The following is a 55954-nucleotide window of genomic DNA, read 5'->3' on the forward strand; positions in this document are numbered from 1 at the left end:
GGCCCCATGGCTTGTCCATGCAGATGGTTTTCATTCGGCGGGCTTGGCTGCTGCCGAGGCCGCCGCGCTTGCGGCGCGGCGCGACAACACGGCTTCGCGGTGGGCGATGTAGGCGTTGGCGGCGAGGATGATGCCGGCACCGATGAGCGTCCAGCGATCCACGCTTTCGTTGAACAGCAGCCAGCCGAGCAGCGTTACCAGCGGCAGCTGCAGGAAGCTGATCGGGGTCAGCGCCGAGACTTCACCGAGGCGCAACGCCCGCGTCCACAGCAGCTGGCCGACGGTGCCCAGCACGCCGGTGGCCAGCAGCCACAGCCACGCCATGCCGGAGGGCCAGACCCAGACGAACAGTGCCGGGACCAGCGACAGCGGCACCCAGAACACGTAGGTGTAGAGCACCACGGTATCAGCGCTGTCGACACGGGTCAGCTGCTTGATCTGGATCGCTACCAATGAGCTGAGCACGGCGGCTGCCACCGCTACCAGGCTGCCGGCGGTGAAGCCGGCGGTACCGGGGCGCACGATCACCAGCACACCGATGAATCCAACCACCACCGCGGCCCAGCGGCGTATACGCACGGTCTCGCCCAGCCACAGCACGGCGGCGATGGTGACGAACAACGGCGTGGAGTACGAGAGGGAAACCGCCTGCGCCAGGGGCAGATGGCCCAGTGCCCAGAACGCGCACAGCATCGAACCCAGGCCAATCGCACTGCGCACGAAGTAACGCGGCAGCTGCTGCGTTTTCAGTGGTGCATGGCCGGGGCGCAGCAGCATCGGCAGCAGCGCGAGCAGGCCAAAGGCATTGCGAAAGAACGCCACTTCCTGGGTTGGTACGTACCGGGTGGCGTAGCGGATGGCGACGGCCATCAGGCCGAATGCCATCGTGCTGCCGAGCATCAGCAGCGCCGCCCGCATCGGGGTGGCGCTGGGGGGGAGGGCGGGGGTGTTCACCACTGTGCGCCGAGCAGGCGGGGCTCCGGTTCGATCGGCACGCCGAACTTCTCCAGCACCGAAGCGGAGATGCGTCGCGCCAGCGCCAGCAGTTCAGCACCGCTGGCATTGCCATGGTTGACCAGTACCAGCGCGTGGCTGGGGGCCACGCCGGCATCGCCTTCGCGGAAGCCCTTCCAGCCGCAGGACTCGATCATCCATGCCGCCGAGACCTTGCGCTTGTCGTCCTGCTCGGCCGGGAACACGGGCAGGTCGGGGAAGTGCTGCAGCAGCACATCGACCTGTTCCAGCGGCAGCACCGGGTTCTTGAAGAAACTGCCGGCGTTGCCCAGCACATCCGGGTCGGGCAGCTTGCGGCGGCGGATCGCGATCACCGCGTTGGCCACGTCCACCGCGCTCGGCAGCTCCACGCCCTGTGCCTGCAGTTCCTCGCGAATGCCGGCATAGTCCATGCGCAGGTCATGCAGCAGCGGCAGCTTCAGTTCGATGGCGGTGATCAGGTAGCGGTCCATCTGCTGCTTGAACACGCTGTCGCGGTAGGTGAAGCGACACTGCTCGTTGTCCAGCCGTACCCAGCTTTGTTCCTGGCAGTCCCAGGCCTCGACCGCCTGGATGAACTCGCCGACCTGCGCACCGTAGGCGCCGATGTTCTGGATCGGCGCGGCACCGGCGGTGCCGGGAATCAGGGCCAGGTTCTCCAGCCCGGACAAGCCTTCCTGCAGCGACCACATCACCAGGCCATGCCAGGGCACGCCGGCCCCGGCGCGGATCACCGCATGGTCGGCGCGGTGTTCCAGGAAACTGATGTCACGGTTGCCGAACACCAGCACGGTGCCCGGCAGGTCTTCGGCGATCAGTACGTTGCTGCCGGCACCCAGTACCAACAGGGGACCGCTGGCCACTTCGGGCAATGCCAGCACTTCCGGCAGCAGTGCGGCATCGTGCAGTTCCAGCAGCTGCGCGGCGCTGGCCTGCACGTGGAAGGTGTTCAGCGCCTGCAGCGGCGCATTGCGGGTGAGCGTCCAGCGCAGCGGGGCGTTGCCGTCGACGGTATCCATGGGCGCGCTCACAGTGGGGCCACCGCGCCGCGGCTCGGCGCTTCGCGGCGGCGACGGATCGCCTCCACGCATTCAGAGACCAACGCCGGGCCACGGAAGATCAAGCCGCTGTAGCACTGCACCAGCGCCGCGCCTGCGGCCATCTTGGCCACCGCATCGGCACCGGACAGGATGCCTCCGACACCCACCAGCGGTACCGATTCGGGCAGGCGCGAGCGCAGGCGGCGCAGCACCAGGGTGGACTGCTCCAGCACCGGCGCACCGGACAGGCCGCCGGCCTCGTTGGCCAGCGGGTCGCCGGCCACCTTGCTGTGGTCGATGGTGGTGTTCGTGGCGATCACGCCGTCCACCTGCAGTTCGCCCAGCACGCGCGCGGCGGCATCGATGTCGCGGTCACTCAGGTCCGGTGCAACCTTGACCAGCATCGGCACGCGGCGGCCGTGGCGCGCCGCGAGATCTTCCTGGCGGTCGCGCAACTGGCTGACCAGCTGGCGCAGCGCGGTCTCTTCCTGCAATTCACGCAGGCCGGCGGTGTTGGGCGAGGAGATGTTGACGGTGATGTAGTCCGCCAGCGGATACACCTTGTCCAGGCAGGCGATGTAATCGTCCACCGCCTGTTCGTTCGGGGTGTCCTTGTTCTTGCCGATGTTGATGCCGAGCAGGCCGCGGCGGTTGCGCGCGCGCTCGACATTGCGCACCAGCGCGTCCACGCCCGCATTGTTGAAGCCCATGCGGTTGATGATCGCGTTGTGTTCCGGCAGGCGGAACAGGCGCGGCTGCGGGTTGCCGGCCTGCGGGCGCGGGGTGATGGTGCCGATCTCGACGAAGCCGAAGCCGAGCGCGAACAGCGCATCGATGTGCTCGCCATTCTTGTCCAGGCCGGCGGCCAGGCCGACCGGATTGGGGAAGGTCAGCCCGAACACCGTGCTGGGCATCGGCGCGATGCGTGCGGCCAGCAGCGGCGTGGTGCCGGTGCGGTAGGCCAGGTCCAGTGCGGACAGGCCGAGGCCGTGGGCGCGCTCGGCGTCGAGCGAGAACAGGAAGGGGCGGGCAAGCGAATACATGCGTCGGTTCAGTCCAGCGTGCCGAGGAAGGCTCGGGTTCGATATTCAAAAGCGACCTGGCCGTCGACCGCGTGGGCGGCGAACAGGTCCTGCAGAGCGTCGATCATCGGCGCGTGGCGAGGATGACCGGATTGGGGTGCGTAGGAGGAGGACAGCAGGCGCCCGCGCAGGGCGTCGAAGTCCAGATGCTGTACGTTCGGCAACTCCACCATGCCGCGCAGGCCGCGGCCGAACCAGGCCTGCATGGTGGCATCGTCCTGGTAGCGCTCGGCCACGGCGGTGTAATCGGTGCCGTAGTCCAGCAGCAGCTGTTCGTAGCCAACCAGGAATGGACTGGCATCGAGCAGGCGCGAATTCCAGTAGATCAGTGCCAGGCCACCGGGGCAGAGGATGCGCTGCCACTCGGCGCGCACCGCCACGGTGTCGAACCAGTGGAACGCCTGCGCGACGCTGACCAGATCAATGCTGGCATCGTCCAGGCCGGTGGCCTCGGCCCGGCCATTGACGGCGGAAAAGCCCGGATACTGCGGCGCCAGCCACTCTTCGGCGGCGGCGCGCATGGCGGCGTTCGGCTCGACCGCCACCAGCGGATGACCGCTGGCCAGAAACTGACGGCTGGAAATGCCGGTGCCAGCACCGATGTCGGCGACACGGGCCTGGTGACTGACATCCATCGGGCCATGCAGCCATTCCAGCAGCGCGGGCGGGTAATCGGGCCGGTAGCGGACGTAGTCGGCGACGCGGCTGCTGAAGCGTTCAGTGCTGTCGGAAGTGGTCATGGCGTCAGTTCGACACCGCGGCCAGCCACGCCAGGCCACCGAAGAACAGGATGAAGACCAGGATGGCGGCAAGCACGGCGCCGACCATCACCCAGCCCAGCACAAGGCCGGTGACGGCCAGGCCATCGCCTTCCAGTTCATGCGGGCGGCGGCGGATCTCGGCGCGGGCCATGTGGCCGGTGATGATGGCCACGATGCTGGCCACGAAGGGCAGGACGGTCCAGCTGGCGATGCCCATGACCAGGCTGACCACGGCCAGGGCGCTTGTCTGTCGGGGTGCCACGCTCATCGGGGTCCTCCTTGGCAGTGTGCACATGATAGTGCCTCTGCCCGGGCAATCCCATGCCCGGCGGATGCGATGGCAGGCGTGGACCCTGGTGGGCGAACGAGGTGCAAGCCTTGGTAGGCGTCGACCTCGGTCGACGAAAGGCATGCCAACCAAGGTTGGCAGCTACCGGAGTGCCGGTATCAGCCCATCAACACCTGGCCGCCATCCACGTTGAGCACGCTGCCGGTGACCCAGCGCGCCACCGGCGAGCACAGGAACAGGGCGGCGTCGGCAATTTCGCGCGGATGGCCGAAGCGGCCGAACGGGATCTTCGCCAGGGTGCCGTGGTACAGCGCTGGATCTTCGGTGCGACGGCGATCCCACAGGCCGTCATCGAATTCAATCGAACCGGGGGCGATGGCGTTGACCCGGATCCGGTCCTTGGCCAGCGCCAGTGCCTGCGACGTGGTGTAGTGCGACAGCGCGGCCTTGGCGGCGGCGTAGGGCGCGCCACCGGGGCGTGGCTGCTGTGCGGCGATCGAGGACAGGTTGAGGATGCAGGCATCGCTGGATGCGCGCAGCCATGGCAGTGCCAGGCGCGAGGCCCGTACCGCCGCCATCAGGTCGATCTGCAGGCTGGCGGCCCAGCCATCCTCGTCGTCGGCCATGCCGTAGCCGGTAGCGTTGTTGATCAGTACATCGATGCCGCCGAGTGCATCGGCAGCGGCCTGCAGCCAGGCCTGGATCTGGCCGGCGTCGGCCAGATCGGCGGAGACGGTATGCAGTGGGGTGCCCTGTGCCTGCGCATCGGCACGCAGGGCATCCAGGCCGGCCTGGCCACGTGCGCAGACCGAGACCTGCGCACCGGCGCCGGCAAATGCCAACGCCATTTCACGACCGATGCCCTTGCTGCCGCCGGCGATCAGCACGCGGCGACCGGTGAAGTCGAGGGTCGGGGCCCCATTGGGGATCCGGCCCTGGGCAGGGGTCAGATCCCCGGAGGGGCTCTGACCCGCAGCCATGGCAGAAACGTCTGCCATCACAGATCGAACTTGATGCCCTGGGCCAGCGGCAGCGAGTCCGAATAGTTGATGGTGTTGGTCTGGCGGCGCATGTAGACCTTCCAGGCGTCCGAACCGGACTCGCGGCCACCGCCGGTGTCCTTTTCGCCACCGAAGGCGCCACCGATCTCCGCACCGGACGTGCCGATGTTGATGTTGGCAATGCCGCAGTCGCTGCCAGCGGCCGACAGGAACTTCTCGGCAGTCTTCAGGTTCTGGGTGAAGATCGAGGACGACAGGCCCTGCGGCACGCCATTCTGCATGTCGATGGCTTCATCGAGGGTGTCGTACGGCATCACGTACAGGATCGGCGCGAAGGTCTCGTGCTGGACCACGGCATCGCTGTTCTTCAGGCCGGAGACAATCGCCGGCAGCACGAAGTTGCCGGCGCGGTCGATGCGGGTGCCGCCGGTTTCGATGGTGCCGCCTGCAGCCTTGGCCTGGGCAATGGCATCGAGGAACTGCTGCACGGCGCCGTCGCTGTTCAGTGGGCCCATCAGGTTGGCCGCATCGGTCGGGTCGCCGATCTTGCCTTCGACCTGCTTGTAGGCCTTGACCAGGGTGGCCAGCACGTCGGCGTAGATCGAGCGGTGCACGATCAGGCGGCGGGTGGTGGTGCAGCGCTGGCCGGCGGTGCCGACGGCGCCGAACACGATGCCCGGCACGGCCAGCTTCAGGTCGGCGGTTTCGTCCAGGATGATGGCGTTGTTGCCGCCCAGTTCCAGCAGGCAGCGGCCGAGGCGGCGCGCGACCTTCTCGTTGACGGTGCGGCCGACCTGGGTCGAGCCGGTGAAGCTGATCAGCGGCACGCGACGGTCATCGACCATCTTTTCCGACAGCGCGGTGCCGGCATCGTTGATCAGGAAGAAGATGTCCGGGAAGCCGGCTTCGCGCAGGGCGTCGTTGCAGATCTTCAGCGAGGCGATGGCGGTCAGCGGCGTCTTGTTGGACGGCTTCCAGATGCACACGTCGCCACAGATGGCGGCCAGGAACGAGTTCCAGCTCCACACCGCGACCGGGAAGTTGAAGGCAGAGATGATGCCGACCAGGCCCAGCGGGTGGTACTGCTCGTACATGCGGTGGCCGGGGCGCTCGGAATGCATGGTGTAGCCGTACAGCATGCGGCTCTGGCCCACGGCGAAATCGGCGATGTCAATCATCTCCTGCACTTCGCCGTCGCCTTCCGGCTTGCTCTTGCCCATTTCCAGCGCCACCAGCGAACCCAGGGCGTCCTTGTGCTTGCGCAGTGCTTCGCCGCACAGGCGCACGGCTTCGCCGCGACGCGGGGCCGGCGTGGTACGCCAGATCTTGAAGGCTTCCTGGGCGCGGGCGACGACGGTCTCGTACTCGGCCTCGGTGGTCGCGCGGACCTGCGCGATCGGCTCGCCGGTGGTCGGGTTGACCGGGGTGATCAGCTCACCGCTGGTCGCGCTCGACCACTCCCCGTTGCCCAGGTACGTGCCAGCGTTGATCGCGTCCAGGCCAAGGGACTTGAGCAGCTCGGAAGACATGCAGACTCCTGTGTTTCGTTACGTTGTTTGGTGCCATCGCGGGCAGGTGGGGGGCGCGATGAACTGAATCGCCGATGGTAGCAGAGCGGCCTGTCCGGCCATGGTGCAACGCGCCAGCGCCGCCGTGTGGAGCACGAATGCTTGGAGGGCAGGGTGTGTTGCCTGTAAACTTCCCGGCTGCATGGCCCCGTAGCTCAGCTGGATAGAGCGTCCCCCTCCTAAGGGGAAGGTCGCCCGTTCGAATCGGGCCGGGGTCACCATAATCAGTCACTTGCGACGATTGGTGATCGTGTGGCGCTCCTTGTTCCACGGCACCTTCCAGTGCTTTGGTCGCAGTGGTCACAATGGCCAGTCAACAGGCGGCCCTCGCCACGAAGCCGTCCTCCCCTTCAGGCATCGGGTGCGCAGAAGGGCCCAGACTGTCGAGCCTGTCATATTTGGCCGTATACCTGCGGGGTAGACTCGGTTGGCACGCATGAGGCGTGCACTACGCCAATACCGAGGACGATAGTCATGTTGAAGGGATTGAAACCTCTCACCGCTGCCGCCGTGTGCCTGCTCGGCCTGTCCGCCTTTGCCCAGAGCGCTGCTGCGGCACAATGGGTAGACAGCGGCCGCACCGCGTACGTAAAGACCAGTTTCTTCGGCAGTTTCGCCTACCACACCTGCGACTCCAGCGGTGCGCAGATCCAGGGGTACCCGGGTAGCTGCGGCAGCGATGCTGGCAGTGGCTGGACGTCCAATTACACGGCCTCCAGTGACCTTGCCAACAGTCAGCTCATGGCCTGCAACCACAATCCGTTCCAGCTCGGCTCGGCCTGCTACGGCCTGGCGTATGCGATCAATGGCCAAGCGTACGCTGGCGGGCTGCCTGCCGCCTGCAATCTTGGCGCGCGCGCGGTGGTCACCGCGTCCAGCATGGAAACCGTCGAGATCCAGTACGAAGAGCTCGACGTGGACACCATCGAATCGGCACGCGAGTACGTCTGCCGGTAAAGCGCCGACAGGTCGCCGCCGTCGAGTGCGGCGGCTTCCTGCAGGGGACATCCGTCTTACGCACTGTTACCGTAGCCCAGTTCGCGCAAGCACGTCCGCTGCAAGCGCCTGCTCATCACCCTCCAATCCAGGCAGCGGCCGCGGCAGGTTGACGGGACCACACAGGCTTCCATATGCCCGCACAGTTGCAACCGGTTCAACCTCGGCATTACCCGCGTATCGCTGGCTGGCTCGATTCGGTTGCAGCGACGCAACGCTGGGCTGGCCCGGGCGTTGCGTTTCCTCTGCTGCCTGAGGCATTCGCACAGGCTCTTGAACTGGCCGAGCGCCCGGGTTGGGTCCTGTTGGACGGGGAAGGTGCGTGCATGGGGTTCGGCCAGTACTGGTTTACCGCGCCCGGCACTGCCCACCTGGGCCGCATCATTGTCTCGCCGCAGGCGCGTGGGCGCGGCCTGGGACGGGTGCTGATGCAGTTGTTGTGTGCCGAGGCCCTGCGGTCGCCGGATGTGCAGCACCTGAGCCTGCGTGTCTATCGTGACAACGTCGCGGCGGTCGCGCTCTACCGCGATTTCGGCTTTCAGCCGGTGGAAGATGCCTCGACGCCGGATCTGTTGTTCATGCAGCACAGCGAGCGCTGAGCCGTGATCATGTGGGTAGTGGTACGGTCTGCTGCGCCTGCCATTCCCTGGCGGTGATGCGGCTGATGTGTTCGGTGCGGTAGTCGGCGAGGAAGCGGTTGAACTGGTTGACCTCGGTGTGGTGATGGCGGAAACCGCATTTGGCCTGCGCGCTCATCGATTGCAGGTTGTCGGCGAAGTAGCCGCACCACAACGCATCCAGCTGCAGATCCAGGAAGGCATGCCGCATCACCTCACGTACAGCTTCGGGTACCAGGCCACGCCCCCAGTACGGTACGCCGATCCAGTAGGCGATCTCTCCCTCGCGCTCGCCCAAGTTGAAGTTGCTGTCTGCACCGATCAGGATGCCGACGCAACCGATGGCACGCCCGTTCTCGCGGCTCTGCAGGGCGTAGACCTCCGGTCGGTTGAACACGGTGCGGATGATGTCGGCACTCTCCTCTACGCTGGCATGCGGTGGCCAACCGGCGACGGGCCCCACGCGCGGGTCGCGGGCGTACTCGTACAGATCGGCGGCGTCACTGTCGCGCCAGGGGCGCAGGATCAAGCGTTGGGTGGCCAGTTGCATGGCGGGTCCGTCGGTGGAAAGAAAGTGCACAGGCTAGGTTTCGACGGGTAGGAAGCACAGGGCGGGACATTGATGGTTTCGGTACTTTTCACAACTTCTTCGTTCGGGCGGATATGCTCTGCCGCGATATCCCAGTGGAATCCCAGTGGATCGGCCCATGGATCGCATTCCCCAGCTTCTGGAACAGGACGAATCCATGCGTCTGGAAGTCAGTACGCTGGCGGAAGGCTTGGGTGTTCCGCTGTCGTTCGGGCACGCCTATCTGACGGTGCTGGTGTGCGTGTCCGGGCGTGCGCGGTTCGCACTGAACTTCCGCGAAGTGGCGGTGCAGCGGCACGACGTACTGGTGCTGGCGGAGGATACGCTGGCGCTGCTGCGGCAGCGTTCGCGCGGCTTCCTTGCGGTGGCCTGCCTGGTGCCGAAAGCGCTGGCCTCGGAGGTGGCCTATGTGCTGCCCAATGCACTGTTCAAGTTCCTGCACGAGCACCCCCATTGTGTACCGTCACCGCTGGAGGTGCCGCTGCTGCAGGGTTGGCTGCAGCAGTTGATGGATGCCCAGCACAACGGTGGCCGCCATCGGCACGTGATGCTGCGCAACCTGCTGCAGACCTTTTTCCTGAAGTTCGCCACATTGCTCCCGGCATACTACGAGGCGGCGCCGCAGGTCGGCCGGCGCGAGCGCCTGGCCTGGAGCTTCTGGGAGCTGGTCGGCCAGCGCAGCACGCGCCAACGCGACGTGCAGTCCTACGCCGAGGCGCTGTGCATTACCCCGTTCTATCTCTCGCAGGTGACCCGGGAATGCTTCGGCGAAACGCCGAAGGCGTTGATCGACCGCCAGGTGGTGCTGGAGATCAAGGCGCTGCTGAGCTACAGCGAACTGCCGATCGGACGCATCGCCGAACGCCTGTGTTTCGAGGACGCGTCCTACCTGTGCCGCTATTTCCGGCGGCACACCGGCCAATCGCTGACCGGCTACCGCCGGGCGGGGCGGGGCGGTATCAGTGCGATACGAACAAGGGCGCCGGTACTTCGGCCAGCAGATCCTCGGTGACCCCGCCGAGCACGCGCTCGACCACGCGACTGCGGCTGTAGGGCCCCAGCACCAGCAGATCGGCTTCGGCATCAAGTACATGCTGGCGAATGGTGGCAGCTACACCCCCTTGGCTGGAGCTGATCGCCTGTATCTCCACTTCAACGCCGTGCCGCGCCAGATGCTGGGCCATTTCAGCGCCGGGTGCCGCTTCAGCCTTGGGCGTGTCGACCATCAGCAGGTGCACGGCCTGCGCGCGGGCCAGCAGAGGCAGGGCATCTGCCACCGCACGACGGGCCTGCTTGCTGGCATTCCAGGCCACCACGATACGCCGGCCGACCTGCTCGCCCCTCCAGTGCGGCGGCACCAGCAGCATCGGTACCCCGGTCTGGCGCAGCGTGCCCAGTGGATGCCAGCCGGAGGGCGCGCCTGGTGTGTGCGGATAGCCGGCGATGATCAGGTCGCAGTAGAGCGACTGCAGCGCCAGGTCAGCGCCACCCAGGTAGTCCGAGACGATGCGCAGTTCGGTGCTGATCTGCAGCGGCTCGGACACGGCACGCAGGTTCTGCATCAGCTGTGCGGTGCAGGCGGCATCCGCGCGGGCCTCGTGGTCCAGCGCGGCGGCGATGCCGGCACCGCGCGCGAAGCCGTTGGCGATGTCGGTGGGATGCAGGGCCGTGGAGACTGCGACCAGATGCGCCTGCTGGGCCTGCGCCAGGTCGGCGGCGATGTTGAGAACGCGGTGCCCGGTGTCGCTGGCGTCGAACAGCACGGCGATATCGCGTAGTGGGTGCAGCATGGCGTTGTCTCCCTCGATGCCTGTGACGCGTTCCCTGCCGTGCACCGACCCGGGTGCACCGGACGCACCGCTGTTGTAGCGCATTCGTGATTCGTGTGAATCATATTTGATTCAGTTTATTAATTGATGATTCATGCTAGCGTGAGGGTCAGCCCACACCCCCTCGCTTTTCATGCGACCTGCCGCAGCACGTACACGACGCGACCTGCCCCATGCGCTGGCGGCCACCCTGGTCAGCCATCCACGCTGCACCCTCAGCGAACTCGCGCGCGGGGCGGGCATCAGCCGCGCGACCCTGTACCGGTTTGCGCCTACCCGGGAGGCGATCGACGAGGCCCTGTTCGCAGCCGGTTTCGAGCGCGTGGAAGCGGCGGCGGCCTGGTTCGACCAGGGCGGTGATGCACGCCACGTGCTGGAGCAGGTCACCGCCACGCTGCTGGCGGACTGGGAGCTGGTGACGCTGCTGTTCGCACGGATGATGGAAGAACAGCAGCGCCTGGGCGACCTGCACCTGCTGCCGGAGCGCTGGGCGCCGATCGGCGGGCGCTTCGAGGCCTTCTTCCTGCGGGGTCAGGCGGCCGGGGAGTTCAACGTCGGTTTCACCGCGGTATGGCTCGCGGACTTCTACTGGAGCTGCTTCTACGGCATCACCTGGTCACTGGCACGCGGTCGGCTGGCGCCGGCAGCGGCAGCCTCTACGCTGCTGGCATCGTTCCAGCGCGGGGCGATGATGGGTTGACCGCAGGGGCTTCCTGCGGGGCGCCGTGGCTTACGCCTGCCTGAGCAGCTGCACCAGCTGGCGCAGGCGATAGGGCTTGGGCAGGAACTCCACCTGCTCGGGCAGCGGCGGCAGCTGCGAACGGGCATAGCCGGACGAGAGGATCATCCTTGCCTGCGGCTGTTCGCGTGCCACATGCTCGCTCAGCTCGATGCCGGACATGCCGTTGGGCATGCTGACGTCGCTGAACACCACGTCGAAACGTGCTTCGCCCTTGAGCAGTTCCGCCGCCTCGTGGCCATCGGCGGTCGTGGCCACATCGATGCCGAGGTCGCGCAGGGCCAGGCCGATCATTTCACGCAGATCGGTCTGGTCTTCCACCATCAGTACGCGGATCGGGTCATCGGTCATCGGCAGGGTCCTCCATTGCGGGTAGCAGCAGGCTGACCGTGGTGCCGACACCGGGCGTGGTGGACACGTCGACGAAGCCGCCGCTCTGGGTAGTGAATCCGAACACCTGGCTCAGGCCCAGGCCGCTGCCTTTGCCGATGTCCTTGGTGGTGAAGAAGGGCTCGGTGGCCCGTTCGGCGATGTCGGCCGCCATCCCGTGGCCTTCATCGCAGACGCTGAGGGTGACATAGCCACGTTGCAGCGTGGAGTCCGCGTCCGGGTCGAGGCGATGCTCCAGCGCGGTGCCGATCAGGATGCGACCGCCTTCAAGGGTAGCATCGGCGGCATTTGCGACCAGATTGGCCAGCGCCGTCTGCAGCTGCAGCGCATCGGTGTTGACCGCAGGCAGGCCGGGTGCCAGCTGGGAATCCAGCATCACCGTGGGCGGGCAGGCGCGTTGCAGGTCCGGCAGCCATTGCTGTATCAACACGTTGATATCCAGTGGTTCGCGGATCAGGGTCTGGCCAGTGCTGAACGCCAGCAGCTGGCGGGTCAGCAGCGCACCACGATCGGTCGCGCTCTGCGCGGCATCGAGCAGCTCGGCGGCGCGCGCATCGTCACCGCCAACGCGCAGGGACAGCAGGTCCAGTGCGTTGCCGATGGTGGTCAGCAGGTTGTTGAACTCATGCGACAGGCCGCGGCTGAGTCGGCCGACGGCCTCGAACTGTTGGGTATTGCGCAGCGCTCGTTGGGCATCACGCAGCAGGCGCTGTGCCTGCCACTGTTCGGTGATGTCGCGGGTGATCTTGACGAAGCCGAGCAGCTCACCCGCTTCAACCACCGGCTCGATGACAACACTGGCACGGAATGACGAGCCATCGCGGCGTACCCGCCAGCCCTCATTGGCAACGTGGCCATGCTGCGCTGCATGGCGGAGCAGGCGTTGCGGTTCTCCTGCCTCGCGGTCGACGGCCAGGTAGAAGCGACCAAAGTGGGTGCCCACCACTTCATCGGCTGAATAGCCCTTGATGCGCTCCGCACCCGGGTTCCAGCTGCAGACGATGCCATCCGGATCAAGCAGGTACAGCGCATGGTCGCGCACGCTGTCGATCAGCAGTCGCAGTTGGCGGGAAGGGTCCGTCAGCACGGACGTCGTAGAGGCGGCAGCGTCCACGTAAAAATAAGTGTTACCCCTGTGAGGGACGTGAAGCTAGGCATTCAAGTGTGAAGGAGGCGTGGAGGCGGGACACGTGCCATTTGTCCTGTGCGGCTGAATACGACACGGAGTACCATCACCCACCCTTTGTGTTCTGGAAGCGACCTGCATGCGTCCTGGTGCGACTACGCGTGACCGCTGGATCTGGATGACGTCCGCCGTGCTGCTGGCTGCGACCATCGCATTGGAGCTGGTGGTACCGCTCGGTTATGCGGTATGGCTGGCGTATTTCCTGGCCGTGGGCGTCACGGTGTTCCAGCGCAGTGCGCGCGCGCCGTTCATCGTGGCTGTGCTCGCCTGCGTCCTGCTGGTCATCGGTTTCAACATCGCCCCGGCCAGCTCGAACTCGGCGTTCTCGCTTGTCAACCGAAGCATCGGTGGTTGTGCGTTCCTGATGATCGCGCTGATCGTCTCCCGCGCGATCCAGGCACGCCGGGACGCAATGCGGGCGTTGTGGCTGCAGGAGGCCGAGAACGCGGTAGCGATGAGCCTGCGCGGCGACCTCGGCCCGGAGCAGATTGCCGAGGCGGCAGCCACCAGCCTGGGCGCGCAACTGGAGGCCGACGTCGGCGCCGTGTACCGGCTGGAAGGCGGACGACTGCAGCTGACCGGCGGCCTGGCGTTGCCGTCCGGCATGCCGGCGTCGCTGGCATTGCAGGAGGGCGTGGCCGGGCAGGTGGCGCGGGATGAGTGCATCCGTCACCTGAAGGGCAGCGACGACGCCGTACTTGAACTGCAGACCAGCCTGGGGCGGTTGCCGGTGCGCGAGCGCATCCTCGCGCCGATCAGCAGTGACGGCACCGTGGTAGGCATCGTCGAGCTGGGACGCGCCCGGGCGGGTGCGCAGCGCGACCTGGATCGCGAGCTGCTGGAGCGCTGCGCCGAGACCATCGGCATGGCGCTGCGTGCATCGCTGCTGCGCGCACAACTGGTGGTGCTGCTGGAGGAATCGCAGCGCCAGGGCGAGGAGCTGCAGGCCCAGCAGGAAGAGCTGCGCGTGGCCAATGAGGAACTGGAAGAGCAGAGCCGCAGCCTGCTGCAGTCGCAGAGCCATCTGGAAGAACAGCAGGCCGAGCTGGAACAGAGCAACGTCCAGCTGGAAGAGCGGACCCACGAGCTGGAGGCGCAGAAGCAGGCACTGCTGGTCGCGCAGAGCCAGCTGGTGCGCAACAGCAACGAACTGGCCGCGACATCGCGCTACAAGTCCGAGTTCCTGGCCAACATGTCGCACGAACTGCGCACGCCGCTGAACAGCTCGCTGATCCTGGCCAAGCTGCTGGCCGACAACAAGGACGGCACGCTCACCGAAGAACAGGTGAAGTATGCGCGTGCGATCCTGTCGTCCAACAACGATCTGCTGGCGCTGATCAACGACATCCTGGACCTGTCGCGCATCGAGGCCGGCCACGTCGAGCTGGCCGATGAAGTGGTGGTGACCGACAGCGTGCTGCAGCGCCTGCGCGAGACTTTCGAGCCGATGGCGCGGCAGAAGGGCCTGGCCCTGCAGATCGAGGCCGATGCGCTGGCGCCGAGCCAGCTGGTGGTCGACAGCCAGCGACTGCAGCAGATCCTGAAGAACCTGCTGGCCAATGCGGTGAAGTTCACCGAGCATGGAAAGGTCAGCCTGCACGTGCGCGCGGCCGGCCAGGGGCGCATCCGTTTCGAGGTCTGCGACAGCGGTATCGGCATTGCCCGCGAGCAGCTGCAGGTCATCTTCGAAGCCTTCCGCCAGGCCGATGGCAGCACCCGTCGCCGCTACGGTGGCACCGGCCTGGGGCTGTCGATCTCGCGCGATCTGGCCGAGCGCATGGGCGGCAGCATCCAGGTCGACAGCGAACCGGGCCGTGGCAGCTGCTTCATTCTGGAACTGCCGTTGCAGGGCGCGCCCGCGTCGAGCGCCGCGGACATCGCCGCAGCCCCCGTGGCCTCGCCGGTCGCGGCCGCTGTGCCGGCGATGCAGGTGCCAGCAAGGGCTCCGGTGGCGCCGACGACGACGGTGCCCAGCGTGGCCGACGACCGCGGTCGTCGCCAGCACCCGGGCCGCCTGATCCTGGCCGTCGAGGACGACGCCACGTTCGCCGAAGCGCTGGTGGCCCTGGCCCATGAACTGGATTTCGACTGCGTGGTGGCCGGGACGGCCGAAGAGGCGCTGGCCCTGGCCGGCGAACTGCGACCGAACGGCATCCTGCTCGATATCGGCCTGCCGGACGTGTCCGGCCTGAGCGTGCTGGAGCGCCTGAAGCGCAACCCCGATACCCGCCATATTCCTGTGCACGTGGTCTCGGCAACGGACCGCAGCCAGGTGGCGCGCGAGCTTGGCGCGATCGGGTTTGCGATCAAGCCGACCACGCGCGAGCGCCTGGTAAGCGCCATCGAGCAGCTGGAACAGACCAGCCAGCGCGACGTGCGGCGCCTGCTGATCGTCGAGGACGACAGCGAGCTGCGCCACAACCTGGAACTGCTGCTGGGCCGTGATCAGCTGCAGATCGTCGCCGTGGGAACGCTTGCTGGCGCGCTGGAGCAGCTCAGCACGGTCACCTTTGATTGCATGGTGATGGACCTGTCACTGCCTGACGGCAGCGGCTACGACCTGCTCGAACACATGGCCGGCAACGATGACGTCGGCTTCCCGCCGGTGATCGTCTATACCGGTCGCGCGCTCGGTCGCGAGGAAGAACAGCGCCTGCGCCGCTATTCCAAGAGCATCATCATCAAGGGCGCACGTTCGCCCGAACGCCTGCTGGATGAAGTCACCCTGTTCCTGCACAGCGTGGAAGCCAGCCTGCCCACCGACCAGCAGCGCCTGCTGCGCGAGGCGCGCCGTCGCGACACCGTGCTCGATGGACGCACCGTACTGCTGGCCGAGGACGACGTGCGCAACATCTTTGCGCTGTCCAGCGTGCTCGAGCCGCTGGGCGTGACGCTGGAGATCGCGCGCAATGGGCAGGAGGCAGTGGACCGCCTGGCCGAGCGCGAAGTCGACCTGGTGCTGATGGACATCATGATGCCGGAGAAGGATGGCCTGGCCGCGATGCGCGAGATCCGCGCGCAGCGTCACCTGCAGGACCTGCCGATCATCGCGCTGACTGCCAAGGCCATGCCGGACGACCGTGAGCGTTGCCTGCAGGCGGGCGCCAACGATTACATCGCCAAGCCCATCGACGTCGACAAGCTGGTCTCGCTGTGCCGGGTCTGGTGCTCGCGGCAATGAACGAACAGGCGCTGTTCGACCTCGAACTGAAGGTCCTGCTGGAGGCGCTGTACCAGCGCTACCACTACGATTTCCGCAGCTATGCGGTGTCGTCGCTGCGCCGACGCATGCGCCAGGCGATGCAGCGCTATGAGTGCGAGCGGCTGGTCGACCTGCAGTACCGGCTGCTGCACGAGCCGGACCTGTTCGCCCAGGCCATGCAGTTCTTCACCGTGCAGGTCTCGGAGATGTTCCGTGACCCTGCGTATTTCCGTGAGCTGCGCGAGCAGGTGGTGCCAGTGCTGCGTACCTATCCCTCGGTGAAGCTGTGGGTGGCCGGCTGCAGCACGGGCGAGGAAGTGTGGTCGCTGGCGATCCTGCTGCATGAGGAAGGCCTGCTCGAGCGCAGCATCGTCTATGCCACCGACATCAATCCGGCCGCGCTGGCCACCGCCGAGGCGGGCGCCTATGGCATCGACCGGATGGCCCAGTTCAGCCGCAACTACCTGGCCGCCGGTGGCACCGCGTCGCTGTCGGACTACTACGCTACCGCCTACGATGGTGCGGTGTTCGACCGCCAACTGCGCCGCAACGTGGTGTTCGCCGACCACAGCCTGGCCACCGATACCGTGTTCTCCGAAGTGCACCTGGTGTCGTGCCGCAACGTGCTGATCTATTTCAACCGCGACCTGCAGGATCGTGCCGTCGGCCTGTTCCGCGAAGCGCTGGTGCACCGGGGCTTCCTTGGCCTGGGCAGCAAGGAGTCGCTGCAGTTCGGGTGCCACCACGATGCCTTCGAGGTCTGTTCGCGAGAGCACCGCCTGTACCGGAAGGTGGCCTGATGACGCTGCCGGTGCGTCCGGCCGTGCTGGTGATCGGCGCGTCCGCCGGTGGCGTGGCGGCCCTGCAGGCGGTGCTCGGTGCACTGCCGGCGAAGCTGCCGGTACCGGTACTGGCCGTGCTGCACCTGCCGCGAGACCGCACCAGCCGCATCGCCGAGGTGCTGGCGCCGTACTGCGCGTTGCCGGTGCGCGAAGCCGAAGACAAGCAGCCGTTGCAACCGGGCACGGTGACGTTCGCGCCGCCGGATTACCACCTGCTGGTGGAGGACGAGGGGGCGTTGGCGCTGTCGGTGGATGCACCGGTGCTGTTTTCCCGTCCGGCCATCGATCCGCTGTTCGATTCCGCTGCTGCGGTGTTCGGCGCGCAGGTATTGGCCCTGCTGCTGACCGGTGCCAGCAGTGATGGCAGCGAGGGCGTTGCCGCCGTGCGCCGTGCCGGTGGCCATGCTTGGCTGCAATGTCCCGAGGAAGCCGAGGCGTCGATGATGCCCGCTTCCGCCCTGCAGTACGCCGGCGCCGATGCCGTGCTGCCCCTTGAACTGATGTGTCGCCGCCTGAAGGAGTTGTTTGCATGAACCTGTTGCCACCGGAACCTGCGCAGTCGCAGACCCCGGTCAACCTCCTGATCGTCGATGACGTGCCGCAGAACCTGGTAGCCATGCAGGCCCTGCTGCAGCGCGAAGGGGTCAACCTGCTGCTGGCCGGCTCGGGCGCGCAGGCGTTGGAGCTGCTGCTCGAGCACGAGGTGGCATTGGCCCTGCTTGACGTGCACATGCCGGAGATCGATGGCTTCACCCTGGCCGAACTGATGCGCGGTTCGCATCGCAGCCGCGACGTGCCGATCATCTTCCTGACCGCCTCTCCGGATGATCCCCTGCGCGTGTTCAAGGGCTACGAAAGCGGTGCGGTCGATTTCCTGCACAAGCCGGTGGCGCCGCAGGTGATCCTGAGCAAGGTCAACGTCTTCATCGAGCTGTACCAGCAGCGGCAGCTGCTGAAGGCGCGCAACGAGGCACTGGAGCGGGCGCTGAAGCTCAACGAGACGATGGCTGCCGTTTTGACCCACGACCTGCGCACGCCGTTGTCGGCGATCCTGCTGTGCACCGACAAGCTGGCGCTGGAGCTTCCGGAAGACAACGCAGGCGCGCAGCAGACGCTGCAGTACCTGGAAGCCAGCACCCTGCGGATGGCGCGGATGGTCGAGCAGCTGCTGGATTTCTCGCGGATCCGCAGCGGTGGCCTGAGGCTGGAGGCAAGTGCCTGCGATCTGGCCGACGTGACGCGCGCGGTAGTCGCCGAGGCGGGCAGCGCGCATGGGGCGGACCGGATCCACCTGGACCTGCAGGGAGACACGCGGCTGCAGGGCGATCTGGATCGCCTTGGCCAGGTCGCCGCCAACCTGGTCGGCAATGCGCTGACCCATGGCAGCGAGGCGAGGGTGGAGGTGGATGGGCGCGACCCGCGCGGCGTATTGCTGCGGGTCAGCAACGCCGGCCGGATCGATGACGCGCTGTTGCCGCGACTGTTCGAACCGTTCAAGGCCAGCTTCCACCAGAGCAAGGGCCTGGGCCTGGGCCTGTACATCGTCGATCAGTTCGTCCGCGCGCACGGCGGGCGCATTGCGGCCCGCAACGAAGCGGGCCAGGTGGTGTTCGAGGCAATGCTGCCACGACGCTGCGACGGCACGGTCTTGGCGGCAACCTGAACGCTTCGGCCAGCGTTCCGGCGGACTGAGACGGACTGGTCCGCAACTGCCAGCGTGGGTGCCTATTCTCGCCAGCTTTCCTGCAGTGACTGGTCCGGATTCTCCCGGCGCCTGCAGGGCGATCGTTCGGCACCGACGCCAGTGGACCTGCTCGATCAGGTGGTGCAGCCGGCGCTGCATGCAGGCTGATGGTCTGCGCCGGATTCAGCGCGAAGCAGCCCCGCAGTACGCCGCATGCAGCGCCTGCAGCACGCCCAGCGCCGGCCCTTCAAGGACCCGGTAGTGGATCGCCTGCGCTTCGCGCCGGGTCGCCACGATATCCAGTCCGCGCAGCACCGCCAGATGCTGTGACAACGCCGATGCGCTCAGGCCGGTCAGTGCCTGCAGTTCCGGTACCGGCGCTTCACCTTCCACCAGGCGGCACAGCACCCGCAGCCGGGCCGGGTGGGCCAGGCTTTTGAGCAGCGTGGCTGCCTGCGACGCGTGTTCGGCCATCGCGGCGCTGTCGAGCTGGGTCCGGGCCATGGTTGACCATCTTATTTAGAATGATCTAATTTAGAATAATCTAAACAAATGGGCAATCCCATGTGCGGCAGCGAAGAGGGCAGGGCATGAACCTGCCATGGAGTGCGGCGGCAGGTGGTGCGTTGATCGGCGCCGCCGCGGTGCTGTTGCTCGCCACCATCGGACGCGTGGCGGGCATCAGCGGCATCACCGCAGGCAGCCTGCGGGCAGGCAAGGGCGAGCGTGCCTGGCGCTGGGCCTTCCTGGCCGGCCTGACCGCATCGGCGGGGCTGGTGCTGTGGTGGCAATCGGTGCCCGAGGCATCGCCGCGTGCGCTGCTGCGTGATGCGCTGCCGGCATGGCAGTTGATGGGAGCCGGCCTGCTGGTCGGCTTCGGTACGCGGCTGGGCAACGGCTGCACCAGCGGTCACGGTGTGTGCGGCATGGCCCGCGCTTCGAAGCGATCGCTGGCGGCCGTGCTGGTGTTCATGGCCTGCGCGATGCTGACCACCTTCCTGGTCCGTCATGGCGGAGGCCCAACATGAGCCGCGCAGTCTGGGCCGCCGGCGCGGCGGGCGCATTGTTTGGCATGGGGTTGGCACTTTCGGGAATGACCGACGCGCGTCGTGTCCTCGGCTTCCTCGACATCACCGGTGACTTCGATCCCACGCTGCTGTGGGTGCTGGGCTCGGCGCTGCTGGTCAGCGCGATCGGGCAGCGGTGGGTGTTGCGGCGACAGCAGCCGCTGTACGCAGACCGCTTCCGGCTGCCTGTTACCCGGCGTGTGGATGCTCGCCTGCTGCTGGGTGCCGCGCTGTTCGGGATCGGCTGGGGTTGGGCGGGCTATTGCCCAGGACCGGCCATCGCCGGGGTGGTCGTGGCGTCGCGCGAAGCCCTGTGGTTCGTGCCTTCGATGCTTGCAGGATTCTGGCTGCACGACCGCTTCGTCCGTTGAGGCTTTCACCCCTGTCTCACCCTGCCTGGGGTCCTATCTTCGGATCACGGGGAAAAGGAGTGCAACGACATGGCACGGATGAAGTGGATGGGAAGGGGAATGCTGGCGGTCGCGCTGGCCGCAGCCGTGGCACCGGCACTGGCCTGCACGCGCGCGGTGTACCTGGGTGACAACGGCGATGTGATCACTGCGCGCTCGATGGACTGGAAGGTCGATGTGGCGACCAACCTCTACATACTGCCGCGCGGCATTGCGCGCACCGGCCAGGCCGGCCCCAAGTCGCTGGCGTGGACCGCGCGCTACGGCTCGGTGGTGGCCACCGGCTACGACGTGTCGACCACCGATGGCATGAACGAAAAGGGCCTGGTGGCCAACCTGCTGTGGCTGGTCGAATCGGAGTATCCGCAGCAGCGTGGCAACAAGCCGGGCCTGGCGATTTCGCTGTGGGCGCAGTATGTGCTGGACAACTTCGCTACCGTGGAAGAGGCGGTCACCGCGTTGAAGCGCGAGCCGTACTCGATCGTCACCGACAAGGTGCCCGGTGAAGATCGGCAGGCGACGCTGCACCTGTCGCTGTCCGATGCCAGCGGCGACAGTGCCATCGTCGAGTACATCGGCGGCCGCCAGGTGATCCACCATGACCGGCGCTACCAGGTGATGACCAATTCGCCGATCTTCGAGCAGCAGCTGGCGCTCAACAGCTACTGGCAGCAGATCGGCGGCACGGTGATGCTGCCGGGCACCAACCGCTCTGCTGACCGTTTCGCGCGCGCCTCGTTCTACATCAACGCCATTCCCAAGGCCGAGGATCCGGTGGAGGCCCTGGCCAGTGTGTTCAGCGTGATCCGCAACGCGTCGGTGCCGTATGGCATCACCACGCCGGGTGAGCCGAACATCTCATCCACGCGCTGGCGCACCGTGGCCGACCACAAGCGGCGGCTGTACTTCTTCGAATCGGCATTGACCCCGAACACCTTCTGGGTCGATCTGAACAAGGTCGATTTCGCCGGCAAGGTGCTCAAGCTCGACCTCGGCAAGGACCAGCGCAATACCTTCGCCGGTGATGCACTGGGCCAGTTCGTGCCCAGCGCACCGTTCGTCTTCCTCGGCGTCGACGGTTAGTTCGACGCCTGGCTGGAGGCCGGGTAGACCGCCTGGATCGTGCAGCTGCCGCGCGTGTACTGCGGCAGCGGGGCGATGCTTTCACCGCGCAGATCGTCTGTCTCGAATTCGGCAGTCATGATCCGATCGCCGGGATTGCCACAGATCAGGCCGTTCTGCAGGCCCGAGTGGAAGCTCAGCTGCGGCGCGCGGTCGAGCTGGCGGCAGTGGCTGCCGAGTTCGACCCGGTAGTAGCGATGGCCGCCATTGCGGCGCGGGTTGGTCTCCACCAGCATGCCCTGCGGGTCGGATGACCAGGCACGCACGTTGCGCGTGGCAAAGCAGTAGGACGGTGAGCCGCCGAAGCTGCGACGCACCTCCTTGCGTTCGCGGATGGTCACGGCAGGTAGGGTAGCGGTGCGCAGGCGGTCGCTGTCGCGGGCGACGCTGGCATAGTCGCGATTCTGCAGCGGAGTGACCGCGCTGATGGTGCATCGGCGGCCGTCGACCACGACGCGTTCGCTGGGGCGGCCGCAGGCCCAGCCGGCGGGGGCTTCCAGTTTCAGCGAAGTGGCACCGCGGACGCCGGGACAATCTTCGTTGAAGTCGATCCGAAAGGCCTGGCCGGAGGCGGCGCGCAGTGCAATCGAGCGCGGTGATGCCTGCTCCACTTCCTGTACGCCGACAGCGTCCATGCAGTGCGGAGCGGGTGGCGTACGCTCCTGTGCGGAGACCGAAGCGGCGAGCGCCAGGCCGAGGCCGGTGGCGAGCGCCAGGGACACCTGCTGATGGGTCATGTCCTGCACTCCCTGCGTTGGATGACGGATCGACTATAGCAACGGTTTGCACGGCCGTTGTTACACGCGCACACTGCCCGGATGGGCGCCATCTTCCATCTGCGGCACTACGGCCAGGCCACCGGCCTGGACCGCCATGACTACGCGCAGTGGGTGCTGCCAGTGCAGGGTGAACTGCAGTTCGAAATGGAAGGTCGCGGAGGTCGGCTGGACGTGCTGCAGGGGGCATTCGTGGCCGCCGGTGAGGCGCATGACCAGATGGCTGATGGTCCCAATGGTTTCGTGATCGTTGACTGTCCTCCGGGCGTACTTGATGACGGCACGCAGGAGCATCTGTGCCGGCAGCGCTGGCTGCATCTGCCGCTGGCATTGCGCCGACGCCTGGCTGAGGTGCAGGCAGGGCAGTCAATGCCGGCGCTGCTGCCGCAGTTGCTGCAGGTATTTGCACCTGCCGGCAGTGGCGCGCGCATGCAGGGTCTGTGTGCGGCGGTGCAGGCCGACCCCGGGCAGGCGTGGCCGGTGGCGCGCATGGCGGGGTTCGTCGGGGTCAGCGAGAGCCGTTTGCATGCGCTGTTCCGGCAGGAGTTCGGGCTCAGCCCGCAGGCCTGGCTCAGTGCAAGCCGGTTGCGTTGGGCCAAGCACCAGCTGCGCACCAGCGTGGCGCCGATCAGCGATATCGCGCTGGCCGCGGGCTATTCCGAGCAGAGCGCACTGACCCGTGCGCTGCGCCGCGAGTGCGGCCAGACTCCCGCAGCGTGGCGCCGGGGCGCCGGACTGTAGGGTCGAGCCACGCTCGGCTTTTGCGCACGCGCGGCCGGTCAGGGCAATAGCCTCGGTCAAGAGCGCCCGCTGGCCAGCGCTTACACTGCGCGGCCTGTTCTCTCCCCCCGAAGAACCCGAATGCGCAACAACCCGATGGCCCTGGGCATCGCCAATGGCGTTGCCGCTGGCGCGCTGTGGGGCGTGGTCTTCCTCGCGCCCGCCGTGCTGCAGTCGTTCAACGCCCTGCAATTGTCGGCCGGCCGCTATCTGGTCTACGGCCTGATCGCCGTAGTACTGCTGCTCCCGCGCTGGAAGCGGCTGGCACCCCAGCTGGGTCGCACCGAATGGATCGGGCTGCTGTGGCTGAGCCTGGCCGGGAACCTGGTGTACTTCCTGCTGCTGGCCACGGCGGTGCAGTGGGCTGGCGGTGCGGCGGCGTCGCTGATTGTCGGCCTGATTCCGGTGGTGGTCACCCTGGTCGGCGTGCGCGAACAGGGTGCAGTGCCTTTGAAACAGCTGCTGCCGGCACTGGGCCTGTGCGTGCTGGGCGTGGCCCTGGTTGGTTGGGAAGCACTGATGTCCGAGCACCTGGCAACCCCGTGGCGGCAGCGCCTGATCGGCCTGCTGTGCGCGTTCGGCGCGCTGTTCTCGTGGGCGTTGTACTCGATCGGCAACAGCCGCTGGCTGGCGCGTCGACCGGACTTGTCCAGCCACGACTGGTCGCTGCTGACCGGCGTCACCACCGGCGGCCTGGCCCTGCTGCTGGTGCCGATGGCCTTCATCGGCCACACCAGCGGGCACACGGCGGCGCAGTGGAGTGGTTTCTGGGCAATCAGTGCCGGTGTGGCGGTGGTGGCCTCGATCCTCGGCAATGCGTTCTGGAACCGCGCCAGCCGCCTGCTGCCGCTGACCCTGACCGGCCAGATGATCGTGTTCGAGACGCTGTTCGCGCTGGCGTATGCCTTCGCCTGGCAGCAGCGCTGGCCTTCGCTGCTGGAAGCGCTGGCGATCGTGTTCCTGGTGGCCGGCGTGATGCTGTGCGCGCATGCCCATCGCAGTCCACGGGCGATCGCCGAACATGCCGGCTGAATGCGTGCGTCAAGCGTGCTGATGCTGCCTTGGTCTCAGATGCAACCAAATGCCGGCACGTTGAGCGATGATCGCGGCACTGGTTTTTTGCATCGCAGCACTTGACAGCAGGCCGGCGCACAGTGTTTTCTGTGCGTCATGGTTCTTGATGCCGCCCACGCCAGCCTGATCGCCCCCGCCACTGCGGGCCGTTCGACTGCGCCGGTCGCCACCACCACCATTACCACCACCACCGCCACCACTGCCCTGGTGCGGCCCGTCGTCTTCGTGTAACTCCCGAAAACCACGGCCCCGCACCATACAGGTGGCGGGGAAACTCGACACCTGCATGCGACGGGGCCTCCTGCCGAGGTCTGCATGTCTTCCCACGCCCCCACTCATCCCGTTGCCCCGGCCGATCTGGCTGCACCGTCCATCGTCGTGCACAAGTTCGGCGGCACCTCGGTGGCCGATGCCGAACGCTACCGCCATGTTGCGGCCCTGCTGCTGGCCCGTCCCGAATCGCTGCAGGTCACTGTCGTTTCGGCAATGAAGGGCGTTACTGACGCGCTGATCGAGCTGGCCCAGCTGGCGGCCAAGGGCGACGAAGCCTGGCGCGAGGCCTGGCATGCGCTGCGCGCGCGTCACCGTGGCGCCGCCGTGGCCCTGCTGGGCGAGCAGGTGGGCGAGACCGTCGAATGGATCGACGCCCGCTTCGATCAACTGGCCGAAGTGCTGGCGGCGCTGGCGGTGATCGGCGAGCTGCCGCGCGAAGTGCTCGACCGCGTGCAGGGCCTGGGCGAAGTATTCTCCGCGCAACTGCTTGGCACCCACCTGCGTGCCTTGGGCGAAGACTGTGCGGTACTCGATGCACGCGACGTGCTGGTGGTCGGGCATGGCGAACTGGGTGTGGATGTCGACTGGGAGTCCAGCGCGGACCGCCTGGCCAAGTGGCGCCTGCGGCATCCGCAGATGCGCCTGGTCGCCACCGGTTTCGTTGCCCGTGACCGCCATGACCGCATCACCACGCTCGGCCGCAATGGCAGCGACTATTCCGGCGCGATCTTCGCCGCGTTGTTCAATGCCGATGAACTGCACATCTGGACCGACGTCGACGGTGTGCTGTCGGCCGACCCGCGACTGGTGCCCGAAGCGGTGCAGCTGGAATCACTGAGCTACGACGAGGCCTGCGAGCTGGCTTATTTCGGCGCCAAGGTGGTGCACCCGCAGACGATGTCGCCGGCCATCCGCCTCGGCCTGCCGATCTTCATCCGCAATACCTTCCAGCCGGCGCATCCGGGGACGCGCATCAGCGCCGAGCGCTCGCCGCGCGGGCCGGTGAAGGGCCTGACCCTGAGCCCCGGGCTGTCCCTGTTGAACCTGGAAGGCACCGGCCTGATCGGTGTGCCCGGTACCGCCGAGCGCGTGTTCGCGGCGCTGCGCCAGGCGCAGGTGTCGGTGGTGATGATCTCGCAGGGTTCGTCAGAGCATTCGATCTGCTGCGTGGTGCGCGCTGCCGAAGCGGCGCGTGGCCGTGAGGCACTGCTGCACGCGTTCGCGCATGAACTGTCGGTAGGGCAGGTGCAGCGCGTGCAGGTCAGTGAGGGCGTCAGCGTGCTGGCGGCAGTGGGTGACGGCATGGCCGGCCAGCCCGGTGTGGCGGCGCGCCTGTTCGAGGCGCTGGGACGCGCGCAGGTGAACATCCTGGCGATCGCGCAGGGCTCGTCGGAGCGCAATATTTCTGTGGCGGTGGACAGTGCCGATGCCACCCGCGCATTGCGGGCCGCACATGCGGGCTTCTGGCTGTCGCCGCAGACGTTCGCGGTCGGCGTGATCGGGCCGGGCAACGTCGGCGCGGCACTGCTGGACCAGCTGCTGGCGGCCCGCCTGCAGCTGCTGGCCAAGGCCAATGTGGATCTTCGCCTGCGCGCGCTGGCCTCGCGTTCGCGCATGCGGCTGGAAGTGGATGGCCTGCACGCCGATTGGCGGGAGGCATTGCAGGACGCGGGCGAGCCCAGCGACCTGGATCGCTTCACCGAACATCTGCTGGCCGCGCACCTGCCGCATGCGGTGGTGATCGACTGCAGTGGCAGCGCCGACGTGGCCGAGCGCTATGAGGGCTGGCTGGCTGCCGGCATCCACGTGGTGACCCCGAACAAGCAGGCCGGTGCTGGCCCGCTGCCGCGCTACCAGCGCATCCGTGCTGCTGCGGCGGCCAGTGGTGCGCGCTTCCGCTACGAAGCCACGGTGGGCGCGGGCCTGCCGGTGATCACCACGCTGCGTGATCTGGTCGATACGGGCGACGAGGTGCTGGCGATCGAAGGCATCTTCTCCGGCACGCTGGCGTGGCTGTTCAACCGCTTCGACGGCAGTCAGCCGTTCTCGCAGCTGGTCGCGCAGGCGCGGTCGATGGGCTACACCGAGCCGGACCCGCGCGATGATCTTTCGGGCGTGGACGTGGCGCGCAAGCTGGTGATCCTCGCCCGCGAGGCCGGCCACGCGCTCAGCCTGGAACAGGTACAGGTGGAAAGCCTGGTGCCGGCGCTGCTGCGCGACGGCAGCGTGGATGACTTCATGGCGCGGCTGGGCGAGTCCGATGCCAGCCTGTTGCAGCGGTTGCAGGACGCGCGGGCGCGTGGCGCGGTGCTGCGCTACGTGGCACGGCTGGGCGCTGACGGTGCCTCGGTGGGCCTGCAGGAACTGCCCACCGACCACGCCTTCGCCAACCTTCGGTTGACCGATAACGTGGTGCAGTTCCGTACCCGTCGCTACTGCGACAACCCGTTGGTGGTGCAGGGTCCGGGGGCCGGCCCGGAAGTCACCGCCGCCGGTGTGTTTGCCGACCTGCTGCGGGTCGCGGCCGGTGAAGGAGCGCGCCTGTGATCGCACGTGCGTTCGCGCCGGCCTCGGTGGCCAACGTGGCGGTGGGCTTCGACATTCTTGGTCATGCCATCGCCGGTGTTGGCGATACCGTGACCGTGCGCCGCATCGATGAACCGCTGGTGCGCATCGAGGCGATCCGTGGCAGTGCGGTCGAGCTGCCGCTGGAGGCAGCCGGGAACACCGCCGGCGCTGCGCTGACGTCACTGCGCGAAGGCCTGGGCCTGGATTTCGGATTCGCGGTGGAGATCGACAAGGGCATTCCGTTCGGTTCCGGCATGGGCGGTTCGGCAGCGTCATGCGTTGCGGCGTTGGTTGCCGGCAACGCGCTGCTGGATGCACCGCTGTCGCGTGAGGCGCTGTATCCGTTTGCGCTCGATGGCGAGGCAGTGGCCAGCGGTGGCCGCCACGGCGACAACGTGGGGCCGCTGCTGCTGGGTGGTCTTGCGCTGTGTACGGCCGACCGCCTGCTGCCAATTCCTGTGCCGGCGGCCTGGCACAGCCTGCTGGTGCATCCGCACGCGGTGCTGGAAACACGCCGTGCGCGCCAGGTGCTGCAGGGCAGCTACGCGCTGGGTGAATTCGTGGCACAGAGTGCGAACCTCGCGCTGGTACTCAGTGGTTGCCATCGTAGTGATGCGGCGCTGGTGCGGGCTGGATTGCGCGATGTGCTGGTCGAACCACGGCGGGCCGGCCTGATTGCAGGTTTCGAAGCAGCCCGCGATGCGGCGCTGTCGGCCCATGCAATGGGTGCGGGCATCTCCGGTGCCGGACCCAGCGTGTTCGCCTGGTTCGAGGACGCCGACCAGGCCCGCGCCGCTGCCGCACCGGTGCAGGCGGCATTTGCCGCCGCCGGTTTCGACAGCGATGCCTGGGTGTCGCCGCTGGATGCAGCGGGAGCCCGCTTGTGCTGAATCCTTCCCCTTTACTGGATACCGAACCCATGCAATTTGTTTCGACCCGGGGTCAGTCCCCGGCCGTTGGCCTCAGTGCGGCGATCGCTGCAGGATTGGCGCCCGATGGAGGGCTGTATGTTCCGCAGGTGCTGCCGGCGCCACGTGAGCTGCGGGCCGGCGCAACGCTGGCCGATACCGCCGCCGATCTGCTGGCACCGTTCTTCGCAGGTGATGCTCTGGAGGCGGCGCTGCCATCGATCTGCCGCGAGGCGTTCGACTTTCCGGTGCCGCTGCGTGCACTGGGCGGCGGTGACCATGTGCTGGAGCTGTTCCATGGGCCGACGGCGGCGTTCAAGGATATCGGTGCGCGCTTCCTGGCCGGAACACTGTCGCGGCTGCAGGCCGGCAAGGACCGCGACCTGACGATCGTTGTCGCCACCTCTGGCGATACCGGTGCCGCCGTGGCGGCAGCCTTCCACCGCCAGCCGGGCGTGCGTGTGGTGGTGCTGTACCCGGATGGCCGCGTGTCACCGCGCCAGGCGCATCAGCTTGGCTGCTTCGGCGACAACATCCAGGCGCTGCGTGTGGCCGGGGCGTTTGACGATTGCCAGGCCATGGTCAAGCAGGCGCTGGCCGACCGTGACCTGCAGGCGCAGGTGCCGCTCAGCTCGGCCAACAGCATCAGCCTGGGCCGGCTGCTGCCGCAGATGAGTTACTACGCACATGCGGCGTTGACCCATTACGCAGCGCATCGTCGTCGGCTCAACCTGGTGGTGCCGACCGGCAATCTGGGCAATGCGATGGCCGCAGTGCTGGCGCGCGCGCTGGGCGTTCCGATCGGGCAGATCGTGCTGGCGACCAATGCCAATGCGGTGCTGCCGGCGTACTTCAACGGTGGCGACTATCAGCCGCAGGCCAGTGTGGCCACGGTTGCCAACGCAATGGATGTGGGGGCGCCCAGCAACTTTGAACGCCTGCGCTGGCTTTACCTCGGAGATGACGCCGAGCTGCGCGCTGCGTTCCGCGCGTTCGCGGTGGATGACGTGACCATCCGCGCGACGATTGCGGCGGCGCATGCCAGCAACGGCGAACTGTTCTGCCCGCATACGGCCACAGCGGTGAAGGTGCTGCAGGACCTGCGTGCGCGCGGCGCCAAGGGCGACTGGGCGGTGGTGGCCACGGCGCACCCGGCCAAGTTCGAGGCCGTGGTCGAGCCGCTGATCGGCGAAACGGTGGCGGTGCCGCCTGCGCTGGATGCGTTGCTGCAGCGGCCCGCGCACGCGGAACCGTTGGCCGCGGAGTATGCGGCGTTGCGCGAGGTGTTGCTGCGTTGACCGGAGATGGACGTGGTTGCCGGCCAGCGTGCGCAACCCGTCCTCGTCGAGGATCTCCACCACGTTCAGGTGGGGCAGGGCGATCAACCCCTGCTGGCGCAGCTTGGTGAAGGTACGGCTGACCGTTTCCATGGTCAGGCCCAGATGGTCGGCGATGTCGCCACGCCCCATCGGTAGCGAGACGCGCAGGCCATCGCCACCCAGCTTGGCCTCGCGCGCGGCCAGGCGCAGCAGGAAGTCGGCCACTTTCTCGGCCGGCTGCAGCCGCGCCAGTGCCAGCGCGGCATCCTGGGCGGCGTCCAGCTCCTGGCAGGCACGCTGCAGCAGCTTGCGTTCCAGGTGCGGGAAACGGCTGCGAAGCGCCTTCATCTGCGGCAGCGCGACACGGCATACGCGGCTGTCTGCGATGGCCTCGATATCGTAGCGGTGGTGGTCACTGCCGCTCAGGCCCAGGTAGTCGCCAGGAAGCACGAAGCCATTGATCTGGCGGCGGCCATCGGCCAGGGTGCGCACCAGGCGCAGGGCACCGCCGGTCAATGTATAGACATGGTCGCGCTCTTCGCCGGTGCGGGCCAGGGTACTGCCCATGCTGACCTGCTGGGAAACGGTGACCTGTTCCAGTGCCTGCACTTCATCGGGCGACAGCGCCGAGCACACCGCAAGGTGGCGAACCGAGCAGTGCAGGCAGTCCAGCGTGTTGCAGGACGGCGAGGCGGGATCGTTGGTGGCGGGCGGAGCGCCGGAAGGCCGTGACATGTTGCGGGGGCGTATCGCGGGCGGGGAGGGCCTTATGATACTTCAAGCGGCCGTTCGACCCTGCCCGAGGCGGGGGCGCTAGAATGTCGCCCCCTCCCACGTCCCGTTCCAGCAGGAGTTCCGCCCGTGATCAAGCCCCGTACCCCGCCCGGCACCCTTGAACTGTTGCCGCGCGAGCAGATTGCGTTCCAGCGCATGCTGGACGTGATCCGTCGCAACTACGAGCGCTTCGGGTTCCTGCCGGTGGAGACGCCGGTGTTCGAGCTGTCCGACGTGCTGCTGACCAAGTCCGGTGGCGAGACCGAGCGCCAGGTGTATTTCGTGCAGTCCACCGGTGCGCTGGCCAACGCCGCCGAATCGGGTGACCGTTCGCTGCCGGAAATGGCGCTGCGCTTCGACCTGACCGTGCCGCTGGCGCGCTACGTGGCCGAGCACGAGCATGAACTGACCTTCCCGTTCCGTCGCTACCAGATGCAGCGGGTGTACCGCGGCGAGCGCGCCCAACGCGGCCGCTTCCGTGAGTTCTACCAGTGCGACATCGACGTGATCGGCAAGGACAGCCTGAGCGTGCGATACGACGCCGAAGTGCTGGCGGTCATCCACGCGGTGTTCTCGGAACTGCGCATCGGTGACTTCAGCATCCAGCTGAACAACCGCAAGCTGATGCGTGGCTTCTTCGAGAGCCTGGGCGTGGCCGAGGGCGAGCGCCAGCTGGCAGTGCTGCGCGAAGTGGACAAGCTGGACAAGCGCGGCGCCGATTACGTGCGCGAGACGCTGGTGGGCGAGGGCTTCGAGATTCCGGCCGAGCAGGTCGAGAAGATCCTGGCGTTCGTGGCCGTGCGTTCGCAGGGCCATGCCGATGCACTGGCGCAGCTGGCCACGCTTGAAGCCGACGCCGGTTCTTCGGAGATCCTGCGTACCGGCGTCGCCGAACTGCGCGAAGTGCTGCAGCTGGTGCAGGCGCTGGGCGTGCCGGAAACCGCGTACTGCCTGAATTTCTCCATTGCGCGCGGCCTGGACTACTACACCGGCACCGTCTACGAGACCACGCTGACCGACCACCCGCAGATCGGTTCGATCTGCTCGGGCGGCCGCTACGAAGACCTGGCCAGCCACTACAGCAAGTCGAAGCTGCCGGGCGTGGGCATCTCCATCGGCCTGTCGCGCCTGTTCTGGCAGCTGCGCGAAGCCGGCCTGATCGATGGCATCGAGGGCAGCAGCGTGCAGGCGCTGGTGGCGCTGATGGACGAGCAGGGCATGCCGCAGTCGCTGGACATCGCGCGCCGCCTGCGCGCCGGTGGCATCAATACCGAAGTGCAGATGGAGCCGAAGAAGATCGGCAAGCAGTTCCAGTACGCCGCCAAGGCCGGCATCCGCTTCGTGGTGCTGGCCGGCGAGGACGAGCTGGCGCGCGGCGTGGTGGCAGTGAAGGACCTGCTGCGCGAGCAGCAGTTCGAAGTCTCCCGCGACGAGCTGGCCAGCACCCTGCAGGTCGAGCTGGAGCAATCGAAGGTGATGTAACGGCCCCTGGCAGCATGCAGCGCTTCAACGAAACGCCCACCAACCGGTGGGCGTTTTCGTTTCCGGGCCCCGTTCCGGGGTCAGAGCCGTTTTCCTCTGGAAAACAGATCCGACCCCAGCCGTCCCGACAGCTCGCGACCACCTGTCGAGGGCGGGGTCGGTCCGGAACCCAGCTGTGCCGATGCTCCGCCCTCTGTGGGTGCGGGGCAGCTGCCCTGCCGCCCCAAACCCTGCATTTGACGCACCGCGCAAGAATGCGCTAATGTACTAACGCGCTATTACATTGATGCATGGAAACGACCCCGTGAAAGCCCGCCCCGAAATTGCCGCCAAAGACCCGAAGGCCGACCTTGAAGCCCTGGCCCGGGCCTTTGCCGCCCTGCGCGAGCCGGAACAGGTCGAGGCCTTCCTGCGCGATCTGTGCACACCGGCCGAGCTGGAAGCCATGGCCGACCGCTGGAAGGTGGTGCCGCTGCTGCAGCAGGGCGTGCCGTATCGCGAGATCCACGAGCGCACCGGGGTCAGCGTGACCACCACCGGACGGGTGGCGCGAACGCTCGAGCATGGCCATCGAGGCTATGCCGCCGCCATCGACCGCCTTGCTTCGCGCTGATCCGCGCCCCGTTCCGAACTTCGAGACCTCCCCCATGAGTGCAACCCAGGCAGCGCCGGCACGAGACCGGCTGCGTATCGCCATCCAGAAGAGTGGCCGGCTGGCCGAACCCGCGCGCAACCTGCTCAGCGCCTGCGGCCTGAGCTGGCGCGAGAGCCGCGACAAGCTGTTCTGCTACGGCGAATCGCTGCCGGTGGACCTGCTGCTGGTGCGCGACGACGACATCCCCGGCCTGATCGCCGACGGCGTCTGCGACCTCGGCATCGTCGGCCGCAACGAGCTGGACGAGCAGGCTGCGGCACGTCGCCAGATCGGCCTGCCGGATGCCTACCAGGCACTGCGCGGACTGGGCTTTGGCCAGTGCCGGCTGATGCTGGCGGTACCCGAGGAGTGGCAGTGGCAGGGACCGGCGCAGCTGGCCGGTGCCCGCATCGCCACCAGCTACCCGGCCATCCTCAAGCAATGGCTGGCCGAACAGGGCGTGGACGCACAGGTGGTCGAGCTGTCCGGGTCGGTGGAAATCGCCCCGCGCCTGGGTACCGCCGACCTGATCTGCGATCTGGTCTCCAGCGGCGCCACGCTGCGCGCCAACCAGCTGACCCCGGTGCACAACCTGCTCGACAGCGAGGCGGTGCTGGCCGGTGCGGTGCGCGTGCCGGATGATGCACGTGCATCGCTGCGCGCGATGCTGCTGCGCCGCCTCGACGGCGTGGTGCAGCGCCAGGACCGCAAGCTGTTGATGTTCCGCGCCAGCGAGGATCGCGTCGACGCGCTGGCGCAGCTGCTGGCCGATGCCGAGCCGCTGGTGCGGCTGCCGGCCGACGGCGGCGCACTGCGCCTGCAGACCATGTGCCCGGGCCCGCTGAGCTGGCAGCGCATGGAGGAACTCGAGCGCGCCGGCGCGCAGGGCTTGATGGTACTGAGCGTGGAGCGGTCGCTGGCATGAACCGTCTGATCTGGTCCCGACTTGATGAGGCCGCGCGCAGTGCGGCACTGACCCGCCCGGTGCAGACCGTGGCGCAGCAGACCCGCGATGCGGTGGCTACGCTGATTGCACAGGTGCGCGGGCAGGGCGATGACGCGCTACGTGCGATTACCGCACGTTTCGACGGCGTCGAGCTGCCATCGTTCGAAGTGAGCGAAGCCGAGTTCGCAGCGGCCGATGCCGCCGTCCCCGCCGAGCTGCGCCAGGCGATGGTCGAAGCTGCCGAACGCATCGCCCGCTTCCACGCCGCCGGCATGGGTACGCGGTATGCCGTGGAAACCGCACCGGGCGTGGTCTGCGAACGCATGCTGCGCCCGATCGGCCGCGTCGGCCTGTACGTGCCGGCCGGCAGCGCACCGCTGCCGTCCACCGCGTTGATGCTGGGCGTGCCCGCGCAGCTGGCCGGCTGCCCGCAGGTGGTGCTGTGCACGCCGCCACGCGCCGACGGCACGGCCGATCCTGCGGTGCTGGTGGCCGCACGCCTGACCGGCGTGCAGCGCGTGTTCAAGCTGGGCGGCGCCCAGGCCATCGCTGCGATGGCTTACGGCACGGCCAGCATTCCGGCCTGTGACAAGCTGTTCGGGCCGGGCAACAGCTTCGTGACCGAAGCCAAGCAGCAGGTCGCACAGGACGGCGCCGCCGCCATCGACATGCCGGCCGGTCCCTCCGAAGTGCTGGTGATTGCCGATGCAGGTGCAAACCCGGCGTTCGTTGCAGCCGACCTGCTGTCGCAGGCCGAGCACGGCCCGGATTCGCAGGTGCTGCTGCTGACCGACGATACCGCGATGCTGGCGGCGGTCGAGGCCGAAGTCGAGCGCCAGGTGGCCTTGCTGCCGCGCCAGCAGATCGCACGCCAGGCGCTGTCGGCCTCGCGGCTGATCCAGGTCGACTCGTTGGACGAAGCCTTCGCGATCAGCAACCGCTATGCACCGGAGCACCTGATCCTGGCATTGCGTGATCCGCGTGCGTGGCTGGACAAGGTGCAGGCGGCCGGCTCGGTGTTCCTGGGTGATTACACCCCCGAGGCACTGGGCGACTACTGCAGCGGCACCAACCACGTGCTGCCCACCGCGGGTGCCGCACGCGCCTACAGTGGTGTCAGTGTGGCCAGCTTCCAGAACCTGATCAGCGTGCAGAGCGCCAGCGCCGCCGGCCTGGCAGCGATTGGCGGCTGCGCGCGCATCATCGCCAGTGCCGAAGGCCTGGATGCACATGAACGTGCGGTCGCAGTGCGCATGGAGGTGGCAGCATGAACGCGGCTATCGATGATGTGCTGGCACTGGTTCGCCCGGATCTGCAGGCCTTCGCCGGCTACAGCTCGGCGCGCAGTGCGGCGGTGCAGGGCGAGGTCTGGTTGAACGCCAATGAATCGGCCTGGGCCAATCCCGCTGATGCCGCGGGCAGCAGCCGGCGCTATCCCGAACCGCAGCCGTTGGCATTGCGCGAGGGACTTGCGGCGCTGTACGGCGTGACGCCACAGCAGCTGCTGATCGGTCGCGGCAGCGACGAAGCCATTGATCTGCTGGTGCGTGCCCTGTGCGTGCCGGGCCGCGATGGCGTACTGGTCACGCCGCCGGTGTTCGGCATGTACGCCGTCTGCGCACGCCTGCAGGGCGCCGCATTGATTGAAGTGCCGCTGGTGGACAGCGAGGATGGCCTGCGCGCCGATCTGGATGCGGTGATCGACACCGCCAGGGCGCGCAATGCCAAGCTGGTGTTCCTGTGCGCACCGTCGAACCCGGCCGGCAGTGATATCGCCCTGGACGAGGTCGAACGGGTGGCGGTTGCGTTGCGCGGGCAGGCACTGGTGGTGGTGGACGAGGCCTATGTCGAGTACGCGCAGCGTCCGTCGGCGACCACGTTGCTGGCCGTGCACGCCAACCTGGCGGTGCTGCGCACGCTGTCGAAAGCACACGCACTCGCGGCCGCGCGCATTGGAACGCTGATCGCCGCGCCGGAACTGATTGCCGTGCTGCGCCGCTGCCAGGCGCCGTATCCGGTGCCGACCCCGTGCGCGGAACTGGCCGTGCAGGCCCTGCAGCCGGCCGCGCTGGCACGCACCGCCGAGCGCGTGGCCACGGTCATCGCCGAGCGCGAACGCCTGCGAACGGCACTGGCCAGCCTGCCCGGTGTACGCCGGGTGTACGCCTCGTCCGGCAACTACCTGCTGGTCCGCTTCGCCGATGCGCAGGCGGCGTTCGATACGCTGCTTGCTGCAGGGGTGGTGGTGCGCGACCAGCGCGCCGCGCCGCAGCTGGGCGATGCGCTTCGCATCAGCATCGGCAGCCCGGAAGAGAATGACCGCGTGCTCGCGGCCCTGTCGGCGCGGAGGGCCGCAGCATGACCCCGATCCTGTTCATCGACCGCGACGGCACCCTCATCGAGGAGCCGTCCGATTTCCAGATCGACGCCTACGAGAAGCTGCGCTTCGTGCCGCAGGTGATCCCGGCGCTGCTGAAGCTGCGGGATGCCGGCTACCAGTTCGTGATCGTCACCAACCAGGATGGCCTGGGCAGCGACAGCTACCCGCGTGCCAGCTTCGATGGCCCCAACGAGCTGATGCTGCAGATCTTCGAAAGCCAGGGCATCACTTTCCGTGACGTGCTGATCGACTGCAGCTGGCCGCACGACAATGCGCCGACCCGCAAGCCGGGCATCGGACTGATGACGGCTTATCTGCAGGACCGCAGCATCGACTGGGCGCGTTCGGGCATGGTCGGCGATCGCATCACCGACCTGCAGTTTGCCGACAACCTCAACATCCGCGGTTTCCAGCTGCGCACCGCGCAGTTTGGTGGCGAGTGGGATTGGCCGGGTATTGCCCATGCGCTGGCCGATGCGCCGCGCACCGCCGTGGTCCAGCGCAACACGAAAGAAACGAAGATCCGCGTCGAACTGGACCTGGATTGCGCGGGTGATGCACGCATCTCCACCGGCCTGCCGTTCTTCGACCACATGCTGGAACAGATCGGCAAGCACGGTGGCTTCGCGCTGGACATCCAGGCCGAGGGTGACCTGCACATCGACGAACACCACACCATCGAGGATACGGGGCTGGCCCTGGGCCAGGCGCTGCGCGAGGCGCTGGGCGACAAGCGCGGCATCGGCCGCTACGGTTTCACCCTGCCGATGGACGAGACGCTGGCCAGCGCTGCGCTGGACTTCAGTGGCCGCCCGTACTTCGTGTTCGAGGGCGAGTTCAAGCGCGAACGCGTGGGCGATATGCCGACCGAGCTGGTGCCGCATTTCTTCCGCTCGCTGTGCGATGCCAGCGGCCTGAACCTCAACCTGCAGGTACGCGGCGACAACGATCACCACAAGGTGGAGGCGTGCTTCAAGGCCCTGGCCCGCGCGCTGCGTCCGGCGCTGGCCCGGCAGGGCACGGCACTGCCGAGCACCAAGGGGGCGCTGTGAGTGACGTTGCGCTGATCGATGCCGGCGGCGCCAACCTGGGCTCGGTGCGCTACGCACTGGAGCGCCTGGGTGCGACTGTGCGGCTGGTGCGCGATGCGGACGGTCTGGTCGGTGCGCAGCGGGTGATCCTGCCCGGCGTCGGCGCCGCCGGTCCCGGCATGCAACACCTGCATGCGCAAGGCCTGGTGGAACCGCTGCAGCGACTGGAGGTGCCGCTGATGGGAATCTGCCTGGGCATGCAGCTGCTGTTCGAACGCTCCGAGGAGGCGGGTGTGGAGACACTGGGACTGATTCCCGGCGTGGTGCGCAAGCTGGTGCCGGCCTGCGGCATCCGGGTGCCGCACATGGGCTGGAACCGCCTGCTGCCGCTGCGCGAATCGCTGCTGCTGCGCGGCGTGCCGGAGCGTGCCAGCGCCTACTTCGTGCACAGCTACGCCGCGCCCCTCAATACCCACACCGTCGCTGCCTGCGACCACGGCGGCCTGTTCACTGCCGTGGTGGAGCAGGGGCGTTACTACGGCGCACAGTTCCACCCCGAGCGCTCCGGCGAGACCGGCTCGCTGATGCTGCGCAATTTTCTCGAGGGCACTGCTGCATGAGTTTCATCGTCTACCCCGCGCTGGATATCCGCGACGGCCGCGTGGTGCGGCTGCGCCAGGGCGACTACGCGCAGGAAACCTCGTATGGCGACGATCCGTTGCCACGCGCGCAGGCCTTCGCCGCGCAGGGTGCGCAGTGGATGCATCTGGTCGATCTGGACGCTGCGCGCGCCGGTGGCTATACGCTGGCGCCGCTACTGTCGTCGATCCGCGCGCAGACATCGCTGCAGGTGCAGACCGGCGGTGGCGTGCGCGGCCGCGACGATGTGGCGCGCATCCTCGATGCCGGCGCCGGTCGCGTGGTGGTCGGCTCGCTGGCGGTGCGTCGCCCCGATGAAGTGGTCGGCTGGCTAGAGGAATTCGGCGCCGATCGCATCACGGTTGCGCTGGACGCGCGCCAGGACGCACAGGGGCAGTGGCAATTGCCGGTGCACGGTTGGACCGAGAACGCCGGAGTGACCCTGGATGACCTGGCCCAGCGCTACGCGCGCGCCGGCATGCGCCACCTGCTGTGCACCGATATCGCTCGGGACGGCATGCTGGCCGGGCCCAACATCAGCCTCTACCAGCACCTGTCGGCGCTGCTGCCGGGCGTGGCCGTGCAGGCCTCCGGTGGCATCCGTGACGTAGCCGATGTGGCCGAGGCCCGTGCCGCCGGCTGCGGCGGTGCGATTCTCGGCAAGGCACTGCTGGAGCAGCGCATGGACCTGGCGGAGGCACTGGCATGTTGAGCCGCCGCATCATTCCCTGCCTGGACGTGCGCGATGGCCGCGTGGTCAAGGGCGTGCGCTTCCGCGACCACGTCGACATGGGCGACATCGCCGAGCTGGCGCAGCGCTATCGCGACCAGGGGGCGGACGAGCTGGTGTTCTATGACATCGGCGCCAGCCCCGAGGCGCGTTCGGTCGACGTGGCGTGGATCGAGCGCATCGCACGCTTGATCGACATTCCGTTCTGCGTGGCCGGTGGCATCGACAGTGTGGAAACCGCGCGCCGCGTGCTGTTTGCCGGTGCCGACAAGGTGTCGATCAACTCGCCGGCGCTGGGGCGCCCGGAGCTGATCACCGAGCTGGCGGACGAGTTCGGCGTGCAGTGCGTGGTGGTGGGCGTCGATTCGGTGCGCGAGGCCGACGGGCAATGGCGGGTGCGTCGTTTCAGCGGCGATCCGGATAAGACCCAGGCGGTGCCGCTGCGCACCCTGGACTGGATCGTCGAAGCACAACGGCGTGGCGCGGGCGAGATCGTACTGAACTGCATGGACAGCGATGGCGTGCGCCGTGGCTACGATGTCGTGCAGCTGCAACAGGCGCGGGCACTGTGCCAGGTACCGTTGATCGCCTCCGGCGGTGCTGGTGCGATGGAGCACTTCGCCGAAGCCTTTGACCAGGCCGACGTCGACGGCGCGCTGGCCGCCAGCGTGTTCCACAGCGGCGCGATCGCCATTCCGGAATTGAAGCGCTACCTGCGCGGACAGCAGATCGAGGTGCGGGATGTCTATTGAAGTCAGGCCGTCGTTGGACGCATTGCAGGCGCTGGACTGGGCCAAGGGTGACGGCCTGCTGCCGGCGGTGGTTCAGGATGCCGATACCCTGCAGGTACTGATGCTGGGCTATGTGAGTGCCGAATCGCTGGCGGCCACGCTGGCCATCGGCCACATGACCTTCTTCAGCCGCAGCAAGCAGCGGTTGTGGACCAAGGGCGAACAGTCCGGCAACGTGCTGGTGGTGCAGTCGATCAGCGTCGACTGCGATGCCGATACCTTGCTGGTGATGGCGCGGCCGGCGGGGCCAACCTGCCACACCGGTGCAGCGAGCTGCTTTGACCAGGCGCCGAAGGATTTCCTGGGCGGGCTGGGCCAGCTGGTGGCGATGCGTGAGGCGCAACGCCCGCCGGGCAGCTACACCACCAGCCTGTTCGAGGGCGGCATCCGCCGTATCGCACAGAAGGTGGGCGAGGAGGGCGTGGAGACCGCCCTGGCGGCGGTGGCGCAGGATGATGAGGCGTTGCTGGGCGAGGCCTCGGACCTGCTGTACCACCTGCTGGTGCTGCTGCGCGCGCGCGGGCTGTCGCTGGATGATGCGCGCGCGGTGCTGGAAAAACGCCATCGTTGACGTGCGGTAGTGCCGGCCGCTGGCCGGCAAGCCCCGGATGCCCGACGTTCATGAGGCTGCCGGCCAGCGGCCGGCACTACCGGCATGCGTCATCGCGTGCGCGATGTCATCAACGGAATCTACAATAGGCGGTCTTTCTTTACCCGGACCGCCCATGAAACTGCCTGCCGCCTGGCTGTGCTGCCTGTTGCTGACCTCGCCGGCCTGGGCCGCGGATACCGTGGTCACCGGCAAGGTCTATCTGGAGCGCGACGGCAAACCCGGCCGCGGTGCGACCGATCCGGGCCTGGCCGGCGTGCAGGTCTCCAACGGCGAGGCCATCGTCAAGACGGCTGCAGACGGCAGCTACAGCCTGCCGGTGCGTGATGGCCAGACCGTGTTCGTGATCAAGCCCGATGCGTATTCCTTTCCGAAAGCGGCCGACGGCCTGCCTTCGTTCTGGCGGCACTATCGCCCGAACGGTTCGCCGGCGTTGAAGTACGGCGGCATCGCCGCGACCAGCGACGTCACCCGCAACTGGGATTTCGCCCTGCAGTCGGATCGCCATGACAGTCGGCGCGGCTTCCAGATGCTGGTGTTCACCGATTCGCAGACCGCCAGCCTGAAGGATATCGGCTACTACCAGCAGTCGATCGTCGCGCCATTGGTGGGAAAGACCAAGGCGCGCATGGGCACCACCCTGGGTGACATCGTCAACGACGACCTGACCCTGTATCCGGCGATCAACAAGGTCACCACCGGACTTGGCGTGCCGTGGTTCCATGTGCCGGGCAACCACGATCTCGACTTCGATGCGGCCAGCGACGAACACTCGCTGGACAGCTGGCGCAACATCTACGGTCCAGACACCTATGCGGTGGAAGAGGGCGGCGCCAGTTTCGTGTTCCTGGACGACGTGGTGTTCGACCCCAAGGCCAAGCCGAAGTACATCGGCGGCCTGCGCGAAGACCAGTTCGCCTTCCTCGCCAGCTACCTGAAGGGCCTGCACAAGGATCGCCTGCTGGTGCTGGGCATGCACATCCCGCTGTTCGACGCGGCGCCCGGACGCGAGACCTTCCGCCATGCCGACCGCCAGCGCCTGTTCGACCTGCTGAAGGACTTCCGCAACGTGCTGGTGCTCAGCGGCCACAGCCACACCCAGCAGCACGTCTACCATGGCAAGGCCGAGGGCTGGAACGGCGACAAGCCGCTGCACGAATACAACGTCGGCGCCAACTGCGGTGCGTTCTGGTCAGGCGTGAAGAATGCCGCCGGCGTGCCGGACAGCACCATGAGCGATGGCACGCCGAAGGGCTATGCGTTGCTCGACGTGGCCGGCAATGGCAGCTACAGACTGCAGTACCGCGTGGCCGGAAAACCGGCCAGCGAGCAGATCGGCCTGCATGCGCCGAAGGTGCTGCGCCAGGGCGCCTACCCGGCCTGGGGCATCTATGCCAACGTCTACATGGGTGAGGATGCCAGCGTGGTCGAGTACCGCGTCGATGGAGGCGCCTGGCAGCCGATGAAGCAGGTCAGCCAACCCGATCCGCGCCTGATGGTGGAGAACGTGGCCGACGATCTTGCAGACAGCCTGCGTGGCTACGACCGCTCGCCGGAGGCCACCGCATCGCCGCACCTGTGGCGTGGCGCGCTGCCGACCGATCTGGCCGTGGGCAGCCACAAGGTCGAGGTACGCTCCACCCAGCCTGATGGTGCAGTGTTCACCGCCAGCACCAGCTACAGCCTGCAGACTGCCCAGCCCTGATCCACGGCGCCGCTGCCCAACGCGAAAGGACCCCGCATGGATATCCGCTTCATGGCCGGCACCACGCCGGTGACCCTCAGCCGCCACTGGTTCACCGGCGCGATGCAGTTGCAGAGCGCCACCGAGACGGTCTGGGTGCAGCACCCGCTGCATCCGGGCACCCACTTCTCGTTCTCGCTGGTACAGTCGTGGCTGCGCCACATCGCCGGCCACGAAGTGCTGGTCGAGCGCACCCGGCCGCTGCTGTTCGCCGGCTTCCGCCCGCAGCGGCTGCGGGTGCTGGTGGATGGCGTGCAGGTGGCCGAACAGGAAGGCATGTAGGCCAACCTGAACCATCGGCGCGCTAGGCAAAGCCGCCCCGATGCCTGAGAATCGGGGCGATTCAATCGATCCAAGCAGGCCAGCGTGACCATCGCAGCAGCGTCCCCGGTTTCCTCCGACTCCGCCCGCGGCGGTCTTCCGCGCCATCTGGTCGTCGCCGATGTCGGCGGCACCTTTGCCCGCCTTGCGCTGGCTGAAACCCAACCCGGCCAGGCGCCGCTGCTGGGCAGCCATCGCACCTATGCCTGCGCCGAGCATCCCAGCCTGGCGGCGATCCTGGCCGATTTCACCGCAGGCCTTGGCCAGCCGGTGCAGACCGCGGTGGTGGCCATTGCCGGCCTGCTCGATGGCGATGTGCTGATCAATTCCAACCTGCCATGGACGGTCTCGCTGTCGGCCACCCGCGCGCAGTCCGGGTTGGGCGAACTGCAGCTGATCAACGATTTCGAGGCGGTGGCGCTGGCCATCCCTTATCTGCAGCCGGACACGCTGGTGCCGCTGAACGGCGATGCTGATCCGGCGCAGGCATTCCCGGCGCTGGTGCTGGGTGCCGGTACCGGCCTGGGCGCCGCACTGCGCTTTGCCGACGGCGAGCGCCCGGTGCTGGCCAGCGAGATCGGCCATGCCGCGCTTGGCGCCGGCAACGCGCTGGAACTGCAGGTGCTGGGCAAGCTGCTGCAGCGTTGGGCGCACGTGGACAACGAACGCGTGCTGTCCGGCAGCGGTCTGATGAACCTGTATCCGTGCCTGTGCGAACTGCGCGGCGTCACCCCGGTGTGGACCAGCACCGAGGCACTGATCGGCGCCGCACGCAGCGGCGAGGATGCGCTGGCCGTGGAAACGCTGCAGGTGTTCTGCGCGTGGCTGGGCAGCCTGGCCGGCGACGCAGCGATCGCCGTCGGTGCGCGCTCGGTGTACCTCGCCGGGGGCATTTCCGCGCATGTGCAGGATTTCCTGGCCGATGGCCGCTTCCGTGAGCGCTTCCTCAACAAGGGCGTGCTGACCGAGGTGCTGCGCCAGGTGCCGGTATGGCGCGTGGAGCACGGCCAGTTGGGCGTGCTCGGCGCAGCGGTCTGGCACGCCGCACGGCAGCCCACGCACGACTGATCGGCAGGGTCGGCATCGGGCCGGCCGTGCATTGCAGACTGGGAGGGGAAGATGGTGGATCGCAGGCAGTTCCTGCAGGCCGGTGCACTGGCTGCAGGCATGGCGGCCTTGCCGGGCGTGCAGGCGCGCACGCAGGGTGGGGCCAAGGTGGTTTCGACCTGGGACTTCGGCGTACCGGCCAACCAGGCCGCGTGGAAGGTACTGGCGCAGGGCGGCAGCGCGCTGGATGCGGTGGAAGCAGGCGCACGCTGGGCCGAGAGCGAGCTGTGCAACCCCACCGTCGGCCATTGTGGCAACCCGGATCGCGACGGCGTGCTGAGCCTGGACGCGAGCATCATGGATGGCGATGGCCGTTGTGGCGCCGTGGCCGCGCTGGTCGACATCCTGCATCCGGTGTCGGTGGCCCGCAAAGTGATGGAGAACAGCCCACACGTGCTGCTGGTGGGCGAGGGCGCGCAGCAGTTCGCGATGCAGCAGGGTTTCGAGCGCAGGCACCTGTTGACGCCGCAGGCCGAAGCGGCCTGGCGCGAGTGGCTGAAGACGGAGAAGTATCAGCCGCAGATCAACGCCGAGCGCCGTGGTATTCCCGGCAACAGCGACAACCACGACACCATCGGCATGCTGGCGCTGGATGCCAAGGGCCACCTTGCCGGTGCCTGCACCACCAGCGGCATGGCCTGGAAGCTGCACGGCCGGGTCGGCGACAGCCCGATCATCGGTGCCGGCCTGTATGTCGACAACGACGTGGGCGCGGCCACTGCTTCGGGCGTGGGTGAAGAGATGATCCGCAACGCCGCTTCGTTCCTGGTGGTCGAACTGATGCGCCAGGGGCGCTCGCCGGCACAGGCCTGCCGTGAAGCCATCGACCGCGTGGTGCGCAAGCGCCCCGAAGCGAGCAAGACATTGCAGGTGTGCTTCCTGGCCATGAACAAGCAGGGCGAGGTGGGCGCCTACGCGTTGCATCGCGGCTTCGTCTACGCCGTGTGCGATGGGCAGCGCCAGGATGACCTGCGCGACTCGCCGTCGATCTACACGAGCACCCAGGCGTGAGCACGCGGCTGACCCTGGAGGTTGCCAGTAACTCGCTGGCCTCGGCGCTGGCCGCCCAGGCCGGCGGCGCCGACCGCATCGAGCTGTTCGACAACCTGGCCGAGGGTGGCACCACGCCGTCGTTCGCCAGCATCGCGATTGCGCGCGAACGCCTGTCGATTCCGCTGTTCGTGCTGGTGCGACCACGCCCGGGCGACTTCCACTACGACGCGCTGGAAACCGAACTGATGCTGCGTGACATCGCGCAGTGCCGCGCGCTCGGCTGCGATGGCGTGGTGATCGGTGCGCTGGATGTGCAGGGCGGCATCGACGTGGCGCTGTGCCGTGAACTGGTGCAGGCTGCCGGGCCGCTGCAGGTGACCTTCCATCGCGCCTTCGATGCCGCCCGCGATCTGCCGGCGGCACTGGAACAGGTGATCGAACTGGGTTGCCAGCGCGTGCTGACCTCGGGCGGCCAGGTCAGTGCCGAGGCCGGTGCCGATGTGCTGGCGGGCCTGGTCACCCAGGCGGCGGGACGTATCACGGTGATGGCCGGCGCCGGGCTGGGCCCGGCCAATGTCGCCGCCGTCGCACGACGCAGCGGCTGCACCGAACTGCACGCCTCGGCCAAAGGCCTGCGGCGCTCGGCCATGCAGTTCCAGAACCCGGACCTGCGCGGGCTGGACCCGGACTGGAGCCAGACCGCCACCGCGACCGTGGCCGCGCTGCGTCAGGCCCTCGACGGCTGATCGCAGGGCCGGGGTCGGATCCCTTCGCAGAAGGGCTCCGACCCCGCTGCGGAACGCGCACCGGTTGCCGAAAAGTGACGCTTCTGACGTGCGCGGATGGCCAGTCAGTCTGCCAAACATCGGAACGCAGGGGCCTCTGTGTTTCCGGGTAGACGATCAAGCCAGGATTATTGACAGTGGGGTCCAACTCCCCCTGGCAATGATCCTCCTTCCGCATGCCTCGATTGCTCCTGCTATTTCTCTGTTTGCTGCACACCGCCGCAATAGCTGCAGAGGAAGGACAGCCCCCAGTGTTTATCTGGAAGGCGGTCGGACCCGAGGGCGGCGGCATCGACGATTTGCTGGGCGGCGTGACGCTGGCACCCTCTGCTACAGGCGTGTTCGTCGACGCACGGGTACATCGGATCGGGGAGAAGCGCTTTCGCGCGCTCTATCAGGTGTTCGATTCAAACGCTTCCAACCCGATGGGGCGCTGTGGCGCGGGGCGTGAGATCCATCTGTTCGTCTACGAATTGACCCTGCCGAAGCCCATTGAGCGCGGCAGGGTATTGATCAGCAGCTGCCTTGAGGCCCTGTCTCTGGCGAGCCAGAACTCAGGGCGACCCCACAGTGAATCCGACTTTTCCTCGGTCATCTGGCAGGGCGACGGGTTCACCATCGATTGGTGGGGTATCAGACACAGAGGCGATGCGTCGAGCCGCTACGCCCTCCGAAATGGCCACTTCGTCCCGACTCGATCGGGTGAGGGGAATCGCTGAGGGCGGACAAATCCGTTCCGCGCGCGATTGTCGCGATCGTGTCATTGACGTCTGCGCTGTTCACTCAGCGATGTTTCGCAACCCTTTGATTGTTCTGGATGCCGGCAGCCGATAGCGGCATTTCCTCGGGCATTGCTGCATCGCCGCATGCCCGGCGTGGTTCAGCTGTGCTTTAGTTTGGATCGATCCACAGGGGAGGGTGTCGGGACGGTCTTGAACCGATCCAGGTGCCCGGATCAGCCGTAGCGCCGCGCCACCACCCGTCCGTGCGTCCACACTTTCGAAGAGCAACCACCCATGGCTCAGATCGTCCGCAAGCGTCGTCACCTGCTGTCCCAGGCCCTGGTCCTGGCCCTGTTGCCCCTGGCTGCCAGCGCGCAGGAGGCCGCCAGTTCATCCACCAAGGATCTCGACGCGGTCACCGTCACCGGCTCGCGCATCAAGCGCGCCAGCGTCGAAGGCCCGGCACCGGTCAACGTGATCACCGCCGCGCAGATCCAGAAGGAAGGCTTCGTCAGCGTGTACGACGCGCTGAAGACCCTCACCGAAGCGACCGGCACTGTTGAAGCCGCCTCGCAGTGGGGTTCGCATACGCCCAATGCCAGCGGCCTGAACCTGCGCGGGATGGGCCCGAACCGCTCGCTGCTGCTGGTCAACGGCCGTCGCGTGGCCGACTACCCGCTGCCCTATGGCGGCGAAACCAACTTCTCCAACTACGGCAACATTCCGGCTGCGGCGGTGGAACGCATCGAAGTGCTGACCGGTGGCGCCTCGGCCATCTATGGCTCGGATGCGATCGCCGGCGTGGTCAACGTCATCCTGAAGACCAACTACGACGGCGACGAGGTGCGCGTGCGTGGCGGCACCTCCACCGAGGGTGGGCGCGACACCTGGGACCTGTCCTGGGCCGGCGGCAAGACCGGTGACAACTGGAGCGTGACCTACGCGTTGCAGTACACCAAGCGCGATCCGTTGTTCGGCCGTGACCGCCCGCAGATGGACGATGCCGATGATGCGCCGTACCCGTCCTGGAACATGGAACAACGCAAGGTCGGCTTCCGTCCTACCGCCGGACTGGCGTTGATCCATCCGACCACGGGCCAGCGCCTGGCGCCGCCCACCGGCACCTGCGAGAAGTTCGGCAGTGAGTACTACACCGCCGATCGACTGGTCTACAACTACGCCGCCAACACCATCACCAACACCGGCCGCCTGTGCGGCATGAGCGCCGACTACGCCAACTGGCTGCTCACCGGCGGTGCCGAGAACGTGTCCGGCAACCTGTATGCCACCTTCGATTTCAGCAACGACCTGCAGGCCTGGACCAATCTGGCGGTCTACCGTTCCGAAGCGATCTGGGGCACCAATCCGCCCGGCGTGTCGCTGATCGACGATGACAAAGGCTACTACTGGGACGCCAACCGCAACCGTCCGATTCTTGGCGTGCGCCAGTTCACCCCGAATGAGGTTGGCGGGCTGGATACGTTGCGCAACACCAACCGCGAACTGTCCTGGGACTGGAGCGCCGGCCTGCGTGGCCGCCTCGCCGACCGCTTCGACTGGAGCGCCACGGTGGGGCGCTCGTACTACCGCGTGGAAGAACGGCAGAACGTGGTCGACAAGCAGAAGTCGTACGACTACTTCCTCGGCCCGAAGCTGGGCACCACGGCCGATGGCGAGGCGATCTACGCCTTGAACGAATCGCGCTGGTGGAATCCGCTGACGCCGGACCAGTACTGGCAGATGGGTACGGTGGCGAAGAACCGTGCGGCGTCCTGGGTCAACCAGGCCTCGGCGGATATCACCGGCGAACTGTTCCAGGGCTGGGCCGGCCCGATCTCGTTCGCCGCGGTGGCTGAAGTCGCGCAGCAGGGTTATCACCTCAGCCCCGACCCACGCGCCGGCATCGATTTCGACCTGCAGAACGTCGATCGCGGTGGCGGCGAGCGCACCCGCTATTCGGCCGGCGTCGAGTTCAAGATTCCGCTGCTGGACAGCGTGACCGCCACTGCGGCCGCGCGCTATGACCGCTATGGCAACTACAAGGCCGACGACAGCAGCGAAGCACTGAACATCGGCAGCCAGAAGGAAACCACCTGGAATGTCGGCCTGGAATGGCGCCCGGTTGAATCGTTGCTGGTGCGTGGCTCCTATGCCACCAGCTTCCATGCGCCGGACATGCATTACCTGCTGGGCCAGCCGAGCAGCTCCGAAGTGCAGACCTATGACCGCCTGCGCTGCATCCAGAGTGGCGCGTACCTGGTCAACAACTGCGGCGTGGGCAACACCGATGTCTGGTACACCTTCGACGTGAACCGGCGTGGCACGCCGCTGCTGCGCTCGGAAACCGGTGATTCGTGGACGGTCGGTTTCGTCTGGGACGTGATGCCGAACCTGTCGGTCAGTGCCGACTACTGGGCGATCAAGCTGGAAGACATGATCGTCGACGTCGGCGCCGATGAGGTGCTGGCCAGCGAGGCCGGCTGCCTGACCGGCAAGAACATCGATGGCACGCCATGGGCCAATCCGGCCGGTGGCGAATACTGCGCCGGCATCCTGGCCCGCGTGAACCGTGACAGCAGCGGCCGCCTGGTGTCGATCGAGCGCGGCCCGTTCAACCTGGCCAGCCGCGAAGTGCGTGGTGTCGACCTGACCGCACGCTATCGCCTGGAAACCGCGCAGTGGGGCAGCTTCCAGCTGGGCCTGAACTACACCAACCAGATCTCGACCAAGGAACAGCGCTACGCCAACGATCCGAATCCGGAACGCCGCGACCGCGACCTGCGCAGCAAGCTGCGCGCGAGCCTGGCCTGGCAGCGCGGCAACTGGAATGCCAATGTCTATGCCGACCGCGTGGGCTCGGTGCCGGGCGTGCGCTACCACTGGGGCACCGACCGCCTGGACAACCCCGGCGGCTGCCTGCCGTTCGCCGACGGCTACGTGCCCAGCGACAGCCCGTCGCTGAACTGCCTGGAGCCGGCGACACGTCCGGACGGCTCGCCGAACCCGAACCCCAATGCCGGGCAGCAGACGGCGCGCTACTACGGTCGAGTGGGGCCGTTCATCACCTGGAACTTCAACGTGGGCTACCAGGTGACCGAACACGCGAAGGTAAACGTGTACGTCAACAACGCCTTCAACGCAGCCAGCTGGAACCACAAGGACCCGTACAAGCTGGATTACGACTTCGCCCCGACCCGCCTGCTGGGGGCGGTCGGCCGCGAGTTCGCGTTGGAGTACGTGTTCACCTTCTGAGCAGACCCGCAGGGGGCGCCGGGCCTGATCCGCCTGGCGCCTCCGTCCGCTCAGCAGTTCCACGCCATGCGTGGATGAACCCCATCATGAACCCCCGGGGTGGCTGGATTTGACCTTCCCACGATGGCAAGGTTTAGCCTGTCCGCATCCAGAAGGAACCCCGGGAATCCGATCATGAGCATGCCCCGCGCCACTGCAGCCCCCGCAAGCCCTGCCACCATCAGCCTGCCCATCGAGGGAATGACCTGCGCCAGCTGTGTCGGCCGGGTCGAGGCGGCGCTGTCCAGGGTCGAAGGCGTGGGCAGTGTTTCGGTCAATCTGGCGACCGAGCGCGCGGATATCCGCCCGTCCGGTCCGGTCGATCGTGCCGCGTTGATCCAAGCGGTGGAGCGGGTGGGCTACGACGTGTCCCCCGCCACCGTTGAACTGGCCGTGGAAGGCATGACCTGCGCCTCCTGCGTGGGCCGCGTGGAGCGCGCGCTGCTGGCGTTGCCAGGCGTGAGCCAGGCCAGCGTGAACCTGGCCACGGAGCGTGCGACCGTGCGCGGCGTGGCTGATACGGCCGCCTTGGTTGCGGCCATCGACAAGGTCGGCTACGCCGCCCGCCCGATCGAGGCCGGTGTGCAGTCCGATGATGAAGCCGCTGAAAAGAAGGATGCCGAGCGCGCCGAACTGAAGCGCGACCTGATCGTGGCGACCGCGCTGGCGCTGCCGGTGTTCGTGCTGGAGATGGGCTCGCACCTGATTCCCGGCATGCACGAATGGGTGATGGCCACCATCGGCATGCAGGCCAGCTGGTACCTGCAGTTCGTACTGACCCTGCTGGTGCTGGCCATTCCCGGCCGCCGTTTCTACCAGAAGGGGTTCCCGGCACTGCTGCGGCTGGCGCCGGACATGAATTCACTGGTGGCGGTGGGCACCGCCGCGGCGTTTGGCTACTCGGTGGTGGCGACCTTTGCACCGCGGCTGCTGCCGCCGGGCACGGTGAACGTCTACTACGAAGCGGCCGCGGTCATCGTTGCGCTGATCCTGCTCGGCCGCTTCCTCGAGGCCCGCGCCAAGGGCCGTACCTCCGAAGCGATCAAGCGTCTGGTCAACCTGCAGGCCAAGGTCGCCCATGTGTTCCGTGACGGCCGCACCGTCGACATCCCGGTCAATGAAGTGCAGAGCGGCGACATGGTGGAAGTGCGGCCGGGCGAGCGCGTGCCGGTCGATGGCGAGGTGGTTGAAGGCCGCAGCTACATCGACGAATCGATGATCAGCGGCGAGCCGATCGCGGTCGAGAAGCAGCCGGGCAGCAGCGTGGTGGGCGGTACGGTCAACCAGAAGGGCGCACTGACGGTACGTGCCACGGCGGTGGGCGCGCAGACCATGCTGGCGCAGATCATCCGCATGGTCGAACAGGCGCAGGGCTCGAAGCTGCCGATCCAGGCGGTGGTCGACAAGGTCACGCTGTGGTTCGTGCCGGCGGTGATGCTGGCCGCGCTGGCGACCTTCCTGGTCTGGTTGATCTTTGGTCCGTCACCGGCGCTGAGCTTCGCGCTGGTCAACGCGGTAGCGGTGCTGATCATTGCCTGCCCGTGCGCGATGGGGCTGGCCACGCCGACCTCGATCATGGTCGGTACCGGCCGCGGCGCCGAAATGGGCGTGCTGTTCCGCAAGGGCGAAGCACTGCAGCTGCTGAAGGACGCGAAGGTGGTGGCGGTGGACAAGACCGGCACGCTGACCGAAGGCCGCCCGCGCCTGACCGACTTCGAGATCACGGACGGTTTCAATCGCAGCACCGTGCTGGCGGCGGTTGCCGCAGTGGAATCGCGCTCTGAGCATCCGATTGCCCGCGCCATCGTCGATGCAGCCACCGAGCAGGGCATCGCGCTGCCGTCGATGGTCGATTTCGAATCGGTCACCGGCATGGGCGTGCGTGCCAACGTTGATGGTGCGCGGGTGGAGGTCGGTGCCGATCGCTTCATGCGCGACCTGGGCGTGGACATCACTTTGTTCGCGACGCTGGCGGCAGAGCTGGGCACCCAGGGCAAGTCGCCGCTGTATGCCGCCATCGACGGCCGCCTGGCCGCAATCATCGCGGTATCCGATCCGATCAAGCCGAGCACGCCGGCCGCAATCGCGGCACTGCATCAGCTTGGCCTGAAGGTGGCGATGATCACCGGTGACAACGCTGGTACCGCGCAGGCGATCGCGCGCCAGCTCGACATCGACGAAGTGGTGGCCGAGGTGCTGCCGGAAGGCAAGGTCGAGGCGGTGCGCCGGCTGAAGGCCGCGCATGGTCATGTTGCGTTCGTCGGCGATGGCATCAACGATGCACCGGCGTTGGCCGAGGCCGATATTGGTCTGGCCATCGGCACCGGTACCGATATCGCGGTGGAATCGGCCGACGTGGTGCTGATGTCCGGCAACCTGCAGGGCGTGCCGAATGCCATCGCGCTGTCGAAGGCGACGCTGGGCAACATCCGGCAGAACCTGTTCTGGGCCTTCGCCTACAACACCGGGTTGATTCCGGTAGCGGCCGGCGTGCTGTACCCGGTCTGGGGCGTGCTGCTGTCGCCGGTGTTCGCGGCCGGTGCGATGGCCCTGTCCAGCGTGTTCGTGCTGGGCAACGCGCTGCGCCTGCGCCGCTACCAGCCGCCGATGGCGGATGCCGCCGCTGCCACCCACTGAAGGAGATCCGCATGAACATCGGTGAAGCTGCCAAGGCCTCCAGCGTGTCGGCGAAGATGATCCGCTACTACGAACAGATCGGCCTGATTCCCGCAGCTGATAGAACCGAGTCGGGCTACCGGGCGTATTCGCAGGCGGACATCCACCGCCTGCGTTTCATCCGCCGCGCGCGCGATCTTGGCTTCCAGGTGGCCGAGATCACTGATCTTCTGGGCCTCTGGAATGACACCTCGCGGCACAGTGCCGACGTGAAGCACCTGGCCGAACAGCACATTGCCGATCTTGAACAGCGCATCGAGCACATGCGGCAGATGGCCGACACGCTGAAATCGCTGATCAGTTGTTGTGCCGGCGACGAGCGGCCGGAGTGCCCGATCCTGCAGCGGCTGGGTGAGGACGATCAGACGCCGGTGCCGGTCGATACCGCGAAGACCGGTGCGGTGCGGCGGCGTACGCACAAGCATTGACTCGATATCGCATGCATGAAAAAGCCCGCCGGGTGCAGCGGCACCGGGCGGGCTTTCCTGTGTGAGACGGGGTAGGGGATCAGGCAGTACGCGGCGGGAAGCCTGCGTCGTTCACTGCGGCGAAGACGTCTTCCTGCGATGCGGTGGTCTGCACCTTGACCAGGCCGGTCGGCGGGTCGGCGACCACGCTGGCGTTGGGATCGATCTGCTGGATCGCACGGGTCACGCTGCGCGCGCAGCCGCCGCAGGTCATGCCATCGACATGGAATTCCATCTGTAGCTCCTTCGGTGCTCTTGGGGTGGAGTCAGTGTGCACCTTCCAACGATGTCAGGGTCAAGCGCCGGGCTGAACGAAAGGCAAGGCGCCGACAAAAAAAACGGCAGCCACCTGTACCAGCGCGGCTGCCGTGGAGGAACGTCCCCGCCAGGGCGGGGCGTGGGTTGCACCGGGGCGCGCCCGGGCAACCCGGTGTTGCCTTAGAACTTCCAGGTAGCGCCGAAGTACAGCTGGCGGCCTGCATAGGTATTGGAGACCAGGCGTGCCTTGGTGTCGCTTCCCAGGTGCACGCGCTGCTCGGACTTGGTGGCATTGATCACCGAGGCGGTCAGGGTCCAGTCCGGAGTCAGGTTGTAGGCCACGTTCAGGTCCAGCTGGTCATACGGCTCGGTGTAGACGGTGAGGCCATTGTTGAGCCCACCGACCACCTGGCCGCGACGGTTGAACGAGGCGCGCGCGAGGAACTTCTCGTTCTCGTAGAAGACCGTCACGTTGGCCTGGTTCTTGGCGCTGCCGACCAGCGGCGAGGAGCCGATTTCCTGCCCGTCCAGAACAATGGAAGCCAGGTTGGTGTCGTTGTAGGTGTAGTTGGCCTGCACGCCGAAGCCGAAATCGAAGGTGTACTGGCCATACAGCTCGACGCCCTGCGACACACCATCGCGGCCATTGGCCTGGGTCTCGTAGCGCTGCACGTTCACCGCTTCACCGTTGATGACCATGGGCGTGTCGCGCACCACCGGCAGGGTGAAGTTGTCCACGTTCTTGCGGAACAGGCTGACGCCGGCGACCGCGCCAGGCTGGAAGTACCACTCCAGGCCCAGGTCGAACTGGGTGGCCTTGAACGGCTCCAGCTGCTTGTTGCTGCCCTGGCCGACCCAGCCTGCGGTCGATGCGCCACCGGCAACGCGGCGATCATTGACGTACTCCTCGCTGTAGTAGCTCAGCGCGCCCGGTGCTGCGATATCGGTGTAGCCAGGGCGGGCGATCACCTTCGATGCGGCACCACGCAGCACCAGCGTGTCGGTGATGTCCCATGCAATGTTGAAACTCGGCAGCACGTCGGTGTAGGTGCGGTCCACGCCGATCAGGCTGTAGGTCTTGCTCTGCGCCAGGTCATGCGGCAGGCGCACGAAGCCGCTCTCGCAGCTGTAGGTCGGGTAGGCCGCAGCGGCGGGATCGGTGCACGCCATCGGCGCGCCGGACGCGTTGTCCAGGAAGTAGTCGTTGAACTTCTCGATCGAGTCGGAAGACTGCGCGAACTGCTTGGTGCGCACCACACGCACGCCGACATTGCCGCGCAGGCGCTCGGTGCGGAAGTTGGCCTGGAAGTAGCTGGAGTAGATCTTCTCGTTGACGTTGTAGACGAAGTCTTCCTCGGTACGGTTGTGCGAACCACCGTAGGTCTTGTTCAGATAGTCGATGTACGCCGGGTAGTTGATGCCCGGGAACACGTTGGCATTGAAGCCACCGGCAATGTTGCTGATCGGGTTCGACAGGAAGAAGCCGGGCTGCGCATCGCCGGCAGTCGGATCGCAGCCACTCTGGTAGCGGCTGTTGTCATAGTCGGCCGGGTCACGGCCCGGGCATACCCAGTAGGTGTTGCCGGTGTTGCGGTGGACCTTGCCATCACGGTACTTGGCACCGAACTGGATCGAATCCAGCCAACCGGACTCGAACAGCTTGGTCACGTCGGCCTGGAAGTAGTTCTGCTTGACCTCGGTGCGCTTCCACGACGAATCGGTCGAGCCGGTGTCGACTTCGGCGATGCCGTTCATCAGCTGCTGCTGCAGGTCGGGCGAGAAGGTGGCAGACGGCGTGCCGGTCAGGTCCCATGCGCTGTACTGGTTACCGGACAGGTAGTCGTTGCCGACCTTGCGGCGCGGCTTGGCCGACATGCGGAAGTTCATCGACGGACCACCTTCAGACCAGGTGCGGCCACCGGTGAACGAGGCCTTCCACAGCGGGCTGATGTCCCAGTCGATGGTCAGGTCGGCGGTCTGCGACAGCGCCTTTTCCTTGCTGTAGCCACCGGTCAGCTGCGGTGTCGGAATCGTGCAGTCGTCCGGGCCCCAGCCGCCGGGCTTGAGGCCGGCGGCCTTGGCCTGGTCTTCGCTGCAGTAGTAGGTCTTTCCGGCCAGCTTTTCGAACTGGGCACCGGTGACGGTGTTGCCGCTGGGGTCGAAATCCAGGCCGTTGAGCAGGCGGCCGCCGGCCCAGTTTCCATCGCCGTTGAAGCGGGCCATGCTCCATTCCGGAATCTTCAGCATGTTCTGGGTGTAGTCACCCTGCAGCTCGAAGCGGAAGTAGTTGGCGGTCATCGTGACGTTGTCGACCGGCTTGAACTGGAAGGTCAGCTGGCCGCCCTTGCGCTCGCGCTTTTCTTCCTTCACGGCGAAGTTGACCGAGGTCGGCATGAAGAAATCGCTGTAGTTGCCGCCGGTCTGGTTGTTGAAGCCGGACTTGCCCCACCAGTAGTGGATGCCATCCTGCTGCTGCACGTTGCCATAGGCGTCGCGTGCCTTGCCGGCGCCGTACCACTGGTAGTCCTCGGTGCTGGCTTCCATGGTACGGGTCGTGCGCTTCTGCTGCGTCACGCCGACCAGCACGCCGAAACGCTCATCCTTGCTGTGCCACGAATACAGGGCCGAGGCCTGCGGGTCGATATCGTGGTGGGTATCGGAGGAGGTGCCCTCAAGCGTGACGAAGCCCGAGTTGGACTCCATGTCCAGCGGACGGCGGGTGTGCAGGATGACCGTACCGCCGATGCCGCCTTCGTCGATGCGTGCTTCCGGCGACTTGAACAGCTCGGCGCTGGACAGCATGTTCGACGGCAGCAGGGTGTAGTTGAACGAGCGGGTGGCTTCGTCGTTGGTTTCCGACGTGGCCACGTAGTTGCCATTCAACTGGGTCAGGGTCAGGTCCGGCGCAAGGCCGCGCACGCTGACACTCTTGCCTTCACCACCGCTGCGGGTGATGACCACGCCGGGCACGCGCTGCAGTGCGTCGGCCACGTTCTTGTCGGGGAACTTGCCGACGTCCTCGGCGGTGATCACTTCGACCACGGCGTTGGCGTCGCGCTTCTGCTCAAGGCTCTTTTCGATGGCGTAGCGGTAGCCGGTGACCTGGACGCTGTCCAGGTTGGTGGCTTCCTGCGAGCCGCTGGTGGTTGCCTGCTGCGCGGCGGCGCCGGCCGGAACGACGGCGGCGGCCAAGGCCAGCGCGACGGCCAGCGACAATGCGTCCTGGCCATGCGTACGTGTTGAATGCTTCATTCCCATCTCTCCCTCTCTCCTGGATTGATCCGGTGACGTGGCACGGACAACTTGAATCGATCTAATTTGAAGTGACATTGTCGCTATCGCCATGCAGTGGCAGTTGCACCGTACGCGTGGCCTGGTACGTCCTGTTGCCGCTCCCCCAACTCCCGGCCATCGCAATGTCGTCTTGGATCGATCTAAGCGATGGGCGGGCGTTTTTTAGCATGGGTCGCCCGTGGGCGCATGCTGCTCCGCAATATGGTACTGGCGTGGCGAAGGGATGACGGTTTGCTGAAACCAGTGAAATCGTTTTCGTGCGCAGGGGAGGGTGGGTCGGCAGGGCTGCGCCCTGCACCCGCGGTGTGCCGGCCGCTGGCCGGCAACAACCCAAAGCCAAAGCCAAAGCGGCTCTGGTTTTCTGCTGGTTTGGCAGGGCGGTGGACACGCCGTAAACCCGTCGCTGGGGGCTCGATGGCGCCATCCATGGCGCCAACGGTCCTGCCAGCCCACACCGCCCCGCCTTTGACAGTTTCCCGGTGACGGTTGGATGGGTCCTGGAATTGCGTGGGGTCATGGGGTCAGATCCGTTTTCCTTTGGAAAACGGATCTGACCCCAATCGATTTCGTTATCCGACAGAGATTCATCCACGCATGGCGTGGATCCACAGATCGCGGAAATCTGTCGAAGGCGGGGTGGGTCCGGTTGCGGGGGTGTCCGCGGCATGGATGCCGCGGCCAAGCCCCCAAGGACGGGTTTACGGCGTCCGCCGCAACCGGACCCACCCCGCCATCCCACGGATAGTCGGCTTTTGCTGTTGCTTCGGCTTCGGCTTCGGCTTCGGCAGGTGCAGGGCGCAGCCCTGCCGAACACCCCCTCTCATGCTGCGCCGCAGAATGCATTCGGCTGAATCCGCATGCTCTACTTGAATCGATCTAAATCCACGGTCTGGTGGGTCGGACGTCATTCCAGGGGGAGCTCTCTGCAGGGCAGGGCTCAGCGGAACGGTGCCGAACGATCCCGGCCGTCTGCCTCCGCGTCATCGACTACAGGAACCCGACATGCGTCCAGTGCCGTCCGCTCCCGCCGTCCCATTGTCCTCCCGCCCGCTGGCGCGCCTGGCCTGTCTGCTGGCGCTTTCGGCCATGCCGATGCTGCTGCAGGCCGCACCGGCGGCGCTGGAACGCGAGGTCAACACCTTCATCGGCAGCAAGGACGACGGCAATACCTTCC

The 55954-nt window shown here is 66.9% G+C and carries 53 protein-coding genes, 1 tRNA gene and 1 pseudogene (1 of these 55 only partly in view); 38 read left to right on the plus strand and 17 right to left on the minus strand.

Annotated elements, in window-relative coordinates:
• Positions 1-30: 30 nt before the first annotated feature.
• The 7 genes from AC5P7E_RS14705 to amaB all read right to left on the minus strand — a co-directional run bounded on the left by AC5P7E_RS14705 (position 31) and on the right by amaB (position 6695).
• A complete protein-coding gene (locus AC5P7E_RS14705; protein WP_032966688.1) occupies positions 31-918 on the minus strand; it encodes a DMT family transporter in 888 nt (295 codons plus the stop codon).
• Between the two features lie 32 nt (positions 919-950).
• Positions 951-2012, minus strand: a complete 1062-nt coding sequence (gene murB / locus AC5P7E_RS14710) for a UDP-N-acetylmuramate dehydrogenase (protein WP_049459957.1) — start codon at positions 2010-2012, stop codon at positions 951-953.
• A gap of 8 nt (positions 2013-2020) precedes the next feature.
• Positions 2021-3076 (minus strand): quinone-dependent dihydroorotate dehydrogenase, encoded by a 1056-nt coding sequence (locus AC5P7E_RS14715; protein ID WP_005409365.1) that lies wholly within the window; start codon positions 3074-3076, stop codon positions 2021-2023.
• 8 nt (positions 3077-3084) lie between these two features.
• The gene (locus tag AC5P7E_RS14720) at positions 3085-3855 is read right to left on the minus strand and encodes a class I SAM-dependent methyltransferase (protein ID WP_114618751.1); all 771 of its coding nucleotides are present in this window, start codon (positions 3853-3855) and stop codon (positions 3085-3087) included.
• Between the two features lie 4 nt (positions 3856-3859).
• Positions 3860-4144 carry a DUF4190 domain-containing protein gene (locus AC5P7E_RS14725; protein WP_005413144.1) on the minus strand — a complete coding sequence of 95 codons (285 nt, stop codon included), beginning with the start codon at positions 4142-4144 and terminating at the stop codon, positions 3860-3862.
• 179 nt (positions 4145-4323) lie between these two features.
• A complete protein-coding gene (locus tag AC5P7E_RS14730) occupies positions 4324-5163 on the minus strand; it encodes an SDR family NAD(P)-dependent oxidoreductase (RefSeq protein WP_114618752.1) in 840 nt (279 codons plus the stop codon).
• Positions 5163-6695: an L-piperidine-6-carboxylate dehydrogenase gene (gene amaB, locus AC5P7E_RS14735; protein WP_012480007.1), complete on the minus strand. Its 1533-nt coding sequence runs from the start codon at positions 6693-6695 to the stop codon at positions 5163-5165. Before amaB ends, AC5P7E_RS14730 begins: the two co-directional genes overlap by 1 nt.
• Positions 6696-6878: 183 nt before the next feature.
• On the opposite strand from amaB, the gene AC5P7E_RS14740 reads away from it, so the two are divergent.
• The 3 genes from AC5P7E_RS14740 to AC5P7E_RS14750 all read left to right on the plus strand — a co-directional run bounded on the left by AC5P7E_RS14740 (position 6879) and on the right by AC5P7E_RS14750 (position 8329).
• Positions 6879-6955, plus strand: a tRNA-Arg gene (locus AC5P7E_RS14740).
• 253 nt (positions 6956-7208) lie between these two features.
• Positions 7209-7691 (plus strand): hypothetical protein, encoded by a 483-nt coding sequence (locus AC5P7E_RS14745; RefSeq protein WP_005409399.1) that lies wholly within the window; start codon positions 7209-7211, stop codon positions 7689-7691.
• Positions 7692-7864: 173 nt separating this feature from the next.
• Positions 7865-8329 carry a GNAT family N-acetyltransferase gene (locus tag AC5P7E_RS14750; protein ID WP_114618753.1) on the plus strand — a complete coding sequence of 155 codons (465 nt, stop codon included), beginning with the start codon at positions 7865-7867 and terminating at the stop codon, positions 8327-8329.
• Between the two features lie 7 nt (positions 8330-8336).
• On the opposite strand, the gene AC5P7E_RS14755 is transcribed toward AC5P7E_RS14750, so the two are convergent.
• The gene (locus AC5P7E_RS14755; RefSeq protein ID WP_114618754.1) at positions 8337-8897 is read right to left on the minus strand and encodes a GNAT family N-acetyltransferase; all 561 of its coding nucleotides are present in this window, start codon (positions 8895-8897) and stop codon (positions 8337-8339) included.
• 157 nt (positions 8898-9054) lie between these two features.
• On the opposite strand from AC5P7E_RS14755, the gene AC5P7E_RS14760 reads away from it, so the two are divergent.
• On the plus strand, positions 9055-9948 hold the full coding sequence (locus tag AC5P7E_RS14760; RefSeq protein ID WP_114618755.1) for an AraC family transcriptional regulator: 894 nt from the start codon (positions 9055-9057) through the stop codon (positions 9946-9948).
• Here the strand turns inward: AC5P7E_RS14760 and AC5P7E_RS14765 are convergent.
• Positions 9896-10726 (minus strand): universal stress protein, encoded by an 831-nt coding sequence (locus AC5P7E_RS14765; protein WP_114618773.1) that lies wholly within the window; start codon positions 10724-10726, stop codon positions 9896-9898. The genes AC5P7E_RS14760 and AC5P7E_RS14765 overlap by 53 nt on opposite strands.
• Before the next feature lie 172 nt (positions 10727-10898).
• Here AC5P7E_RS14765 and AC5P7E_RS14770 point away from each other — a divergent pair, with 172 nt between their 5' ends.
• A complete protein-coding gene (locus AC5P7E_RS14770; RefSeq protein WP_049469523.1) occupies positions 10899-11465 on the plus strand; it encodes a TetR/AcrR family transcriptional regulator in 567 nt (188 codons plus the stop codon).
• Positions 11466-11495: 30 nt separating this feature from the next.
• Here AC5P7E_RS14770 and AC5P7E_RS14775 read toward each other — a convergent pair whose 3' ends face one another.
• Entirely contained in the window at positions 11496-11855 is a 360-nt protein-coding gene (locus AC5P7E_RS14775; protein WP_005409405.1) for a response regulator, read from the minus strand.
• Entirely contained in the window at positions 11845-13008 is a 1164-nt protein-coding gene (locus AC5P7E_RS14780; RefSeq protein WP_414490133.1) for a two-component system sensor histidine kinase NtrB, read from the minus strand. Before AC5P7E_RS14780 ends, AC5P7E_RS14775 begins: the two co-directional genes overlap by 11 nt.
• A 151-nt stretch (positions 13009-13159) precedes the next feature.
• Between AC5P7E_RS14780 and AC5P7E_RS14785 the strand changes: the two genes are divergently transcribed.
• The 5 genes from AC5P7E_RS14785 to AC5P7E_RS14805 are packed head-to-tail and all read left to right on the plus strand — an operon-like array spanning position 13160 to position 18976.
• A complete protein-coding gene (locus AC5P7E_RS14785) occupies positions 13160-16261 on the plus strand; it encodes a hybrid sensor histidine kinase/response regulator (protein ID WP_088610818.1) in 3102 nt (1033 codons plus the stop codon).
• A complete protein-coding gene (locus tag AC5P7E_RS14790; RefSeq protein ID WP_005409408.1) occupies positions 16258-17082 on the plus strand; it encodes a CheR family methyltransferase in 825 nt (274 codons plus the stop codon). The genes AC5P7E_RS14785 and AC5P7E_RS14790 overlap by 4 nt, the downstream gene beginning before the upstream one ends.
• Entirely contained in the window at positions 17082-17657 is a 576-nt protein-coding gene (locus tag AC5P7E_RS14795) for a chemotaxis protein CheB (RefSeq protein WP_005413150.1), read from the plus strand. Before AC5P7E_RS14790 ends, AC5P7E_RS14795 begins: the two co-directional genes overlap by 1 nt.
• A complete protein-coding gene (locus AC5P7E_RS14800) occupies positions 17654-18787 on the plus strand; it encodes a hybrid sensor histidine kinase/response regulator (protein WP_005413151.1) in 1134 nt (377 codons plus the stop codon). The genes AC5P7E_RS14795 and AC5P7E_RS14800 overlap by 4 nt, the downstream gene beginning before the upstream one ends.
• A gap of 54 nt (positions 18788-18841) precedes the next feature.
• Positions 18842-18976 (plus strand): hypothetical protein, encoded by a 135-nt coding sequence (locus AC5P7E_RS14805; protein ID WP_005413152.1) that lies wholly within the window; start codon positions 18842-18844, stop codon positions 18974-18976.
• A 15-nt stretch (positions 18977-18991) separates the two neighbouring features.
• Here AC5P7E_RS14805 and AC5P7E_RS14810 read toward each other — a convergent pair whose 3' ends face one another.
• Positions 18992-19312, minus strand: a complete 321-nt coding sequence (locus tag AC5P7E_RS14810; RefSeq protein WP_012480019.1) for an ArsR/SmtB family transcription factor — start codon at positions 19310-19312, stop codon at positions 18992-18994.
• Between the two features lie 86 nt (positions 19313-19398).
• On the opposite strand from AC5P7E_RS14810, the gene AC5P7E_RS14815 reads away from it, so the two are divergent.
• From AC5P7E_RS14815 to AC5P7E_RS14825, 3 genes are all read left to right on the plus strand, one after another.
• Entirely contained in the window at positions 19399-19836 is a 438-nt protein-coding gene (locus AC5P7E_RS14815; RefSeq protein ID WP_043035070.1) for a YeeE/YedE family protein, read from the plus strand.
• The gene (locus AC5P7E_RS14820; protein ID WP_024956887.1) at positions 19833-20246 is read left to right on the plus strand and encodes a DUF6691 family protein; all 414 of its coding nucleotides are present in this window, start codon (positions 19833-19835) and stop codon (positions 20244-20246) included. Before AC5P7E_RS14815 ends, AC5P7E_RS14820 begins: the two co-directional genes overlap by 4 nt.
• 69 nt (positions 20247-20315) lie before the next feature.
• Entirely contained in the window at positions 20316-21368 is a 1053-nt protein-coding gene (locus tag AC5P7E_RS14825) for a linear amide C-N hydrolase (protein WP_049469995.1), read from the plus strand.
• Here AC5P7E_RS14825 and AC5P7E_RS14830 read toward each other — a convergent pair.
• Positions 21365-22144 carry a DUF6491 family protein gene (locus AC5P7E_RS14830; RefSeq protein ID WP_044570026.1) on the minus strand — a complete coding sequence of 260 codons (780 nt, stop codon included), beginning with the start codon at positions 22142-22144 and terminating at the stop codon, positions 21365-21367. The two genes, AC5P7E_RS14825 and AC5P7E_RS14830, sit on opposite strands and share 4 nt — an antisense overlap.
• A gap of 81 nt (positions 22145-22225) precedes the next feature.
• Between AC5P7E_RS14830 and AC5P7E_RS14835 the strand changes: the two genes are divergently transcribed.
• Both AC5P7E_RS14835 and AC5P7E_RS14840 read left to right on the plus strand, forming a co-directional pair.
• On the plus strand, positions 22226-22924 hold the full coding sequence (locus AC5P7E_RS14835) for a helix-turn-helix transcriptional regulator (RefSeq protein ID WP_005409417.1): 699 nt from the start codon (positions 22226-22228) through the stop codon (positions 22922-22924).
• A gap of 120 nt (positions 22925-23044) precedes the next feature.
• Positions 23045-23995 (plus strand): DMT family transporter, encoded by a 951-nt coding sequence (locus tag AC5P7E_RS14840; protein WP_005409418.1) that lies wholly within the window; start codon positions 23045-23047, stop codon positions 23993-23995.
• Positions 23996-24004: 9 nt separating this feature from the next.
• Here the strand turns inward: AC5P7E_RS14840 and AC5P7E_RS14845 are convergent, their stop codons facing one another.
• Entirely contained in the window at positions 24005-24325 is a 321-nt protein-coding gene (locus AC5P7E_RS14845) for a hypothetical protein (RefSeq protein ID WP_162292053.1), read from the minus strand.
• Positions 24326-24352: 27 nt separating this feature from the next.
• Here AC5P7E_RS14845 and thrA point away from each other — a divergent pair, with 27 nt between their 5' ends.
• The 3 genes from thrA to thrC are packed head-to-tail and all read left to right on the plus strand — an operon-like array spanning position 24353 to position 29084.
• A complete protein-coding gene (thrA, locus tag AC5P7E_RS14850) occupies positions 24353-26857 on the plus strand; it encodes a bifunctional aspartate kinase/homoserine dehydrogenase I (protein WP_111193865.1) in 2505 nt (834 codons plus the stop codon).
• Positions 26854-27768: a homoserine kinase gene (locus AC5P7E_RS14855; RefSeq protein WP_005409420.1), complete on the plus strand. Its 915-nt coding sequence runs from the start codon at positions 26854-26856 to the stop codon at positions 27766-27768. The genes thrA and AC5P7E_RS14855 overlap by 4 nt, the downstream gene beginning before the upstream one ends.
• A gap of 29 nt (positions 27769-27797) precedes the next feature.
• The gene (gene thrC, locus AC5P7E_RS14860; protein WP_049461202.1) at positions 27798-29084 is read left to right on the plus strand and encodes a threonine synthase; all 1287 of its coding nucleotides are present in this window, start codon (positions 27798-27800) and stop codon (positions 29082-29084) included.
• A gap of 15 nt (positions 29085-29099) precedes the next feature.
• Here thrC and AC5P7E_RS14865 read toward each other — a convergent pair.
• Positions 29100-29840: pseudogene (locus AC5P7E_RS14865) on the minus strand (Crp/Fnr family transcriptional regulator); the annotation flags it as partial.
• Positions 29841-29966: 126 nt separating this feature from the next.
• Here AC5P7E_RS14865 and hisS point away from each other — a divergent pair.
• The 19 genes from hisS to cueR all read left to right on the plus strand — a co-directional run bounded on the left by hisS (position 29967) and on the right by cueR (position 51189).
• Entirely contained in the window at positions 29967-31361 is a 1395-nt protein-coding gene (hisS, locus tag AC5P7E_RS14870; protein WP_005413164.1) for a histidine--tRNA ligase, read from the plus strand.
• 304 nt (positions 31362-31665) lie between these two features.
• Entirely contained in the window at positions 31666-31974 is a 309-nt protein-coding gene (locus AC5P7E_RS14875) for a YerC/YecD family TrpR-related protein (RefSeq protein ID WP_005416326.1), read from the plus strand.
• Positions 31975-32008: 34 nt separating this feature from the next.
• Positions 32009-32920: an ATP phosphoribosyltransferase gene (gene hisG, locus AC5P7E_RS14880; RefSeq protein ID WP_012480030.1), complete on the plus strand. Its 912-nt coding sequence runs from the start codon at positions 32009-32011 to the stop codon at positions 32918-32920.
• Positions 32917-34212: a histidinol dehydrogenase gene (gene hisD, locus AC5P7E_RS14885; RefSeq protein ID WP_049461200.1), complete on the plus strand. Its 1296-nt coding sequence runs from the start codon at positions 32917-32919 to the stop codon at positions 34210-34212. The genes hisG and hisD overlap by 4 nt, the downstream gene beginning before the upstream one ends.
• On the plus strand, positions 34209-35303 hold the full coding sequence (gene hisC / locus AC5P7E_RS14890) for a histidinol-phosphate transaminase (protein ID WP_005409427.1): 1095 nt from the start codon (positions 34209-34211) through the stop codon (positions 35301-35303). Before hisD ends, hisC begins: the two co-directional genes overlap by 4 nt.
• Positions 35300-36373, plus strand: coding sequence for a bifunctional histidinol-phosphatase/imidazoleglycerol-phosphate dehydratase HisB (hisB, locus tag AC5P7E_RS14895; RefSeq protein ID WP_005409428.1), 1074 nt, complete (start codon positions 35300-35302; stop codon positions 36371-36373). The genes hisC and hisB overlap by 4 nt, the downstream gene beginning before the upstream one ends.
• Complete coding sequence (gene hisH / locus AC5P7E_RS14900) at positions 36370-36972, plus strand: imidazole glycerol phosphate synthase subunit HisH (protein ID WP_087803382.1); 603 nt, start codon at positions 36370-36372, stop codon at positions 36970-36972. Before hisB ends, hisH begins: the two co-directional genes overlap by 4 nt.
• A complete protein-coding gene (hisA, locus tag AC5P7E_RS14905; RefSeq protein WP_114618757.1) occupies positions 36969-37703 on the plus strand; it encodes a 1-(5-phosphoribosyl)-5-[(5-phosphoribosylamino)methylideneamino]imidazole-4-carboxamide isomerase in 735 nt (244 codons plus the stop codon). Before hisH ends, hisA begins: the two co-directional genes overlap by 4 nt.
• Positions 37697-38473 (plus strand): imidazole glycerol phosphate synthase subunit HisF, encoded by a 777-nt coding sequence (hisF, locus tag AC5P7E_RS14910; protein ID WP_005409431.1) that lies wholly within the window; start codon positions 37697-37699, stop codon positions 38471-38473. The genes hisA and hisF overlap by 7 nt, the downstream gene beginning before the upstream one ends.
• On the plus strand, positions 38463-39083 hold the full coding sequence (gene hisIE, locus AC5P7E_RS14915) for a bifunctional phosphoribosyl-AMP cyclohydrolase/phosphoribosyl-ATP diphosphatase HisIE (RefSeq protein ID WP_099527183.1): 621 nt from the start codon (positions 38463-38465) through the stop codon (positions 39081-39083). Before hisF ends, hisIE begins: the two co-directional genes overlap by 11 nt.
• Before the next feature lie 154 nt (positions 39084-39237).
• On the plus strand, positions 39238-40827 hold the full coding sequence (locus AC5P7E_RS14920) for a calcineurin-like phosphoesterase C-terminal domain-containing protein (RefSeq protein ID WP_044570028.1): 1590 nt from the start codon (positions 39238-39240) through the stop codon (positions 40825-40827).
• Between the two features lie 36 nt (positions 40828-40863).
• Positions 40864-41148 (plus strand): hypothetical protein, encoded by a 285-nt coding sequence (locus AC5P7E_RS14925; protein WP_012480039.1) that lies wholly within the window; start codon positions 40864-40866, stop codon positions 41146-41148.
• Positions 41149-41232: 84 nt separating this feature from the next.
• Positions 41233-42255, plus strand: a complete 1023-nt coding sequence (locus tag AC5P7E_RS14930) for a glucokinase (RefSeq protein ID WP_005413172.1) — start codon at positions 41233-41235, stop codon at positions 42253-42255.
• A 51-nt stretch (positions 42256-42306) separates the two neighbouring features.
• Positions 42307-43305, plus strand: a complete 999-nt coding sequence (locus AC5P7E_RS14935) for a glycosylasparaginase (RefSeq protein ID WP_114618758.1) — start codon at positions 42307-42309, stop codon at positions 43303-43305.
• Positions 43302-44033 (plus strand): copper homeostasis protein CutC, encoded by a 732-nt coding sequence (locus tag AC5P7E_RS14940; protein WP_005409437.1) that lies wholly within the window; start codon positions 43302-43304, stop codon positions 44031-44033. The genes AC5P7E_RS14935 and AC5P7E_RS14940 overlap by 4 nt, the downstream gene beginning before the upstream one ends.
• A gap of 290 nt (positions 44034-44323) precedes the next feature.
• Complete coding sequence (locus tag AC5P7E_RS14945; RefSeq protein WP_114618774.1) at positions 44324-44791, plus strand: hypothetical protein; 468 nt, start codon at positions 44324-44326, stop codon at positions 44789-44791.
• A 297-nt stretch (positions 44792-45088) separates the two neighbouring features.
• On the plus strand, positions 45089-48046 hold the full coding sequence (locus tag AC5P7E_RS14950; RefSeq protein ID WP_114618759.1) for a TonB-dependent receptor plug domain-containing protein: 2958 nt from the start codon (positions 45089-45091) through the stop codon (positions 48044-48046).
• A 174-nt stretch (positions 48047-48220) separates the two neighbouring features.
• Positions 48221-50722, plus strand: coding sequence for a heavy metal translocating P-type ATPase (locus tag AC5P7E_RS14955; RefSeq protein WP_111722977.1), 2502 nt, complete (start codon positions 48221-48223; stop codon positions 50720-50722).
• An 11-nt stretch (positions 50723-50733) separates the two neighbouring features.
• Positions 50734-51189, plus strand: a complete 456-nt coding sequence (cueR, locus tag AC5P7E_RS14960) for a Cu(I)-responsive transcriptional regulator (protein WP_005409440.1) — start codon at positions 50734-50736, stop codon at positions 51187-51189.
• A gap of 79 nt (positions 51190-51268) precedes the next feature.
• Here the strand turns inward: cueR and AC5P7E_RS14965 are convergent, their stop codons facing one another.
• Complete coding sequence (locus AC5P7E_RS14965) at positions 51269-51463, minus strand: heavy-metal-associated domain-containing protein (protein ID WP_005409441.1); 195 nt, start codon at positions 51461-51463, stop codon at positions 51269-51271.
• Positions 51464-51666: 203 nt separating this feature from the next.
• Entirely contained in the window at positions 51667-54744 is a 3078-nt protein-coding gene (locus tag AC5P7E_RS14970; protein WP_114618760.1) for a TonB-dependent receptor, read from the minus strand.
• A 1038-nt stretch (positions 54745-55782) separates the two neighbouring features.
• Here AC5P7E_RS14970 and AC5P7E_RS14975 point away from each other — a divergent pair.
• Positions 55783-55954 carry the 5' portion of a GH92 family glycosyl hydrolase gene (locus tag AC5P7E_RS14975; RefSeq protein ID WP_065183914.1) on the plus strand. It continues 2294 nt past the right edge of the window, so only the first 172 of its 2466 coding nucleotides appear in the window; the start codon lies at positions 55783-55785; its stop codon lies off the right edge, out of view.

Source organism: Stenotrophomonas sp. YJH_SMC_25 (genome assembly GCF_059369595.1).

Coding starts and splice junctions, on each gene's coding strand:
- AC5P7E_RS14830 (WP_044570026.1), bottom strand. CDS start 22,144: ATGACCCATCAGCAGGTGTCCCTGGCGCTCGCCACCGGCCTCGGCCTG.
- AC5P7E_RS14840 (WP_005409418.1), top strand. CDS start 23,045: ATGCGCAACAACCCGATGGCCCTGGGCATCGCCAATGGCGTTGCCGCT.
- hisG (WP_012480030.1), top strand. CDS start 32,009: ATGAGTGCAACCCAGGCAGCGCCGGCACGAGACCGGCTGCGTATCGCC.
- AC5P7E_RS14965 (WP_005409441.1), bottom strand. CDS start 51,463: ATGGAATTCCATGTCGATGGCATGACCTGCGGCGGCTGCGCGCGCAGC.
- AC5P7E_RS14715 (WP_005409365.1), bottom strand. CDS start 3,076: ATGTATTCGCTTGCCCGCCCCTTCCTGTTCTCGCTCGACGCCGAGCGC.
- AC5P7E_RS14750 (WP_114618753.1), top strand. CDS start 7,865: ATGCCCGCACAGTTGCAACCGGTTCAACCTCGGCATTACCCGCGTATC.
- AC5P7E_RS14925 (WP_012480039.1), top strand. CDS start 40,864: ATGGATATCCGCTTCATGGCCGGCACCACGCCGGTGACCCTCAGCCGC.
- AC5P7E_RS14725 (WP_005413144.1), bottom strand. CDS start 4,144: ATGAGCGTGGCACCCCGACAGACAAGCGCCCTGGCCGTGGTCAGCCTG.
- hisC (WP_005409427.1), top strand. CDS start 34,209: ATGAACGCGGCTATCGATGATGTGCTGGCACTGGTTCGCCCGGATCTG.
- AC5P7E_RS14815 (WP_043035070.1), top strand. CDS start 19,399: ATGAACCTGCCATGGAGTGCGGCGGCAGGTGGTGCGTTGATCGGCGCC.
- AC5P7E_RS14825 (WP_049469995.1), top strand. CDS start 20,316: ATGGCACGGATGAAGTGGATGGGAAGGGGAATGCTGGCGGTCGCGCTG.
- AC5P7E_RS14745 (WP_005409399.1), top strand. CDS start 7,209: ATGTTGAAGGGATTGAAACCTCTCACCGCTGCCGCCGTGTGCCTGCTC.
- AC5P7E_RS14705 (WP_032966688.1), bottom strand. CDS start 918: ATGCGGGCGGCGCTGCTGATGCTCGGCAGCACGATGGCATTCGGCCTG.
- AC5P7E_RS14800 (WP_005413151.1), top strand. CDS start 17,654: ATGAACCTGTTGCCACCGGAACCTGCGCAGTCGCAGACCCCGGTCAAC.
- AC5P7E_RS14720 (WP_114618751.1), bottom strand. CDS start 3,855: ATGACCACTTCCGACAGCACTGAACGCTTCAGCAGCCGCGTCGCCGAC.
- murB (WP_049459957.1), bottom strand. CDS start 2,012: ATGGATACCGTCGACGGCAACGCCCCGCTGCGCTGGACGCTCACCCGC.
- hisD (WP_049461200.1), top strand. CDS start 32,917: ATGAACCGTCTGATCTGGTCCCGACTTGATGAGGCCGCGCGCAGTGCG.
- hisIE (WP_099527183.1), top strand. CDS start 38,463: ATGTCTATTGAAGTCAGGCCGTCGTTGGACGCATTGCAGGCGCTGGAC.
- AC5P7E_RS14785 (WP_088610818.1), top strand. CDS start 13,160: ATGCGTCCTGGTGCGACTACGCGTGACCGCTGGATCTGGATGACGTCC.
- cueR (WP_005409440.1), top strand. CDS start 50,734: ATGAACATCGGTGAAGCTGCCAAGGCCTCCAGCGTGTCGGCGAAGATG.
- thrC (WP_049461202.1), top strand. CDS start 27,798: ATGCAATTTGTTTCGACCCGGGGTCAGTCCCCGGCCGTTGGCCTCAGT.
- AC5P7E_RS14820 (WP_024956887.1), top strand. CDS start 19,833: ATGAGCCGCGCAGTCTGGGCCGCCGGCGCGGCGGGCGCATTGTTTGGC.
- hisA (WP_114618757.1), top strand. CDS start 36,969: ATGAGTTTCATCGTCTACCCCGCGCTGGATATCCGCGACGGCCGCGTG.
- AC5P7E_RS14935 (WP_114618758.1), top strand. CDS start 42,307: ATGGTGGATCGCAGGCAGTTCCTGCAGGCCGGTGCACTGGCTGCAGGC.
- AC5P7E_RS14730 (WP_114618752.1), bottom strand. CDS start 5,163: ATGGCAGACGTTTCTGCCATGGCTGCGGGTCAGAGCCCCTCCGGGGAT.
- AC5P7E_RS14755 (WP_114618754.1), bottom strand. CDS start 8,897: ATGCAACTGGCCACCCAACGCTTGATCCTGCGCCCCTGGCGCGACAGT.
- AC5P7E_RS14845 (WP_162292053.1), bottom strand. CDS start 24,325: ATGCAGGTGTCGAGTTTCCCCGCCACCTGTATGGTGCGGGGCCGTGGT.
- AC5P7E_RS14835 (WP_005409417.1), top strand. CDS start 22,226: ATGGGCGCCATCTTCCATCTGCGGCACTACGGCCAGGCCACCGGCCTG.
- AC5P7E_RS14795 (WP_005413150.1), top strand. CDS start 17,082: ATGACGCTGCCGGTGCGTCCGGCCGTGCTGGTGATCGGCGCGTCCGCC.
- AC5P7E_RS14770 (WP_049469523.1), top strand. CDS start 10,899: ATGCGACCTGCCGCAGCACGTACACGACGCGACCTGCCCCATGCGCTG.
- amaB (WP_012480007.1), bottom strand. CDS start 6,695: ATGTCTTCCGAGCTGCTCAAGTCCCTTGGCCTGGACGCGATCAACGCT.
- hisB (WP_005409428.1), top strand. CDS start 35,300: ATGACCCCGATCCTGTTCATCGACCGCGACGGCACCCTCATCGAGGAG.
- hisF (WP_005409431.1), top strand. CDS start 37,697: ATGTTGAGCCGCCGCATCATTCCCTGCCTGGACGTGCGCGATGGCCGC.
- AC5P7E_RS14790 (WP_005409408.1), top strand. CDS start 16,258: ATGAACGAACAGGCGCTGTTCGACCTCGAACTGAAGGTCCTGCTGGAG.
- AC5P7E_RS14950 (WP_114618759.1), top strand. CDS start 45,089: ATGGCTCAGATCGTCCGCAAGCGTCGTCACCTGCTGTCCCAGGCCCTG.
- AC5P7E_RS14970 (WP_114618760.1), bottom strand. CDS start 54,744: ATGGGAATGAAGCATTCAACACGTACGCATGGCCAGGACGCATTGTCG.
- AC5P7E_RS14920 (WP_044570028.1), top strand. CDS start 39,238: ATGAAACTGCCTGCCGCCTGGCTGTGCTGCCTGTTGCTGACCTCGCCG.
- AC5P7E_RS14760 (WP_114618755.1), top strand. CDS start 9,055: ATGGATCGCATTCCCCAGCTTCTGGAACAGGACGAATCCATGCGTCTG.
- AC5P7E_RS14810 (WP_012480019.1), bottom strand. CDS start 19,312: ATGGCCCGGACCCAGCTCGACAGCGCCGCGATGGCCGAACACGCGTCG.
- thrA (WP_111193865.1), top strand. CDS start 24,353: ATGTCTTCCCACGCCCCCACTCATCCCGTTGCCCCGGCCGATCTGGCT.
- AC5P7E_RS14775 (WP_005409405.1), bottom strand. CDS start 11,855: ATGACCGATGACCCGATCCGCGTACTGATGGTGGAAGACCAGACCGAT.
- AC5P7E_RS14955 (WP_111722977.1), top strand. CDS start 48,221: ATGAGCATGCCCCGCGCCACTGCAGCCCCCGCAAGCCCTGCCACCATC.
- AC5P7E_RS14765 (WP_114618773.1), bottom strand. CDS start 10,726: ATGCTGCACCCACTACGCGATATCGCCGTGCTGTTCGACGCCAGCGAC.